48 protein-coding genes and 1 other RNA gene (2 of these 49 cut by a window edge) are annotated in these 57,671 nt (G+C 32.2%); 23 read left to right on the top strand and 26 right to left on the bottom strand.

Annotated elements, in window-relative coordinates:
• Positions 1-182, bottom strand: a transfer-messenger RNA (tmRNA) gene (gene ssrA / locus LCI24_RS04465) (it extends 213 nt beyond the left edge of the window).
• 229 nt (positions 183-411) lie between these two features.
• Here ssrA and LCI24_RS04470 point away from each other — a divergent pair.
• Both LCI24_RS04470 and LCI24_RS04475 read left to right on the top strand, forming a co-directional pair.
• Positions 412-1,620: an NAD(P)-dependent oxidoreductase gene (locus tag LCI24_RS04470; protein ID WP_274639362.1), complete on the top strand. Its 1,209-nt coding sequence runs from the start codon at positions 412-414 to the stop codon at positions 1,618-1,620.
• A 41-nt stretch (positions 1,621-1,661) separates the two neighbouring features.
• Entirely contained in the window at positions 1,662-1,877 is a 216-nt protein-coding gene (locus LCI24_RS04475; protein ID WP_099215263.1) for a DUF3820 family protein, read from the top strand.
• Here the strand turns inward: LCI24_RS04475 and LCI24_RS04480 are convergent.
• From LCI24_RS04480 to LCI24_RS04495, 4 genes are read right to left on the bottom strand one after another with little or no spacing between them, the layout of a single operon-like run.
• Positions 1,857-2,237, bottom strand: a complete 381-nt coding sequence (locus LCI24_RS04480) for a ribosomal maturation YjgA family protein (protein ID WP_274639363.1) — start codon at positions 2,235-2,237, stop codon at positions 1,857-1,859. The two genes, LCI24_RS04475 and LCI24_RS04480, sit on opposite strands and share 21 nt — an antisense overlap.
• Before the next feature lie 52 nt (positions 2,238-2,289).
• On the bottom strand, positions 2,290-3,675 hold the full coding sequence (gene creD / locus LCI24_RS04485) for a cell envelope integrity protein CreD (protein ID WP_274639364.1): 1,386 nt from the start codon (positions 3,673-3,675) through the stop codon (positions 2,290-2,292).
• 57 nt (positions 3,676-3,732) lie between these two features.
• Positions 3,733-4,029, bottom strand: coding sequence for a winged helix-turn-helix domain-containing protein (locus LCI24_RS04490; protein WP_047789877.1), 297 nt, complete (start codon positions 4,027-4,029; stop codon positions 3,733-3,735).
• 32 nt (positions 4,030-4,061) lie between these two features.
• On the bottom strand, positions 4,062-4,670 hold the full coding sequence (locus LCI24_RS04495; protein ID WP_274639365.1) for a hypothetical protein: 609 nt from the start codon (positions 4,668-4,670) through the stop codon (positions 4,062-4,064).
• Positions 4,671-4,748: 78 nt separating this feature from the next.
• Between LCI24_RS04495 and LCI24_RS04500 the strand changes: the two genes are divergently transcribed.
• Positions 4,749-5,117: a DUF1801 domain-containing protein gene (locus LCI24_RS04500; protein WP_274639366.1), complete on the top strand. Its 369-nt coding sequence runs from the start codon at positions 4,749-4,751 to the stop codon at positions 5,115-5,117.
• Positions 5,118-5,309: 192 nt separating this feature from the next.
• On the opposite strand, the gene LCI24_RS04505 is transcribed toward LCI24_RS04500, so the two are convergent.
• Positions 5,310-6,068 (bottom strand): transglutaminase domain-containing protein, encoded by a 759-nt coding sequence (locus LCI24_RS04505; protein ID WP_274639367.1) that lies wholly within the window; start codon positions 6,066-6,068, stop codon positions 5,310-5,312.
• A 40-nt stretch (positions 6,069-6,108) separates the two neighbouring features.
• A complete protein-coding gene (gene kdsA / locus LCI24_RS04510; protein ID WP_274639368.1) occupies positions 6,109-6,927 on the bottom strand; it encodes a 3-deoxy-8-phosphooctulonate synthase in 819 nt (272 codons plus the stop codon).
• A gap of 67 nt (positions 6,928-6,994) precedes the next feature.
• Between kdsA and LCI24_RS04515 the strand changes: the two genes are divergently transcribed.
• The 3 genes from LCI24_RS04515 (at position 6,995) to LCI24_RS04525 (ending at position 10,280) form a co-directional block, all read left to right on the top strand.
• Positions 6,995-7,993: a M28 family peptidase gene (locus LCI24_RS04515; protein ID WP_274639369.1), complete on the top strand. Its 999-nt coding sequence runs from the start codon at positions 6,995-6,997 to the stop codon at positions 7,991-7,993.
• A 180-nt stretch (positions 7,994-8,173) separates the two neighbouring features.
• Positions 8,174-9,658 (top strand): S8 family peptidase, encoded by a 1,485-nt coding sequence (locus tag LCI24_RS04520; RefSeq protein WP_274639370.1) that lies wholly within the window; start codon positions 8,174-8,176, stop codon positions 9,656-9,658.
• Between the two features lie 106 nt (positions 9,659-9,764).
• The gene (locus LCI24_RS04525) at positions 9,765-10,280 is read left to right on the top strand and encodes a DUF4136 domain-containing protein (RefSeq protein WP_274639371.1); all 516 of its coding nucleotides are present in this window, start codon (positions 9,765-9,767) and stop codon (positions 10,278-10,280) included.
• A gap of 69 nt (positions 10,281-10,349) precedes the next feature.
• Here LCI24_RS04525 and LCI24_RS04530 read toward each other — a convergent pair whose 3' ends face one another.
• The 4 genes from LCI24_RS04530 to LCI24_RS04545 all read right to left on the bottom strand — a co-directional run bounded on the left by LCI24_RS04530 (position 10,350) and on the right by LCI24_RS04545 (position 21,057).
• Entirely contained in the window at positions 10,350-11,414 is a 1,065-nt protein-coding gene (locus LCI24_RS04530) for a phytase (RefSeq protein WP_274639372.1), read from the bottom strand.
• Between the two features lie 2 nt (positions 11,415-11,416).
• Positions 11,417-14,164, bottom strand: coding sequence for a TonB-dependent receptor (locus LCI24_RS04535; protein WP_274639373.1), 2,748 nt, complete (start codon positions 14,162-14,164; stop codon positions 11,417-11,419).
• A gap of 265 nt (positions 14,165-14,429) precedes the next feature.
• Positions 14,430-14,903, bottom strand: a complete 474-nt coding sequence (locus tag LCI24_RS04540; protein ID WP_121145882.1) for a hypothetical protein — start codon at positions 14,901-14,903, stop codon at positions 14,430-14,432.
• A 40-nt stretch (positions 14,904-14,943) separates the two neighbouring features.
• Positions 14,944-21,057, bottom strand: a complete 6,114-nt coding sequence (locus LCI24_RS04545) for an alpha-2-macroglobulin family protein (protein ID WP_274639374.1) — start codon at positions 21,055-21,057, stop codon at positions 14,944-14,946.
• A 234-nt stretch (positions 21,058-21,291) separates the two neighbouring features.
• On the opposite strand from LCI24_RS04545, the gene LCI24_RS04550 reads away from it, so the two are divergent.
• Positions 21,292-22,647, top strand: coding sequence for a UDP-N-acetylmuramate--L-alanine ligase (locus LCI24_RS04550; protein ID WP_274639375.1), 1,356 nt, complete (start codon positions 21,292-21,294; stop codon positions 22,645-22,647).
• On the opposite strand, the gene LCI24_RS04555 is transcribed toward LCI24_RS04550, so the two are convergent.
• The 7 genes from LCI24_RS04555 to trkA form a co-directional block, all read right to left on the bottom strand.
• Positions 22,628-23,695 (bottom strand): nucleotidyltransferase domain-containing protein, encoded by a 1,068-nt coding sequence (locus tag LCI24_RS04555; protein WP_274639376.1) that lies wholly within the window; start codon positions 23,693-23,695, stop codon positions 22,628-22,630. The genes LCI24_RS04550 and LCI24_RS04555 overlap by 20 nt on opposite strands.
• On the bottom strand, positions 23,685-24,791 hold the full coding sequence (locus tag LCI24_RS04560) for a phosphoenolpyruvate carboxykinase (ATP) (RefSeq protein ID WP_274639377.1): 1,107 nt from the start codon (positions 24,789-24,791) through the stop codon (positions 23,685-23,687). The genes LCI24_RS04555 and LCI24_RS04560 overlap by 11 nt, the downstream gene beginning before the upstream one ends.
• 66 nt (positions 24,792-24,857) lie before the next feature.
• Positions 24,858-25,037: a hypothetical protein gene (locus LCI24_RS04565; RefSeq protein WP_124591181.1), complete on the bottom strand. Its 180-nt coding sequence runs from the start codon at positions 25,035-25,037 to the stop codon at positions 24,858-24,860.
• Between the two features lie 24 nt (positions 25,038-25,061).
• Positions 25,062-28,190, bottom strand: a complete 3,129-nt coding sequence (locus tag LCI24_RS04570; RefSeq protein WP_274639378.1) for a T9SS type A sorting domain-containing protein — start codon at positions 28,188-28,190, stop codon at positions 25,062-25,064.
• A 106-nt stretch (positions 28,191-28,296) separates the two neighbouring features.
• A complete protein-coding gene (locus LCI24_RS04575) occupies positions 28,297-28,887 on the bottom strand; it encodes a phage tail protein (RefSeq protein ID WP_274639379.1) in 591 nt (196 codons plus the stop codon).
• 278 nt (positions 28,888-29,165) lie between these two features.
• Entirely contained in the window at positions 29,166-30,665 is a 1,500-nt protein-coding gene (locus LCI24_RS04580; protein ID WP_274639380.1) for a TrkH family potassium uptake protein, read from the bottom strand.
• On the bottom strand, positions 30,665-32,011 hold the full coding sequence (gene trkA, locus LCI24_RS04585; protein WP_274639381.1) for a Trk system potassium transporter TrkA: 1,347 nt from the start codon (positions 32,009-32,011) through the stop codon (positions 30,665-30,667). Before trkA ends, LCI24_RS04580 begins: the two co-directional genes overlap by 1 nt.
• Before the next feature lie 166 nt (positions 32,012-32,177).
• Here trkA and radC point away from each other — a divergent pair, with 166 nt between their 5' ends.
• The 4 genes from radC to LCI24_RS04605 are packed head-to-tail and all read left to right on the top strand — an operon-like array spanning position 32,178 to position 35,661.
• On the top strand, positions 32,178-32,864 hold the full coding sequence (gene radC / locus LCI24_RS04590) for a RadC family protein (protein ID WP_274639382.1): 687 nt from the start codon (positions 32,178-32,180) through the stop codon (positions 32,862-32,864).
• Positions 32,865-32,891: 27 nt separating this feature from the next.
• Positions 32,892-34,199, top strand: coding sequence for a polysaccharide deacetylase family protein (locus LCI24_RS04595; RefSeq protein ID WP_274639383.1), 1,308 nt, complete (start codon positions 32,892-32,894; stop codon positions 34,197-34,199).
• Positions 34,192-34,881 carry a YjjG family noncanonical pyrimidine nucleotidase gene (locus LCI24_RS04600; RefSeq protein ID WP_274639384.1) on the top strand — a complete coding sequence of 230 codons (690 nt, stop codon included), beginning with the start codon at positions 34,192-34,194 and terminating at the stop codon, positions 34,879-34,881. Before LCI24_RS04595 ends, LCI24_RS04600 begins: the two co-directional genes overlap by 8 nt.
• 33 nt (positions 34,882-34,914) lie before the next feature.
• Positions 34,915-35,661 (top strand): hypothetical protein, encoded by a 747-nt coding sequence (locus LCI24_RS04605; protein WP_274639385.1) that lies wholly within the window; start codon positions 34,915-34,917, stop codon positions 35,659-35,661.
• A 35-nt stretch (positions 35,662-35,696) separates the two neighbouring features.
• Here the strand turns inward: LCI24_RS04605 and LCI24_RS04610 are convergent, their stop codons facing one another.
• Entirely contained in the window at positions 35,697-36,968 is a 1,272-nt protein-coding gene (locus LCI24_RS04610; RefSeq protein WP_274639386.1) for a replication-associated recombination protein A, read from the bottom strand.
• 22 nt (positions 36,969-36,990) lie between these two features.
• On the opposite strand from LCI24_RS04610, the gene LCI24_RS04615 reads away from it, so the two are divergent.
• Positions 36,991-37,749: a rhomboid family intramembrane serine protease gene (locus LCI24_RS04615; protein WP_313812959.1), complete on the top strand. Its 759-nt coding sequence runs from the start codon at positions 36,991-36,993 to the stop codon at positions 37,747-37,749.
• 36 nt (positions 37,750-37,785) lie between these two features.
• On the opposite strand, the gene rlmB is transcribed toward LCI24_RS04615, so the two are convergent.
• The 7 genes from rlmB to LCI24_RS04650 form a co-directional block, all read right to left on the bottom strand.
• Positions 37,786-38,523: a 23S rRNA (guanosine(2251)-2'-O)-methyltransferase RlmB gene (gene rlmB, locus LCI24_RS04620; protein ID WP_274639387.1), complete on the bottom strand. Its 738-nt coding sequence runs from the start codon at positions 38,521-38,523 to the stop codon at positions 37,786-37,788.
• Between the two features lie 77 nt (positions 38,524-38,600).
• A complete protein-coding gene (locus LCI24_RS04625; protein WP_099215295.1) occupies positions 38,601-39,335 on the bottom strand; it encodes a hypothetical protein in 735 nt (244 codons plus the stop codon).
• A 68-nt stretch (positions 39,336-39,403) separates the two neighbouring features.
• Positions 39,404-40,873, bottom strand: coding sequence for a RagB/SusD family nutrient uptake outer membrane protein (locus tag LCI24_RS04630; protein ID WP_274639388.1), 1,470 nt, complete (start codon positions 40,871-40,873; stop codon positions 39,404-39,406).
• Between the two features lie 16 nt (positions 40,874-40,889).
• The gene (locus tag LCI24_RS04635; RefSeq protein WP_274639389.1) at positions 40,890-44,096 is read right to left on the bottom strand and encodes a SusC/RagA family TonB-linked outer membrane protein; all 3,207 of its coding nucleotides are present in this window, start codon (positions 44,094-44,096) and stop codon (positions 40,890-40,892) included.
• A 356-nt stretch (positions 44,097-44,452) separates the two neighbouring features.
• Positions 44,453-45,133, bottom strand: a complete 681-nt coding sequence (locus LCI24_RS04640; protein WP_274639390.1) for a hypothetical protein — start codon at positions 45,131-45,133, stop codon at positions 44,453-44,455.
• A gap of 97 nt (positions 45,134-45,230) precedes the next feature.
• A complete protein-coding gene (locus LCI24_RS04645) occupies positions 45,231-46,820 on the bottom strand; it encodes a SusD/RagB family nutrient-binding outer membrane lipoprotein (RefSeq protein ID WP_274639391.1) in 1,590 nt (529 codons plus the stop codon).
• Between the two features lie 6 nt (positions 46,821-46,826).
• Positions 46,827-50,075, bottom strand: a complete 3,249-nt coding sequence (locus LCI24_RS04650; protein ID WP_274639392.1) for a SusC/RagA family TonB-linked outer membrane protein — start codon at positions 50,073-50,075, stop codon at positions 46,827-46,829.
• A gap of 414 nt (positions 50,076-50,489) precedes the next feature.
• Between LCI24_RS04650 and rpsL the strand changes: the two genes are divergently transcribed.
• The 11 genes from rpsL to rpsC all read left to right on the top strand — a co-directional run.
• Entirely contained in the window at positions 50,490-50,870 is a 381-nt protein-coding gene (gene rpsL, locus LCI24_RS04655) for a 30S ribosomal protein S12 (protein WP_028890722.1), read from the top strand.
• A 32-nt stretch (positions 50,871-50,902) separates the two neighbouring features.
• Positions 50,903-51,379 carry a 30S ribosomal protein S7 gene (gene rpsG / locus LCI24_RS04660; protein WP_028890723.1) on the top strand — a complete coding sequence of 159 codons (477 nt, stop codon included), beginning with the start codon at positions 50,903-50,905 and terminating at the stop codon, positions 51,377-51,379.
• A 6-nt stretch (positions 51,380-51,385) separates the two neighbouring features.
• Positions 51,386-53,503 carry an elongation factor G gene (fusA, locus tag LCI24_RS04665; RefSeq protein ID WP_274639393.1) on the top strand — a complete coding sequence of 706 codons (2,118 nt, stop codon included), beginning with the start codon at positions 51,386-51,388 and terminating at the stop codon, positions 53,501-53,503.
• 5 nt (positions 53,504-53,508) lie between these two features.
• On the top strand, positions 53,509-53,814 hold the full coding sequence (rpsJ, locus tag LCI24_RS04670; protein WP_024740605.1) for a 30S ribosomal protein S10: 306 nt from the start codon (positions 53,509-53,511) through the stop codon (positions 53,812-53,814).
• 289 nt (positions 53,815-54,103) lie between these two features.
• Entirely contained in the window at positions 54,104-54,721 is a 618-nt protein-coding gene (gene rplC / locus LCI24_RS04675) for a 50S ribosomal protein L3 (RefSeq protein ID WP_274639394.1), read from the top strand.
• The gene (rplD, locus tag LCI24_RS04680) at positions 54,721-55,350 is read left to right on the top strand and encodes a 50S ribosomal protein L4 (RefSeq protein ID WP_099215301.1); all 630 of its coding nucleotides are present in this window, start codon (positions 54,721-54,723) and stop codon (positions 55,348-55,350) included. Before rplC ends, rplD begins: the two co-directional genes overlap by 1 nt.
• 8 nt (positions 55,351-55,358) lie before the next feature.
• A complete protein-coding gene (rplW, locus tag LCI24_RS04685) occupies positions 55,359-55,649 on the top strand; it encodes a 50S ribosomal protein L23 (protein WP_047789833.1) in 291 nt (96 codons plus the stop codon).
• A gap of 11 nt (positions 55,650-55,660) precedes the next feature.
• Entirely contained in the window at positions 55,661-56,485 is an 825-nt protein-coding gene (gene rplB / locus LCI24_RS04690; RefSeq protein ID WP_274639395.1) for a 50S ribosomal protein L2, read from the top strand.
• 6 nt (positions 56,486-56,491) lie between these two features.
• Positions 56,492-56,770 (top strand): 30S ribosomal protein S19, encoded by a 279-nt coding sequence (rpsS, locus tag LCI24_RS04695; protein ID WP_028890729.1) that lies wholly within the window; start codon positions 56,492-56,494, stop codon positions 56,768-56,770.
• Between the two features lie 9 nt (positions 56,771-56,779).
• Positions 56,780-57,184, top strand: a complete 405-nt coding sequence (rplV, locus tag LCI24_RS04700) for a 50S ribosomal protein L22 (protein ID WP_028890730.1) — start codon at positions 56,780-56,782, stop codon at positions 57,182-57,184.
• An 11-nt stretch (positions 57,185-57,195) separates the two neighbouring features.
• A protein-coding gene (gene rpsC, locus LCI24_RS04705; RefSeq protein WP_125068412.1) for a 30S ribosomal protein S3 crosses the window boundary here: on the top strand, positions 57,196-57,671 show its 5' portion. 241 nt of this gene lie beyond the right edge of the window; the window shows 476 of its 717 coding nt (coding positions 1-476); it begins with the start codon at positions 57,196-57,198; its stop codon lies off the right edge, out of view.

The raw sequence follows: 57,671 nt of genomic DNA on the forward strand, positions 1-57,671 counted from the left end.
CGTGGACATTTAGCTTGCGCACCTTGTGCGCCGAGGCAAATCTTACTGTTAATTCAGATTATGCAGCTAAAGCGTAGTTATCTTCGCCGTTTAAATGTTTGAAATAAGTTTAACGAGTTATCATTTCACTCCTCGGTATGCTTACATTTTCACTAATCTCGCTGTCAAAACCAGTCGTCCCCAATATGTCAAAGATGCTATAAATATCTCTGCAAAAAATATACCAGATAATCTTTGTAATTCTATGCAATTTAGTTTGGCAGTACTATAAAGATATACTGCTTAAACAAGAGAATGCAAATATAAAAAAATACTACTTGTACAATCATTTTAAAACGAGTATTTTCGCTGCAATTGTTATAAACTATAACATTATATGTAAAATTGTTTAATTTTAATACAAAATCAATTATGAAATTCGGAATTATAAAAGAGCGTAAAAACCCACCTGATAGAAGAGTCGTATTTTCTCCAGAAAAATTGCAAGAGTTTAAACAACAGTTTCCTCAAGCAGAGATAGTGGTAGAAAGTTCAGATATCCGAGTTTTTTCTGATGAGGCTTACACAAAAGCAGGTTTTGAAGTAACAAATGATGTTTCTGATTGTGATGTGTTATTAGGAGTAAAAGAAGTTCCTATAGACAATTTAATACCAAATAAAAAATACTTTTTCTTTAGTCATACTATAAAAAAGCAACCATACAATCGTAAGTTGTTAAAAGCTATGTTAGAAAAAAATATTGAAATGTTCGACCATGAAACCATTATACAAGAAAACGGAGCTCGTTTAATTGGTTTTGGTCGTTATGCAGGTTTAGTGGGTGCATATAATGGTTTTAGGGCTTTGGGCTTACGTGAAGGGTTATTCAATTTACCTAAAGTAGAAACTCTAGCAGATTTAGACGCGGTAAAAGCTGAATTAGATAAAATAAGTTTACCAAACATTAAAATATTACTAACAGGAACAGGAAAAGTAGCTAAGGGGGCTCAAGAAATATTAGACCATCTAAAAATTAAACAAGTAAGTGATGCTTTGTATTTAACAAGTGAGTTTACTGAGCCAGTATATTGTATAGCTGATGTAATGGAATATGCAAAACGTAAAGATGGTAAAGTAGGAGATAAGTTTGAGTTTTATAAAGACCCTACTGGTTACGAAAGTAATTTTATGGCGTATGCTAAACAAACTGATTTCTTTATAGCGGGACATTTTTATGGAGATGGAGCACCGTATTTATTTACACGTGAAGATGCTAAACATCCAGAGTTTAGAATAAAGTATGTAGCTGATATTTCATGTGATATTGATGGGCCTGTAGCATCAACATTAAGAGCTTCTACAATAGCTGATCCTATTTATGGCTACAATCCAGAAACAGAATCAGAAATTGATTATAAAGATGAAAAAGCCATCACGGTAATGGCTGTAGATAATTTACCTTGTGAATTACCAAAAGATGCTAGTGAAGGTTTTGGAGAAATGTTTTTAGAACATGTAATTCCTGCATTTTATAACAATGATAAAGATGGAATTTTAGCTCGATCAAAAATGACAACTAATACTGGTAAATTAACCGAACGTTATGCATATTTGCAAGATTACGTAGACGGAAAAGAATAATATAAATTAACTCCCGCTTCGGCGGGATTTTTTATTTAAATATGATACCAGACAAACAATTTTTAATTGATACAGCAAACATGAGAATGCCTTTTGGTAAATATAAAGGAACGTATTTAATTGAAATTCCTGAATATTATATTGTTTGGTATAAAAATAAAGGTTTTCCTAAAGGTAAGTTAGGTACGATGCTAGAGTTGGTTTATGAATTAAAGTTAAACGGACTAGAAGACATCTTACGAAAGATTAGAAGATAATTTATGAGTTAAAATTTTTTCTAAAAGTAGAATAGTACCAACCCCCAATGTATAAGCTATTAAATCAACAACACTAAAAGTAGCACCAAATATAATTATAGCCAATCGGTTATTTTCTAAATCGAGAAATTCTAAAAGGGGAGTTAATTGTAAAAATTCTACGATATAAGCAAAAATTAGGACTGAAACTGCTACGGTTTTATTAGAGAGGTTAAAGAAAATTTTTACTAAATAAAAGAGTAAAATAACTGCTAAAAAGTCACCAAAAGTATGTCTTATAAAACCTGAAGTTTGAGCTATTGCAATTTCCATTAGTAAAAAAAATGCAAAAGCAAGAAAGTTTTTCAAATTAAATTTCATAGTTGTTTATGTAAAAGCAAACTACCATACAATACGATAGTTTGCTTATTAATTAATCGTTTTGCCAATCTATTTTTCTTGAGGCATACATTACTGAGGCTAGAATTATAAATAACCCTACACTACCTACTAATAAAGCATAATTTTCTAGCTGAATAATTACAAAAATAAAGGCGTATAATGTGGTAAGAGAAGCTCCAACAAATAATGGGAATCTAATACTTTTTAAAATGGATTTAGAATACAACGTAATCAATAGCACTACTGCTATAGAAGCAATTAAATATGCCTTTAAGAAGCTACTATGTTCAGAAATTGATATCAGTAATGTATAGAACATAGTTAAGGCAACACCAATCATTAAATATTGAAATGGATGAATGGATATTTTACTCATTGTTTGAATTAAAAAGAAGATTAAAAACGTAAGTCCAATAACCAAGAACCCATATTTAGCCGATCGTTCACTTTTTTGATATTCGTCTACAGGAATCATAAAGTTTACACCAAAAGCATAGTCTTTTAAGTTTGGAATTCCATTAAAAGATTGTTGAGAAAAAGGTCTGTTAATATCTAATATTTTCCATTTAGCATCAAAACCATTATCAGAGATTTTGTCAGAGTTAAAGGGAAGATATTCACCAATAAAATTAGCAGTTTTCCAGTCAGAGTTTATATGAACAGATGTTTCTTTTCCAATAGGAATAAAACGAATTTGTTTACTTCCATTAATGCTTAGAGATAAACTAAAGTTTGTATCTGATTTTTTAGGAAGGTCTTCTTCATTTAAAAATTTACTCTCTAATTTATGAAGGTTTAAATAGTTGTAGTATGCTTTTTCATTACTGGCATCACCTTCATATTTAGAAGTAAAAGCATAGGTGTTTTTATGCAATTTTATTTCAACTAAGTTGTTAACTCCTTTTAAATTAGAAGTTTTTATAATTAATCGAGCTTTGTTCCAAAGTATATCTTTTTCATTAATATCTTTTTCACTAAAATCAGGCTTCGTAAAACTTCCATCGATATCTATCTTACTATTATACACTGCTGTTTTATAAATACCACGTTTTTTCTCTTCAGGATTTATAGAAGATTTGATATTTAATTTCTTCGGAAAAAAGTAAGCATATTTAATTTTTTCTTCAATCTCGGTTTGAGTTTCTTTTGTTTTTTGATTTCTAACAAATTTCTCTTTATATGTTTTGTACGGAACTTTTAAAATAGGACCGTATAACAATACCTCTTTACCCCATTTCTGATTGATTTCTTGTACAACTTCTTGCTGTCGATTCATTCGCTCAACAATTAAGCTTTTTATGAAGGATAAAGGAATTAAAAGGATGAGAATTAAAAATCCAATCATTAACATTCTAGCTGTGATAGATGTTTTTACCCACTTTCCGAACCTTCCGTTTTGTTTGTTTGATGTTTCCATAGTTTATTATTTTAAAAGAACTTTGAATTCCAAAGTTTAATAGTAAAAAAATTAGTGTTATTTATTTTTAATCAGTTTTTCTAAAGCGTCAATATGTTTTTTAAATTCTTGTTTACCAAGCTCTGTAGCGTAGTATCTAGTATTGGGTTTTCTACCAATAAATTGTTTTTCTATCCTAATAAATTCAACTTTTTCTAATGCTTTAGTATGACTTGCCAAATTACCATCCGTAGCACCTAATAATTCTTTTAGGGTAGTAAATTCAGCATATTCATTTACCATAAGAACAGACATAATTCCCAGTCTAATTCTATGATCAAAAGCTTTATTTATATTTAGAATAATGTTTTTCAAAAAAGATAAATTTTAAAGTACGAAAATAGTTCTTATTTTCTATCGTGTTTAAAATACATAAGTGTACCGTAAACAATATGCATGATTCCAAACCCTATAACCCAAAACCAAAAGCCATAACCGGGTAACATTGCAGCAATAAGTCCTAAAACAACTTCAGTGTAGCCTAAATACTTAATATCTCCAACAGTATATTTTGAAGCATTAATCAATGCTAAACCATAAAAAAGTAACATTAAAGCACCCGTTTGTCCATATTTTTGATGTCCTAGTATGATAATGATATAGATTGCTCCAGAAACTAGAGGAATAAGGAAATTTAATAGTAACCTTCTTGTGGTGGCATCCCAAATTTTTTCTCCATTCTTTTTAGCTTTTCTTGTGGTTAAAAAGATAGCTGTAGCAATACTTAAAAAGCCAACTAACAATAAATCAAAGATGACTATTTGGAAAATTTTTCCATCTAGCATCAAATAACCATTAGAATTGTTGCTAACCAACCAGTATGCATAAGCTGCACCAATTAGTGCATATATACCTGCTAAAACACCCGATAAACCACTTAATGATATAAATCTAGATGATTTATTCATTAGGTTTTTAATTTCTGATATGTCTTTTAAATAATCTTCTGAACTCATTTTTAAAGAACTTTGAAAAACAAAGTAAAAGTAATTTTATGAAACAGACAAATAAAATTTTAATGTATTTTTGAAAGAATGAAACCAGCTGAAGAATATATACTCAAACAACCAGAACCATTCAAGTCTATTTTACTGCATTTACAGGTATTGATAGAAAGTAATTTTCAGGGCTTAGAACTAAAATACAAATGGAAAATACCAGTATATTATATTAACGGGAAACAACTGTGCTATATGAATGCATCCCATAAAAAAGGTTTTGTTGACGTTGGATTTTGGGCAAAAGGTATTCTACAAGATTATGATGCTTTTTTAGTTTCGGAAGGAAGAGCAGTGGTAAAATCACTCCGTTATACTTCGGTAGAAGAAATTAATGAAGAAATACTACTACAAGTTATAGGCGAAGTAGCAAAACACAATCATAAAGGTTTTTGGAGGAAATAATTACTGAATCAAAAACTCAAGCATAACTTCTTTATCGATGATTAAAAATAGCCGTTTGCTATTTTCAGGAGGAGAGGTTGTAATTGTAGCAATATTATTTTTGATAGATATGCTGTGTGGTTTTACTGCATATCGGTATCCACTATATCCAAAGGAAACTGATTGATTAGGACGTAGATTTTTTATTTTTAATTAAATAATAGAATCTTTTTTTAACAACCCTTTAGAAGGTGTTATTAATTCTAAATCTGATTTTAAAAAGGCAGCATCATAAATTGGTTGATTATAAAAATCTTTTTTATCCATTCTACCAACTCTTAATTGCCAAAGTTTCTTTTCAGGAAAATGTGTTTTAAAGTATTTTTCTTCTGGAAAATTGAAGTAGTAAGCATTAAATGAAGGTTGCCATCTGTTATTATTCACAACACCAGCTGCCCATGTAGCATCAATATAAATCCATATATCATTCAGCTTAACAGCGTTCCAAGCATGATTTGAGTTGGTTTTAGGATTAGCTATATCGTTTGAGGAATTTCTGATATATCCTTTTATAACTTCGTTTTCAATGTTTAAGAGTGTGCAGATTTTGGCAAATGTTTGGGCATAGCCTTCACAAAGAGCTTTCCTAGTTAATAGGGTTTCATTTACAATGTTATCTTTTATAGCCTGTAATTTTTCTAGTCTTTCTTGCTCATTCCTGTACCTAAAAGAAATTCTTTTTTGCTTTGGATTGTAATACCCGTCTAAATCATATCTAATATTATGAGCTAGCCAATAAAAAGCAGCTTGTACTAGCTGTTCTTCAGTTTTAAAGTCGCTTGCTATCTGTTGAGCTAAATTTTCTACTTTATTAAATTTAGGGTAACCATTAACTTTTTTTTCAACTAAAGAAAAGTTTTGCGCGCTAACAAGGTTAGTTATTAGAAAGAATAAAAAAAGAAGTTGTTTCATATATGAGTTTAAAAACAACTTTATAAAACAAAAATTGTGCCTATAAATTATTAATGGTTTTTCTAATTGTTACTAAGTTGGTAAGTAAACCTTCTAAATAATCAAGGTGTAACATGTTGGCTCCATCACTCTTTGCATTGGCAGGATCAAAATGAGTTTCAATAAATAACCCGTCAACATTGTTAACCACACCTGCACGAGCAATTGTTTCAATCATATCAGGTCGTCCACCAGTAACACCACTTGATTGATTAGGCTGTTGTAATGAATGTGTAACATCTAACACAGTAGGAGCATATTGACGCATGGTTGGAATTCCGCGGAAATCAACAATCATATCTTGATATCCAAACATGGTTCCTCTATCAGTTATCCATGCTTTTTGGTTACCAGCATCATGTACTTTTTTTACGGCATGTTGCATAGCTTCAGGACTCATAAATTGTCCTTTTTTTAAATTCACAACTTTACCAGTTTTCGCCGCAGCTACAACTAAATCGGTTTGACGAACTAAGAAAGCAGGTATCTGTAATACATCTACATATTGAGCTGCTTTTTCTGCATCAGAAACTTCATGAATGTCGGTTACGGTAGGAATATTAAAGGTTTCAGAAACTTTACGTAAAATTTTTAATGCTTTTTCGTCACCAATTCCTGTAAAACTATCAATTCTACTACGATTAGCTTTTTTAAAACTTCCTTTAAATACGTAAGGGATTTCTAACTTGTCGGTAATAGAAATTGCTCTTTCAGCGATTCGCATAGCCATATCTTCTCCTTCAATGGCACAAGGACCAGCAAGTAAGAAAAAATTGTTTGAATCAGTATGTTTTATGTTTGGAATATCAGTTAAAGCCATCCTTAAAAATTTTCAACAAAATTAAGAAATTAAATTGGCTATATTTAGGCTTTTAAATAAATAAAGAATGAAAAAAGTTTTATACCCATTAGCACTTGTAAGTGTATCAGTTTTATTATCGTGTAAGCAGACTAAAAAGACTAGTAACGAAGTTGCTATGAATACTGTAGAGGTAACTCAGGAAAAAGAAAGTAAAGAAGAGTTAATCGATTCTGTTTTAGTAAGAAAACACTTATATACACTTGCTTCAGATGAAATGGAAGGAAGAAAACCTGGAACTGAGGGCATGGAGAAAGCAACTAAGTATATAGAAAATGAGTATAAAAGAATAGGCTTAAAAACTTTTGATACACTAACTACGTATCGTCAAAATTTTGAATATAAGGGTATTAAAATGAGCAATATTATAGGCTTGTTAGAAGGAAAGTCTAAAAAAGATGAGTTTGTTATTGTATCTGCACATCACGATCACTTAGGAGTAAAGAAAGATGGAGAAGGAGATAGAGTTTTTAATGGAGCAAACGATGATGCTTCTGGAGTTACAGGTGTATTATCATTAGCTGAATATTATGCAAAAAAAGGAAATAATGAACGTAGTATTTTGTTTGTATGTTTTACAGCGGAAGAAATGGGATTGGTAGGTTCTGAGTACTTTGGAAAAGGAATTGATGCTAGTAAGTTTGTAGCAGGAATTAATTTAGAGTTAATTGGTAAACAACCGAAAACAGGACCAAAAACTGCATGGTTAACTGGCTTTGATAAATCAGATTTTGGAAAAATAATTCAAAAGAATTTAGAAGGATCAGGATACAAGTTATTTCCAGATCCATATCCGAAATTTCAATTGTTCTTACGATCAGATAATGCTTCTTTAGCACGTTTAGGTGTGCCGTCTCATACATTTTCAACCACTCCAATTGATATTGATGCTGATTATCATAAAGTAACGGATGAGGCTGAAACCTTAAATATGACTGTATTAACAGAAACTGTTAAAGCAGTTGCTAGAGGTACTCAAAGTATTATTGAAGGAAAAGATACCCCCACTAGAGTAAATATGGAGTAAACATATTGAAAACTTAAAGTAAAGAAGGAGCTATAGGCTCCTTTTTTTATTGGCTTTCTATACGTGGGTTTTAAGATAATGTTAATTATCATAAACCTTAATTGCGTTAAGTGTTAAAAATATATTAAAATTTTAGTATATTCGAAAAAAAATAATTTTAATCTTTAACCCCTTCAAAAAATGAAAAAAACACTTTTAAGCCTAACGGTTGTTTTAACTATGATCTCATGTTCTAACAATGATGAAACATTAGATATAAAACAAGATCAAGATTTACTTACCAAAAAAGAAATCAATTCAAAAATTAAGACATCTTTAGAAGAAACTGGAGATTTTAAATGGATGTCACAAGATGCTCATACAATATGGAGTGCAGTGAATCATGGAGAAAATATCTTGACTATAGGCTACGGTACTTCAAAAAATAACTATGCGAAGAGTGAAGAAAGTACGAATATTAAAAATGAGTTACTAGCCTTAGTAAGAAGTTTTGAACCTACTTCAGCAAAGGGAGAAACGGAACTATATGTAAACGAAAATATTAATGTATTAGATATTAAAGTTACCAACAAGGAAACAATAAATGTCTTATTAAAAGACAACAGAGTTCGTTATATAGAACCAGGAGGATATAGTTTTTTAGAGTCAAATGCTCAAGCTAAATCAGATTCATCAGGTTCTTCAGGATGTGGGTATGGTACAGCAACTTTAAACACGAGTGATTACCGTACAGTATCACCAGGTGCTAGATTACCATGGTCTTTCGATGCACATAACATTTCACAAGCTTGGAATTACAGTACAGGATCAGGTGTAACTGTAGCGGTGGTTGATTCTGGTTTATCACCAGAGCAAAAATGGATGAACCAGTATTTTAACGATGGATATTCATCAGGAAGAACAGTTCAGAAATATGGAACCTTTGTAGATTCTTGGTGGGCGTGGTCTAATAATTATGACGGAGTAAATGACAAGTGTGGTCATGGAACAAAAATGGCAGCAGTAGCTACAGCTCCAAGAAATAATGATAATTTACCTGTAGGTGTTGCTTATAATGCAAACTTAGTAACGTATAGAGCAGTTGAAAATGTAGTAATTGACGATTACCATGAAAAAAGAGGTGTTGTTGAAGCATTAACAGCATTGGCAAACAGAAGTGATGTAAAAGTTATTTCTATGTCATTAGGTTCTCCGTTTAGTATTGGTAATGTATCGGATGCAGTTAAGTATGCACATAGTAAAGGAAAGATGATTTTAGCAGCAGGAGGAACTTCTACTTCATTTACTACTTGGTATGGAGTAATTTTTCCAGCAAGTATGTCTGAAACTGTTGCGGTAACAGGTGTTAAAGAAGGACAATACAGCAAGTGTGATGTATGTCATACAGGATCACAAATTGATTTTACTGTACAAATGCAACGTACTAACGGAACAGATAATAAAATACCTGTATTAAGTTATTATGACGGGCAGGAAAATTATATTGGAGGTTCATCTGTAGCAACAGCTACTACAGCAGGTATTGCTGCATTGGTATGGGCAAAAAATCCTTCTTGGTCAAGAGAACAAGTTTTACAAAAAATGAAAGAGTCTGCTGATTTTTATCCAAACAAACATTCAGAGTTTGGATATGGAAATATTGATGCTTTAAAAGCGGTTCAATAAAAATCAACTAACTAACTAACCTTAGAAAAAAGTCTCGTTTACGCGAGGCTTTTTGTATTTTTATAAGGTATAGTTTTTGATTAAATACACCGTAAAGAATTTATATATGAAGTATTACAAATATTTTTTTCTGCTAGTTATTATTGGATGCTCCTCTTCTAAAGTAGTATATGACTACGATAGTCAAACAGATTTTAGTCAGTATAAAACCTTTAATTTTTTTGAAGATGCTGGTAAAGGTTTAAATGAGTTGGACATAAAAAGGGTTACTTACGAAGTAACAGTGGCTTTGGAAGCTAAAGGAATGCAATTGACAGAAAACCCAGATATGTATATCAATATTTTAGCTGAGGAACGAGAATCTCTTAATAGAAATACGATAGGTGTCGGACTAGGAAGTGGGGGAAGAAATGTTGGGTTTGGAATTTCAGGCGGAATACCTATTGAGAGTAGAAAAATAAACCAGCAATTAACCATTGATTTTGTTGAAAGTAAAGACAATCAGTTAATATGGCAAGGAATTGCTACTAGTGAAATAAGAGAAAAAGCAACACCAGAACAAAAGAAATTACATTTTCAAAAAGTAATTGGTAAAGTGCTTAATAATTATCCGCCAAAATAAGATAGTAAAAAAAGCCTCTTGGTTTTACCAAAAGGCTTTTTAAATTACACAAGAAACACACTAATTTGACTAATCTAAATGTAGATTTCTAGATATCTTCTGCCAATCAACCAGTTTAAAATTTTGATGTAAACTGTCTTTACCTTGGGTATTAGCACCATCTTGCGCAATAAAGAATCCTTTAGGATATTTTGCGCCAAAATTAACAGAGGTTACATCAATTCCGTCCGTATCGTATGTACCGTCAATCAAACCATCTTTTAATGAAAAGCTTCCTAGGTATTGATTGCTAACTCTGTCAAAAACAGCATAACTGTTATTTCCTTGTGACGATAAAATAATATACCCTTTTCCGTTTCCAGCATCGTATAAGGTAACCCCTTCAAAATCATCTTTCATATTCAAATCTTTGGTGCTGATAACCTTTACGCGCTTATTTTCAGCATTAGGTTCTGCATCGTACTTCCAAAGCGCTTTGTTCTCTTCTCCAATATATACTTTGGCGTGTACATCATCGGCAACAATACCTTCTCCTTGACTTCCTAATGAAAATTCACGAACTAACTTGGCATCAATTTTAGTATTGTTTTCAAACAGTTCCCATTGCTCAACACCGCCTTTTTTACCAACCATAAAAACATAAAATTTGTTAGTTTTAGGGCTTTTATACATTCCTAAACCGTATACTTCTTTTAAGTTAGAAGTTATTTTTCTTGCAGCAGCATCTTCTAATTCACCAGTAGGCTTTACAATCAATACAGAAATAGTATTATAGGTTCTATTACTAGCGGTAACAACCGAAACTTCTTTTCCGTTTAATAAGAATCCATCACGAATATCAACATTGTTTACACGTCCTATTTTATAAGAATACAAGCGTTTTCCTTCTAAATTATAAACTTCTAAACCTTCTTTTTTGTTTGTACCAATTATGGTTGATTTTGTTACATCAACAGGATTTATCCACACACACGGATCATCAGCGGCGTCGTCAAAAGAAGTGACAGGTTCTGTTTCAGCGTCAGCAACTAAAGCTACCACTGGTTTAACTTGTGGGTTTTGATGGACTATTTTTTCAACTTTACAAGCGCTTAAAATAAGGCAAGTAAGTGTTATTTTATATAAATTATTCATTTCTAAAAATTGTATTTTAAACCAGCATTCCAGTTGTAGTTATAAAACTCGGCTTGCATTGTTTGGTGTTTTGTACCTTGGTAAAAACGTAATTCTTGATTAGTTAAGTTTTTTGCTTCAGCAAAGATTTGTAAGTTTTTGGTAATACGGTAAGAAACATTTAGGTCTACAAACAATTGTTCGTCATAAAATACATCAGTAAAGGTATCGTCTCCGTATTCAAAAATATAATCATCAGCAAAGTTTAGTGAGGCTCTAATAGATAGTTTAGAACTTTCATAGGCTAACGATCCGTTAAACATGTTTTTAACAGCACCAGCTAAAGGTAATCCATCTTCTCTATCAGCAATACCATCTGTTTTAGAATCTGTATAGGTATAGTTACCATACACTGTTAAGTTTCTTAAGAAACCTGGTAAGAAGTTTAATTTACGTTGTAAAGCAACTTCAAAACCATAAATTTCTGCAGTACCTCCGTTGAAAGGCCTTGTTACATCATAAGTTTCTGTAACACCTCCAATGGTAATTGGTTCTTCAGTAACTGAATTATAAATAAATTTATCTAAATCTTTGTAAAAAACTCCTGCTGATATAATACCTACATTACTAAAGTAGTGTTCAAACATTAAATCAAAGTTCATCGCTTCAGTAGGATCTAAATTAGGGTTTCCATACTCAGCTTCAATATCATCACTATTAATGTTTCTGTAAGGTACTAAATCGTAATAGTTAGGTCTCGCAATTGTGTTTGTCCAAGCAGCTCTAACAATGGTATTTTTATCAATATTGTATTTTGCTTGTAAGTTTGGTAACCAGTTTGTGTAGTTTCGAGTTCCAGATGTTTTAGTTACGTCGCTTAAATCTTGAGCAGTTTCAACATCAATAGCAAAACCATTGTAGTCAGTTGTTGTTTTTTCAACTCTTATACCTGCAATAAAAGAAAAGTTATTATTAATGTTTTGTTGCAACATTCCATAAAAAGCATAAATATTTTCGTTTGCATTGTAGTTTTCAGGAACAAATTCATCTAGTACAAGTTCACCTCCTGTTAAGTTTAAACTTCCTAAAAATTCTTTTGAAACAAAAAGCCCCGATTTATAATCATCACCTGCTAAATAACCATTAATAGTATAGTCTTTAGTAGTAGTGGTATTCATGGTTGGAAATTGATCTTCTAAATCATATTCATAAAAATTATTGTCTCTTACTTTTTCTTTGTATTTGTGCTTAAATCCAAATTTTAAAGAGTTTTTAAAAGTTCCTGTAGCATTGATTGGAACTAAAACATCAAAATTAGAACTGATTTTACGTTCTTGTGTAAATCCTTGTTGTTGGGTTACTTCTTTGTATTCAAAAGTTGAAGGATCGTTAAAATCATTGTTTGTTGGTCGTAATACAGGGAAGTTTGTTCGCGAGAAGTCTTGCATAACTTCAATATCATCATTCTCAAAACTTATGTAACGTTCATCTGGACGTTCTTCTTTTGCCTTGGCAGTTCCTGTTTTCCAGTTTAGTTTAATATTCCCAAAAATAATATGTTCTCCACCTACAGATATATTGTAAGTACTTTGACGCTCTAAACGCGTGTTGTCATTCGTATCGTTGTTGATGCCTCCTTTAGTTTGACGACGTACTTCAGCTTTTGATAATCCAGTAGCATCAGGTTCATCTATTTTTCTAAAACGTACTCTGTAACGATTTTCATAATCGTTTCGTTGGTTGTACATAGACTTGAAGAAAATTGTATTGTTGTTGTCAGGTGTCCAGTCTAAGTTGGCGGAAACACTCATTCTGTTTCTTTTTACGTCGTAGCGTCTAATATCGTGTTCACCAATGTAGGTTTTACTATTTTCTTTTTCCCATTCAAACTCAACATTATCTGAACCATAATCGTTAGAGTTATATGAAGCATTGATTACATAGCCTAGTTTGTCTTTAAAAGTTCTGTTGGCGACTAATGCAGAAACATTATAGTTAGGTGTGTTTCTTACAGGGTTTTGTCCGTAAGAACCAGCAACAAAAGCTCTAAAAGTAGTAGGAGCAGAGCGTGTAACTAAATTAACAGAGCCACCAATAGCGTCTCCTTCCATATCAGGTGTAACAGCTTTGTTAACTTCAATGGTTTGAATCATGTCAGAAGGAATTAAGTCCATTTGAACTCTACGGTTGTCACCTTCAGCAGACGGAATTCTGTCACCATTTAAAGTTACCGAGTTTAATTGGGGTGCTAATCCACGAATAACAATATCTCTAGCTTCTCCTTGATCATTTTGCATAGAAATACCAGGAACACGCTTTAAGGCATCACCAATATTAGCATCAGGAAACTTTCCTACTTGATCGGCAGAAATAATATTGGTTATATTCTCTTTGTTTTTTTGCTGATTTAAGGCTTTAGCTTGTCCTTTACCAATACTTCCTTTAATAACAACTTCATCCAACCTGTCTATTTTAGGTGTTAGAGAAAAGTTCTTAGATTGAATACTGTTTGTAAGTGTAATAGTTTCTGTTAGGGTTTGATAACCTAAGAAAGATATTTGAACTTTGTAATTCCCTATTGGTAAATTTAAAAGTTCGTAGTTTCCATTAAAGTCGGTAGAAAATCCAACTTGTAAAGAAGGAATGCTAATCGTAGCTCCAGGTAAAGGTTGATTTGTTTCGTCTAAAACTCTTCCTTTTAATCCAGATTTACTTTGTGAGTATCCTAAAATACTAACAAAGCATAGAGTAATTAAAATTAATTTTTTCATTTTGAAATCTTTAGTGAATTATCCACGGCGAAATTATTTATGATAACTAGCAACCAGATTTCAAATTTGTTAGTAAAAAATTATTAAAATGTATTTATAAAGTTGATTATATGTTAATTGGTTAAGGTTTTAATGATGTTTTAGTGTTTTTGAATTAAAGTAAAAATTACTTTATAAAAATATTTAACGTTTAAATTATAAGGGCATAAAAAGAAAAACCTCCAAGTTAACTTGGAGGTTTTTTATAAATTTTATTACTGTCTTTTTAGAATTGGTAACGGATACCTAAACCGAAGTCAGAGTTAAAGTCTTTATAATAATCACCGAATCCTATGTCAGGTCTATAATCTAAAGAAATCATTAAAGGGATATCAAAACTATATTCGATTCCAATTACACCAGAAACAAAAACGTATGTTTCTGACACATCTACATTCTTTGCATTCCAGTGACCTAAACCACCACCAGCACCAGCGAACCAGTTAAAGCGGTTTTCTAATTGCCATACCCATTGGTATAAAGCGGTAGCTTTAAATCCATCATATCCACTACCATTTCTTAAACCTAAATCAAGTTCTAAACGATTGTTATCGCTTAATCTACGTTGGTAAGAAATTTCAGCTCCAAAACCATCATTATCTCCTAAACGAAGACCAATAGCATTGTCAGAAATTTCTTGGGCATTAGCTGTAAAAAACGAAAGGGTTAAAAATCCGATAAATAAAAAGATTTTTTTCATAATTTTTAATTTAGTGTTATGTGTTGCTAAGATAGTTATTTTATTTAATTAGTAATCTCTCTCCTTTTGAATGACTACTAAATTCAGGTGCATACATGCCTTGAATTGTTGTAATACCATTGCTAAAGTTTCCTGCATTATTTATACGAACATCATATTCAAATACATATATTCCTTTAGGTAAACGCTCAAAAAAGAAATTTGTTGCAGCATCTTTTGTGCTTTCGTAGTATCCTAAACCATCTTGCCACTTGTATTGAGATAATACGTTAATCGGTTCAACTCCGCTTGCTCTCATATCTTTCATATGAACAAACTCCATATTTCTATCCGAACGAAGTTCAATTCTAACAGTAATTAAATCTCCAACATTTAACTGTGTGTTTTCTGTAACTTCTTGGAGTTGCTTACCAGTATTAGTATTAACTTTTTTAAATAGTTTTTTATTTAATTGTAAAGGAGTTTTAGCAGAAGTAATTTTATCTAAATTTTCAAAATACTGCCAATACAATCCACCCCAAGCAATACCTTTTCCTTTTTTAGAAATACTAACAGTACTCATATTAGGAGTGATTTCAGAACCATTCCATGAAGTTTTAAAATAACCAGTACCTGCTTCAATTTTTGTATCTTCTAATTTAGAAGGATTGATAGTTTGCTTTCCGATTTTCACATCCACCATATCAGTTACCGAGATCCAATCATTACCTTGTAATAATAAAGCATATACAGCCTCAGTAGTTGCTTTGGTGGTTTTCCAACGATTGGTTTGTTTGTTTTTTAGTAACCATATTTTTAAGTTATCAATCGTTTCTGTGTTATTTTCAATTTCTGAAAAAGCTTCAATTAATAACGATTGGGTTTCAATAGGTGCTTGGTGCCAGTACCAACTTGGTTGATTTTCTTTCCAGTACATTCCTAATTCATCAGAAGTAATACTGTTCTCTCTTAAAGATTTTAAAATTTTAGAAGAGATCTGTGTATTACCATTTCTAAACTGTAGCAGGGAAATTTGTCCTTTTCCGTATAAACTAAACTCTTTCCAGTAAGTTGCTGTTTGACTTTTATAGTATTCAAAAGCGGTTTTAGTTGTATCGTTAATTTCAATATTAGTATAAAAAGAACGCATGTATAAATACTGAATAATGAAATAGTTTAGATGGTTTTTCTTTAAGTACTCAGTATATTTTTTTTGATCTTTTTCAGCTTTAATACGTTCAGCACTTTCTAATAATTTCTTGTAGGTATGTTCAATTTCAGTATCTAAAAAGTGAATAGCATCTACAAGCATTTTCTGTAAAGAATCATCTTTATTGTCAATACCTAATTTTTGTAAATGTCCAAAACCAGTAACAATATGATTCGTGATATAAACATTAGGATTATCATTCTCTTTAAACCAAGGGAATCCTCCATTGTTTAATTGCATTTGCAATAGTTTATTAATGGCGTTTTGTTGCTCGTATTTCATTTTGTTTAAATCAAATAACAAAGCAATACGCTTCTTTTGTTCGGTTTCAGATTGAGCATCACGTAACCAAGGAGTCTCTTGGATAATCAATGATTTTAATTCTTGATTCTTTTCTAAGTTACTCAACAAAGTATCTGAAGATTTCCAAGTATTGAACACCTCTTGTATTCTTGGATTTGAATTTGCGATATGACTAGCGAGTGTGTTTGCATAATAACGTGCAAAGGTTTGTTCACTACATTCGTATGGATATTCCATTAAATACGGTAAAGCTTGCACAGCATACCATGCAGGGTTTGAGGTAACTTCTAACGTTAATTTATGGTGACTGAGCGTAGTCGAAGTTTGATTTTTAAGCTTATCTAATGTAAATGTTTTGGTTTCATTTGAACGAACCCACATAGGTAAGGTTTCAGTAACTAACATTCTATTAGATAAAACAGGCAATACATTTTGTTCTCCATCAGAAAAATCTCCAGCCTTTGCAACTACTTTATATTGAATTGCTTGATAGGTGTCAGGAATTGATAAGTTCCAAGATACATTGGTGTTTCCATTGGCATTAACATTAAAAGATTGATTTTTCGTAGAATTATCTAACAAGTTGATTTCTTTTCCTGTAATAGCATCGGTTAATATAAGTAACGCTGTCCCTTGTAAGTTTTTATCAGAGATGTTAGCTATTTTGGTATTTAATGTAATTTGATCTCCTTCTCTTAAAAACCTTGGAGCATTAGGAATTACCATCAACTCTTTTTGAGTTACAGTAGTTAATGTCTTGGTAGCTGACTGTAATTCTTTTGTATGTGCTAGTAACTGCAATTTCCAGCGTGTTAAAGCTTCTGGAGTGGTAAAACTAAACGTAATATTACCTTCTTTATCAGTTTGTAAATGCGGGTAGAAAAAGGCAGTTTCTTGTAGATTTTTACGAATTTGTACTCCATCTAAAGAGACTTTATTTCCTTTTTCCTCTTTTACACCTAGAGCGGTCACAACCATTTCATCTAGTAAGTTTTCTTGAGTATCTAAAAGAGCTTTTTCTTCAACAATCTCTCTTTCAGGTGAAGGTTGCATTTTAGAACTCATAGCTAAGCCTCTTAAACGAATATTTCTATTCATTCCGAAGTAAAAACCAAACCAATTTAATTGGTCGTATCGTTGAGTTTTAAAAGATGAAGGGTAGTTATTATTAAAAACTCTGAAACGTTCATTACCAAAACTTTGATAAGCATTAGCGTTACCACTATAAGAGTAATATGTAGAAGTTGAGATAGGAGAAAACTCCCAATTATGAGGTTTAAACTCATCTAAAGAAGCATCATACATACTCGCTAACACCTCTGCAGCTACTTTGTTGTTTTTATCGTTTTTAATGGTAAAACTCCAGGTTTCTTGGGTTCCAGGTTGTAATTTATCTCTAAACGTATTGGTTTCTATAGTAATGCTATTTTGTTCATTTGGAACAGAAATAGGAATTATTCCACTAACGAAACTGTTGTAATTCACAAAGTAATATTTGATAACAAACCCACCAACATCTTGTTTAGTAACAGGAACTTCAATTGTTTTAAGTTTGTTGTTTAAATGAATAAGTTTGGTTTCTACAATAGCGTGGTTTTTTTCTGTTTGAACTATAACCGTTGCATCTTTTGAGGCAGAACCAATTTGTAATGCTACTATATCATTTGGTTTGTATGTTGTTTTGTTTGTGTTGTACGTGAATAATTGGTTATCAGTTACACTTTTTTCTTTTTGATCGATTATAGTAAAATGAGCTTTGTCGGTAACTTTTTGTCCAAACTCATCTTTGGTGTCTAGAATAAGAATATACTTTCCCGAAATCCATTTTTTATAGTTGGTAAGCGTAACTTCTTTCGAGTTTTGTGTATTGAAAGCTTGCTCAAATACTAGTTTCCCTTTTTTCCAATTTAGAGGACTTTGTTCTTCCGAAGTATAAGCATCATGAGGAAATAAGGTTCTAAACTCACTTTCTGAAATATCTTGATAATCTGGAGTATCCCATGGTCTTTTACGTAACGGGTTTTTAGGTGCCTGAAGTTTATAAACTTTTATACCTCCTTCCGCAGGAATAAACTCTCCATTTAAGTTTTTACTTGAAATTTCAATGGTTGCTTTCTTGTTTGATTTATGTATTGTAGAAGGAACTTGTATTGTAGCAAGTAATGCATGATATCCTACTTTTACAATAGAGGTTGCTGAGCGAGTTTCTCCATTAACATCGGTTACATCAGCAGTGATTTCATATTCAAAAACAGGTAAATTTTCTTTGTTTACACTTTCATCAGGTAAGGCTTTAAATGTAATTGAAAAGTTACCTTGTGCATCGGTTATTAATTCACCGTGTGTAATTTCTTGTGCTTCTGAAGTAAACTGAGGTTTACGCCAGTACCACCAAATAGGATATTGTACTTTACGATGCACGCGATATACTACTTTAGCATCTGTAATAGTTGATCCAGCAAAAGCTTTTGCAAATCCGTTTACTGTAATGCTATCATGTAACTTATAGGTTTTTGTTACAGGTTTAAATTCTGTTTCAAACTTAGGGCGCTTATATTCTTCAACTGAAATACGAGTAATATAGTCTTCATTTTCAAAATCAAAATCTATAGTATCATAAAAGGTACTTTTTTGCTTTTCACTCTTATCAATAGAAAACCAATATTCGCCTGTTAACCCTGTACTAGGTAATATAATTTCTCCTGAAGTTGATCCGTATTTGTTTAGCTTTAGATCTAGTGTTTTTAATGCTTCACCGTTAACATTATTTAATGTTACTTGTACAAATTCATCGGTAAAAGGTGTTGAGTTGTCTTCCGTTTCTTTAATAAAGATAGTTTTAAAGTATACAGTTTGTCCTGGTCGATAAATGCTCCTATCTGTAAAAATAAAAGGCTTTATAGAGGTATAACTATCATTTGCAGTTGGAGAGACTTGTTTTTGATATTTATTCAGGTAGTAGTTACCAAAAATAGCAGTATCGTTTTTGTATGTAACTGTAACATACACATTACCATAACTATCATCACTTTTAAAAGAAGCAAAACCGTTTTTATCAGTTGTTAGTTTTTTGTGAATTGATTTTCCATACCTACGCTGTTTGTTTTGTAACAATAACTCAGCATTTTTAATTGGTTTTCCATTGTTTCTATCAACAATTTGGTAAGTTTTTATACCATTATTGCTATTTTCAACTAAAACTAAATTGGTTGCTTGTAAATGAGCAGTAGCATATAAATCTTTAGAGTTTAAAGTAGTATTTTGATGTGTTACAATTAAATAATTTCCTTGAGTTAATTTAGGAAGAACTACTTCAGTTGTGTGTAATAAGTAATCTTTTTCATTTCGTAAATTACTGTTCCATGAAGTAGCTTTTGTAAGTTTTTTTATAAAGTTAAAGCGTTCTTCTTCCTTGTAAATCTTTTGAAACTCTTCTAATTGTTTATGCCCAACTTTATAAGCAGAGAAGTATAGTTTATCAATATTCTTATAAGTAATTAGTAATCTAGAGTGAGATTGAATAGGAACAAACTTTTCAGAAAGAATACTTAGCGATGTAGTTTTGATTTGTTGTTGTAGATGCTCAGATTTTTCAGCAGCTAAGCTTTTAGGAAATTGTTCAATAAGCTTTTTACAAATAGCAAGTGCCTCTCTGTTTTTAAAACGAAACTCTTCATTTTTTATAGCTTTATAAGATCCAGCTTGTTGATTATAAATCCTGGCTATTTCATAACTGTATAATCCAGAAACTTCATTGTTTTTATAATTACTAACTGATGTTTTAAGTGTTTGTAACAATAACTCTTGTTTGTTATTTAAAGTTATATGTTGCTTAACAAACTGTAATCGTTGAATATCTACATTAGCACAGGCATCGAAGTTATTGTTTTTTAAATGAAAGTTTATTAATTTTTGATAAATTTTCAAGGCATTAAATTGTAATGATAAATCATCTTTCGAGGTAAGGTTTAATCCAGAAAACTTGTTAGCTTCACTTAAGTATAAAGCGTCATCAATTTTAAATTGATAAGTAGGTTTTGTAATGTTGGTTTCTGTGGTTTTATAAAACTCTAAGGCATTATGCGCTAAAAAATCAAATAGGGTAGGGCGGTATTTTTTTGAACCCTTTTCTATTTGAATAATATCTTTAAAAGTATGAATAGCTGTTTTTTGTAGTTCAGATTCATTTTCTAAAGAGTTTTGATAGTGGCAATGAATTTCTGCAAATAGCGTATTCAAATCCCATGTTCTAAAATCATTTTCATCAACTTTTTGTTGAGTTTGAGTACGATTGTAAAACTTCCATCTGTTCTGATTAAAATATTGCCAGTATAAGTTTGCTAATACATTTTCTAGCACATTTTTTGTTGGAAAATTACTTTTATTAATTTGTTGTTTGAATTCATCAATAATCTTTAATTGTGCGTTTTCTTCTAAAGTTAGAGCGTATTTACTTTTATAAAACAATGATTTTATAATTTGAGGAGCATTGTTGCTTTTTTCAGCTTTATCGTAAATAGTGTTTACTATTTTTAAAGCAGATTTAGGCAGGTTTTCTGACTCAAACTTGTGAACTTTTTCCCACAGGTTGTTATAGTTTTCTTGGGCGTGTACTAATGTTGAAAATAAAATCATCAGTAAAACGGGGGTTATTCTTTTCATCTATCTAAATTTTATATTTTTTGAATAGTTCAATAATCTTATTTTTTTGATACTAGTCGTGAGTATACATATATGAACAAAGCACTAAAAAATAGTGGTTTTTTACAAGTTGAAGTTTGTAAAGGTACTATTTGAGTGAGTGAACATAGCTATTTAAAGAGTTTCGATTTAAAGATACTTAAAATTCTCGCTTGGTTTTGTATTTTTGGGGCTTATATCACAGATAACAGTACTATGAAAATTCACTTTATAGCTATCGGCGGTAGCGCAATGCATAACTTAGCAATCGCATTACAACAAAAAGGATACCAAATTACGGGTAGTGACGATACTATTCATGATCCGTCAAAAACTCGTTTGGCAAATAAAGGTTTGTTGCCAGATGTGTTTGGATGGTTTCCAGAAAAAATAACTACCGATTTAGATGCTGTAATTTTAGGAATGCATGCAAAAAAAGATAATCCTGAGCTGTTAAAGGCGCAAGAACTTGGAGTGAAAATTTATTCGTATCCAGAGTTTTTGTATGAACAATCTAAAGATAAAACACGAGTGGTTATAGGTGGTTCTCATGGGAAAACAACTATAACTTCTATGATTCTACATGTGTTAAATTATCATGATAGAGAAGTGGATTATATGGTAGGTGCACAGTTAGAAGGTTTTGATACTATGGTTCATTTAACAGAAGAAAATGAGTTTATTGTTTTGGAGGGAGACGAATATTTGAGTTCTCCTATAGATATGCGTCCGAAGTTTCACCTGTACAAACCGAATATAGCGTTGTTAAGTGGAATTGCCTGGGATCATATCAATGTGTTTCCAACGTTTGAAAATTATGTAGAACAATTTTCAATTTTTACTGATTCTTTGACGAATGGTGGAATTATGGTGTATAATGAGGAAGATGAGGTGTTAAAAGAGGTTGTTGAAAGTTCAAATCATCCAATAAAAAAATACCCTTATAAAACTCCTGAATGTTTTATTGATAATGGAATTACTTACTTGGAAACTGAAGAAGGAGATTTACCATTAGAAATTTTTGGAGAACATAACTTACAAAATTTGGCAGGGGCAAAGTGGATTTGCCAGCATATGGGGGTTGATGAAGATGAATTTTATGAGGCAATAGCTAGTTTTAAAGGAGCTAGTAAGCGTTTAGAAAAGATTGCTGAAAACTCTTCAACAGTTGTGTTTAAAGACTTTGCACATTCACCATCTAAAGTTGAAGCAACTACTGCTGCGGTTAAAGATCAATATTCAAATAGAACTTTGTTAGCATGTTTAGAGCTACATACTTATTCGAGCTTAAATGCTGAGTTTTTATCAGAATACAAAGGTGCTTTAGATAAGGCAGATAAAGCAGTGGTTTTTTATTCTCCACACGCTGTAAAAATTAAACAGTTAGAAGAAGTTTCAGCAGCACAAATAGCTAAAGCGTTTGAACGTGACGATTTGATTATTTATACAAAACCAGAAAAGTTTAAAGAGTTTTTATTCAATGAGAACCTTGAAAATACAGCTTTGTTATTAATGAGTTCTGGTAACTACGGAGGGTTAGATTTTGATGAGGTTAAGGCTTTGGTTGATTAAAAAATCTATCAAATAAATATTTTCTATACTTTTTTAAATAAAAAGATTTTAAAATAAAAAAAAAGCGGTGTTTATATAAAAAATATAGGTCCCATTTTTTTTTGTTATCAGCACTTTCTTTTGGGTTGTTAATGAAAAAAAGTACTTTTTTGATGTAGCTCTCAGTCTTATGTGTTTTTATATATTCGAGTGATTTAGGAGAACCAAAAATGTAATTAGTAATAGCAAGAAAGTTTTTTAAATAGTCAGATTCAGAATGATAAAACTTGTTTAAAACTGTCTTAATCGAAGCTCTTTTAGATAACATATAAAGATCATAAGAGTTTCTTAGAGAGATTGTTTTAGTCCATTGAGCTTTCTCGTTAATTTGCTTGTTAAAACAAGTTAAAAGAACTTGATTTTCATACGAAAGGATATTTATGCTATTCGTCAGTTTTTTTAGGCTATTTTCAACAAAATTATAGTCGAATCCTTTTTCATTTGTAATCATTTTATAATGTACTTCAACGGCAGCAATTTTTTCTTTTTTGGTTATTTTTGGGTAATGCCTATTTAAAACTGTATTATCTAAATAATCAGAAGTCTTCTCTTTATACCCATTTTCTTTGAGAATATTAATAGTAAGCTTAAACTTTTCTGGATTGACTAAAAAATCAATATCACCCACCATACGTTCAGCAATGTCTTCATATAGGCCTTCTAATAAATTGCCTGTTCCTTTTAAAAAAATAGGAGTAATATTGTTTGAAAGTAAAAGTTCATTAATTTCTTTTGCTTCTGCAATAATTTGTTGATTACGTTCTCTGTTTAAGTCAGTAATATGTTTCATATACTCGACTAAATCTACAGGTAAATAGTGTAATAAATCAGCACGTTTTAAATTGCAATATAATGCGGGAAAAACATAGTGAGTTGTACTTAATTTTACAACAGCATCCCAATCGACTAAACCGGATTTTATTTTTTGTTCAACTAAATTTCGATTCTTTTCTTCATGGGTTATAGTTAAACACTTACTAATAAATAATAATGTTTCTTTATAATTCATTCGCAAATATTTTTTTTACTGTTTCAATCATTTTTTCATTATTAGAATAGGTTAGTTGGTAGCAAGGTAATTTTTCAAACCAATCTAAAAAGAGTTCAGCATTTTGAGGTAATGGAGATAACCAAGAATCAGGAACCAATTGCTCGAATGCTGTAATGTTTGAAATTTTATTAATGATTAAGTCACTATCTTTTTGATATTTAATAAAAATTAGAGCTTTGCAAGGAGTTTTTAGCGAGTAATCATGGTTATTTGTAGGTAAGTAGCGAACAATTTTATTTAGCTTTTTAAAATGATATTCAGCAGATGTTTTTAATTCAGGATAAATTGGAAGTAGTGTTTCTAAACTATTCTTTTTAATAGATATGGCAGAAGGAAAGCTGTGTACATTTAAAGAGTTATCAATAGGTACAAAATCATCGGCTAAACAAGTAAAACCATTGGCTTGTAATAATGCTAATGAAGTACTCTTTCCATTTCCAGAATCACCTAAAAATAAAATAGAATTATTGTCCTTACTAACTGCGGAAGCATGAAAAACTCCTATCCATTCATTTTCATTTTTTTGATGTATTTTTTGCACTAGTTCCATTGAGAATTTTCCTTGGAAGTAATGTACTTCTTTTAAACTCCATGTACCAATAAGGCTATCGTCAACAGAAAAAGAAATAGATTTAGAATCATTATACACTTCAAAATGATGGTGTGTTTTGACTGTTTCCTGAATTTCTAAATGAGCAAATTTTGGGTGTATTAAAAAGGCTTCAGTATTAGATGCATAGCTTACTTTAAAATATAAACTATTTATGCTATAGTATTTTACAACTTCAAAAGTCTTAGGCTTAGTTACAGGTATTAGCTTTTTATCGTTTTTATTTTCTGAAGAAATAAGTAAAGATTCAATATCAGTAACAAGTTCTACTGCTTGTTGGTAAGGTATGTTAACTTGCTTTATTACTTGATTAATAATTTCTTGTTTGTCAATTTTTTTATTTAAAAGAGATAGTGTTTCTGCTATCAAGGGGGCTACAACAAGATATTCATTATTGTCTTGAAACCAAATAACTTGCTTATTCTCTATTTGTTTATTAGTCATGTACTTATAAAAGTAATAAAACCTCGAGATATTCTCGAGGTTTTAGAGTGAAATAATTTTTTGATATTAAAAATCTAGTCCTGGATCTTCAGGGCTCTGTGCCTGTGCTTTTTGCGGATTTAAGATCATATAAGTTCCTAATGCTGTTAAAGCTGCATATTTACCATAACTCCCTATTTTTTTTATAGCCTCTTTACGAGTAATGTCTTTAGAACTTTTATCAGTGTTTTTTATGTCTTTTTTCATGATTGCTCGATTTTGATAGCTTACTTATTTTAAAATTACTTTTTTAGAAACCTCTCCTAAATTAGAATTTAGTTTTACAATGTATACTCCGGTAGCTACGCTAGGGATACTTACTTTACTAACTCCGTTAGAAATTATGTTTCGATTTATAATTTCTTTACCTAAGATTGAATATACAGCTATATTCGCTTCTGTTTGTAAACCAGTAATGGTTATTTCATTATTAGAAGAGCTGTAAATGCTAATATTATCTAAAGAAGGTTCAATAATTGATGTTGGCTTTTCTGAACTTGTATGTAAATAGAACTGTCCAATACTATTTGAATCTTTGTTAAGAGTAGTAGTATAATTTTCCTCAGATAAATCAGTAAAAACGTTATTTATTCTATCTTCTAAATATACTTTAAGATTTGCTGGTATATTTTTAGTATTGATAGAAAAAGTTACCTTTTCACCGCTTAAAGCTCTTAAACCAACAGGAATTACCATGTTCTCATAATCATTATTTGGTAAGGTTTGAATAGCTAATTGTTTTCCTTGGTTATTAGTTAGTAACTCAGTAAAAACAGCTAAGTCAGAAGTATCTTCTCCAAACATTTTTGAATCATAACTTCTATCATATCCCTTAGTTTTTCCTGAAGCATAAAAAACTTTTGTAGATCTTTTGATATCGTTATTATTAACAGATAATTCAATTGAAGGAATAGGTTCTTGCCTCATGAATGTATCTGAATTTTGATGACTTTGATTAGAGAAAGCAAAGATAAGATTGTTACTTGCTGCAGCTTCCACAAAGAATCCTTGACCTGGAGCAATTTCTATGTCATCAATCGCATTCTTAGTTATATATTGTGAGCCATTCCATAGCCAAATAGTTTCCTCGGTAAGTATAGCTGTATTCGCAGCTGCAAAATTAGCAGAGTTAATGTAAGATGTATACGGATTCCCTACAAGGTTGTAATTAGTTCTACTACCTGTAGAAATAGCTTTAGCAATATTAGAAGTATTTGCTGTTCCACTGATTGAAACATCGCCAGGAGTAGCTAACTTAATAGAAACACCTGTTCCATTAGTTATTGTTCCTGTATTACCACTTTGTACATAAAACCAAGCGTCTCCAGTAATATTACTATAAGGAGCTAATCCTAAGTTACCACCAGTTCCGGAAGCTAAGGTATGGTTAGCAATAATATCTTCTAAAGTTTCACCAGCAACAGGAGGTGATACTAAGTACCAGTTTGTAGTTGGTAAACTTCTTTTATAAGTTACAGTACCAGTAACAGTACTTTGTGGTATAAATGAAGCTCCGTTATTAATTGTTAATGAATTAAAAGTAACAGCTGATGAAGCCGTTGGATAGTTTGTTAAACTAGAAGGTACAATAACATTAGCATTGGTTGGGGGAACTACACTAGGACTCCAGTTTGATGCTGTATTCCAATCGTTATCAGTAGATCCTGACCAAGTTACGGTTTCTATACCCACTAAAACATTGGTGGTACTACCTACACTGTTTAATGTCAAAACAGCATCGTTAGAAGCATCGTCTTTTAACGTCCCTCCATTTGCAGCTAATGTACCAACAGCTATACCATCAGTATCTGAATCACCTGATTGTATTGTGTATCTAAAAATTAAGGCACTAGTTCCGCTTCCGCTTTGGTAGACTGCTTGACGTGTAGTTGCTCCAATAGTGATAGCTATTTGAGGAGTTCCCCCAGTAGTATTTACAATTATATTCTCATCAAAATTTACAGTAAAGTCCAAGTTTTGACCTGTAAGATAATTACCGTTTGCAGGAACACTAACACTTGTTACAGTTGGAGCAGCAGCATCTACTAAAACAGCGGCTGTAGAACCTACACTATTTAAAGTCAGGTTTGCATCTTTTCCTCCAGCATCTTTTAAAGTGCTTCCATTTGCAGCTAACGAACCAACAGCAATACCGTCAGTATCAAGATCTCCTGTAAGAATTGTGTGTCTAAAAACTAAAGAACTTGTTCCGCTGCCACTAATATAAGTTGCTTGGCGTGTGGTAGCTCCGATAGTAATAGCTATTTGCGGTATTCCTCCTGTAGTATTTACAGTTACATTTTCATCAAAGTTTACGGTAAAATCTAAATTTTCCCCTGTTACATAAGTAGCATTGGCAGGTACACTCACACTAGAAACAGTAGGTGCAACTGCATTTGAAATTACAGTTGTAGTGTTGTCCGTATCATCAGTGGTACCATCATTAATAACTACTGTAAAAGTGGTTGTTTCTGAAGTAGCTGTTCTGTTGTCAGTTGGGTTGAAAGATAAAGCTCTTAGTTTTGACTGTAAATCAGTAGGTGTAGTAGTAGCTATAGTATAAGGACCACTACCAGAAAGTCCCGTACCTGTTAATAATCCTTTTGCATTATTATCTAAAGTAATAGTTGCTGATAAGTTATCTCCATCAGTATCTGTGGTTGTAATACTAGAAAAAGGAGAAATTGTACTATTATCATTCACACTTTGACCAGCAGTTGTTCCTCCAATTACTGGAGCTGTATTTGAAACAGCAGACGTAACTATCATTTCATCTATAGAGAATCCTCCAAAAATTTCAGTATCAGGTGTGATAATTAATTCGTCAATATCAGAAAATGAACCAGTTGTAGGGGATGTAAAGTCTATACTTATAGCAGAATTATGAGTAGGTGATACTAAACTAAGCGTACCAACTACAACACCATTTTTTTTACCAGTGAATGTAAAATCAATAATAGTACCGCCTACAGCTTGCTCGTAAGCAAATTGAATTGATGTTATACCTACTTCACCACCACTATCTGTTGATAATGTAGCTGAAGACACTGCTGAACTACCATTACCGGCCCAAGCTAATACAGCATCAGTAGCTCCACCAATTGCATTAGTACCGACTCCATTTCCACTTGTAGCTAAGGCAAGAGTAATATTTCCATTTGATGTACTAGATATATCAAAGTTGTTTAATAGAGAACTAGCAGATTGATCTGCACTAGGATCTGTACCAGTAGCTAAAATTGCTGTTGATGAACCAAATTCCATAGTACTAGGAGTTTGAGCTCTTAATTGGTTGTTTGCGAACAATAGCACAGAATAAACAATTGCATTCAAAAAGAGTTTGAAGTAATAATGTCTCATTTTATTTAGTATATGATTGGTTAATAAATATTAAAGCTATTTTATAGATAAAACTCTAATGATTTCCACTAGAGTTTTATTTTATAAGTGAACTGTAGTAAATAAGTTAATTTCTAGAAGGAAAAATACCTACCAAAGCAATAATATAATTAATAGCTAAATAAGGCTGTACATTAGTATGTGGTAGGTTTCCACCTGTGTTAAGTATATTTAAACCAGCGTTAGCACTAATAGTTTGCCCATTAACAGTATTGTTAGCTGGCCCATAAGCATTTACAGGTGTTGCACCAATACCAGATCCAAAACTTGCGCCAGCAGGGACATCTCCTGCTTGAGGAGTACTACGAATACCAGCATCAGCACTTAATTGAATATGTTGGTCAGCTGCTGTGTTATTTTGAGTTGCATGATTATGACTTGGCATTTGAGTAATGTTTAAGGTAACCGTTTCTACACCTCCTCTTTGCCCTAATCTATAATCACTTAAGCCAGGACCATTTCTAGGTCCTATTGGGGCTCTACCTCTTAAATCAGGTAAAGCAAAAGTTGTTCTTCCGTCACCTCCGTAAGTGGTGCCTAAAATTGAAAATAAAGCTGTGTTTTGAGATATTGCTAATAATTGACCATCACAAAACGCCCAACCTCTTGGAGCGAAATTTCCTCCGAACATAACAATTTCTCCGATAAATGGATCCATAAATAATAAAGTTTAGTAGTTAATGTTTAGAACAACAATTTAGTAAAAAAAACAATATGCTTCGTATAACTGTTTAATTATTTGTTGATTACAGTGTTGGTACAAGCTCGTGAAATTACTAAATGTTGAATATTTGTTTTCTAAAATCAAATTTAAAGACAAACAGAACTAAACTTTAATTCTATTGTTTAAGCGTGTTTGATTGATATGCGAACGTATATTTTTAAGGTATATACGTTTAAGGAGAAATGTTATTTATTTGTAGTGTGTTAGCTAAGTTAGTTTTTTCTCCAAAAAAATGGAGTCAATAAAATTAATACGGTAAATAGTTCTAAACGACCAATTAACATTAAAAAAGAACAAAACCATTTTGCGCCTGCTGATAAATGGTTAAAGTTATCTACAGGACTAACACTACCTATTGCAGGTCCAATGTTTCCTAATGAAGAAGCACATGCACCTAAAGCAGACTTTATATCTAAACCTAAAAGGGCTAGAACAACAGTACCAATTATGAAAATGAGCATGTAGAGTACAAAAAACGAAAGTATGTTAAATATAATGGTCTGGTTTACAGCTTTACCATCATAACGAACAGGTATTATTGCATTGGGGTGTAACGATTTTTTAAACTCTAAAAAACTATTTTTCAACATAATAATGTGACGAACAATTTTTACTCCTCCAGATGTAGATCCTGCAGATCCTCCTAAGAAAAATAAAGAGAAAAATATAGCTGTAACAAAAAAGCTCCACATAGTAAAGTCTGCTGTAACAAAACCAGTTGTGGTTACTACAGAAATAACAGAGAATAAAGAATGTCTTATAGCACTTTCTACTTCACCCCATACTTTAGGATGCTCTATACTGGTTTGTAGGTTTGAATCCTGAAAGAAGATAATCATTAAAGCTACTATGGTAGATATTCCAATAATTCCGAAGAAATAGTATTTAAATTCTTCACTTTGGATAACTTTTCTAACTTTTCCTTTTAAAGCAAAGTATGTAAGTACAAAGTTAGTTCCTGCGATGAACATGAAAAATATAATGATATATTGAATAAGTGGAGTTCCATTCCAATGAGCTACACTAGCATTTTTGGTAGAAAACCCACCTGTACTAACGGTTGCCATAGCGTGGTTTATAGCATCAAACCAAGTCATTCCAGCTACTTTTAGTAATAAAAACTCAATAGCAGTTAATAATACATAAATTAACCATAAACGTTTAGCTGTATCAGTAATTCTTGGATGTAGTTTATCAGCAGAAGGTCCTGGGGCTTCTGCCATAAAAAGTTGCATACCTCCAATACCTAATAAAGGTAAAATAGCTATGGTAAGTACAATAATTCCCATACCACCAATCCAGTGTGTACAGCTACGCCAAAATAAAATACCTTTTGGAATAGATTCAATATCTGTTAAAATAGATGACCCTGTTGTTGAGTACCCTGAAATTGTTTCAAAAAAAGCATTGGTAACACTTGGAATACTTTCTGTAAGTAAATATGGAAGCATTCCTGTAAATGATAGAGTAAGCCATCCTAAAGTAACAATAAGGTATCCTTCTTTTTTATGGATGTTTTTATTATCAGGTTTATTAAAAAAAAATAGCAAAGATCCAATTGCAATGGTAATAATACCAGCATTTAATATTCCTAACTTTGCTGACTCATCATAATAAAAACTTAAGGGTAGAGCAAGCCACATAAATAATCCGTTCAGGATGGCAGTAACTCCTAAAAAACGATAAACTAATTTAAGGTTAAGGCTTTCCATTACTTGAATAGGTCTTCTACAATATTTATGGCTTCAGGTAAACAAAAAACAATGGCTTTATCACCACTTTGCATTTGAAAATCACCAAAAGACATTAAGGCTTCTCCGTTTCTAATTACACCACCAATAATAGCTTCTCTAGGAAAACGTAATTCTCTAATTATTTTTTGAGTTACTTTAGCTCCAGGATGTACTTCAAATTCAAAAACTTCAGCATCAACATTATGTAGGTTGGCTAAAGCTACTATTTCACCTTTTCTAATATGACGGAAAATATTACTTGCAGCAATTAACTTTTTATTAATTAAAGTGTCAATACCAATAGTCTGAGAAATATTAATATAATCCATATTCTCCACTAAAGCTACTGTTTTTTTTACACCTTTAGATTTTGCTACTAAACAAGACATGATATTAGTTTCAGAGTCTCCAGTAACTGCCACAAAAGCATCCATTTCTCTAATACTTTCTTCCTCTAATAATTCTAAATCTCTACCATCACCATAAATGACTAATGTATTACGTAGGTCTTCAGCAAGTTGTAAAGCTTTATCTTTATCTTTTTCTATTAGCTTTACTTTAAAATTATCTTTACAAAGTTTTCTCGCTGTTTTTCTTCCAACACGGCTTCCTCCTAAAATCATCACATTTGTAATGTCGATATATTCTTTTCCGATAATAGGATATAGTTTATCAATACTATATTTAGGAACAGAGAAATATACTTGATCATTTATTTTATACTCAGTATCTCCACGAGGAATAATTGTTTGAGAAGTTCCTTCACGTTTTATAGCAATGGTTATAAAGTCTACTAAACAAAATTTTTCTTTAGTTTCCTTAACTGTTAGATCAAGAATAGGAGATTTATACCCAAGAGTTGTTCCCATTATGTTAAAAACTCCATTTTCAAAGGCAACTGTATCGTTAAAAGAAGATTGGTTAAGTAGTGATTTAATTTCTTCAGCAGCTAACTCTTCTGGAGAAATCATAAAATCTACACCATAATCTTTAAAATTAATACAAGGATTGTTTAAAAATTCAGGGTTACTAATTCTAGCAATTGTTTTTTTTACACCTAATGCTTTACCTATTACAGAAATAGTAAAGTTTGTATTAGGACTTTCAGTTACTGCTAATAATAAATCGGCAGAGCTTACACCTATTTCTTTCAATAGTTTTATAGAGGTAGCGTCTCCTTTTTTGGTGATAACATCTAAATGATTGTTTAGATATTCTAATTTTTCACCATCAAAATCGACTACATATGTGTCTTGTGCTTCGTAAGAAAGGAGTTTAGCCAAATGAAAACCAACGTCTCCAGCCCCGGCTATAATAATCTTCATATTAAAAATTAAAAAAGATAGAGTGCAAAGATACTGTGCTTCTTTTGGTTGTGCAAAAAATGAATTATATTTATAAATCTATAAGAAAAAGTAATTAAAGACTCATAGTTAAAAGACTAAATTTATATATGAATAGTTTTATAAGACTGTGAAAAAGAAAATAAATATGAATAAGATTTCTATTAAATCGTGGGCATTAGATGATAGGCCAAGAGAAAAACTAATGTCTAAAGGAAAAACAGTATTATCAGACGCTGAGCTAGTCGCTATTTTAATAGGTTCAGGTAACAGGGATGAAAGTGCAGTTGCTTTAGCTAAAAGGATATTACTATCAGTAAATAATGATCTAAATGTATTAGCAAAGTTATCGGTAGAGGAATTGATGAAGTTTAAGGGAATAGGGGAGGCGAAAGCAATATCGGTAGTAACAGCCTTAGAATTTGGGAAAAGAAGGCAATTTGAAGAAAGAGCTACCGTGCCAAAAATCAAGAGTTCTAAAGATGTAGCAAAGATTATGCAACCCCTTATAGGAGATTTGCAGTATGAAGAATTTTGGGTATTGTACCTCAATAATTCAAATAAAGTATTAGCAAAACATCAGTTAAGTAAAGGTGGTTTTACAGCTACATTGGTAGATGTTAGGTTGCTTTATAAAAGAGCTTTAGAGCTTTCTGCAATTGGAATAATTGTTTGTCACAATCATCCTTCAGAAAAATTATCACCAAGTAAATCAGATGTTGATATAACAGAGAAGATAAAACAAGCAGGTGTTACTTTAGATATTAAATTATTAGATCACTTAATAGTTACTGAAAAAGCTTATTTTAGCTTTGCAGATGAAGGAATTTTATAATCGTTTTACGATTACTAGTTAATGTTTATGATACTTATTTACACTCACAAAGTTACTCCAAGAGTACGTTATATTTTTAAACATATTTTTACTCGTATTTTACAAGTTAAAATTGATTTTACAGGTAAGGTAGAAGAGTTTGTAGCTTATAATGGACCTAAGTTTTCATATACAAATGTTCCTTTAGGAAAGGAGTTTTTTGTTCAGAGTAATGAGTTGCTGTTCCAGCAAGGAATTAAAGATGTAGAGATAGTAATTCAAAATTGGGATGAAGTTCCTTGTTTCTTTCCAGCTGTTGAAGCTTCTGAAATTCCGTTTGATATTTTTGCTGCTAGCTTCTTCTTAGTTTCAAGGTATGAAGAATATTTACCACATATAAAAGATAAACATGGACGTTTTACGGCAAGTGAAAGTATAGCTTATCAAAATGGGTTTTTAGAGAAACCCTTAGTTGATATTTGGGGCTATAAATTTTTGGAGACTTTGAAACAAAAATTCCCTGATTTTGAACATACAACAAGGAAATTTGAATATATATCTACAATTGATGTTGATAATGCTTATGCATATAAGCATAAAAGTTTTATAAGAACCATTGGAGGTTTCCTAAAGGATGCTTCTCAGTTCAAGGTTTTTACTATTTGGGATCGATTTGCTGTACTTTTTAATATTAAAAAAGATCCTTTTGATACATTTGAAAAAGCTATTGAATTAAAGAAAACCTATAATGTAAGAACCATATTTTTCTTTTTAATAGGTGATTATACTACATTTGATACCAATGTGTCAGCTTCAAAAAGAAAATTCAAATTATTAATAAAGGATATGGTTGATTATGCTCGTGTTGGGTTACACCCGTCATATTACACGATGAATGATGCTATAATGTTAAAAAAAGAAAAAGAGCGTTTAGAGGCAATAACGAATATGCCAATTAAACGATCAAGACAACATTATTTACGAGTGTCTTTACCTGAAACCTATCAACAGTTAATAGATTTAGAAATAGAGGAGGATTACTCTATGGGGTATGCAACGCATGTGGGATTCCGTGCAAGTACTTGTACACCTTTTTACTTTTACGATTTAGACTTTGAAATTCAAACACCCTTAAAAATATTCCCGTTTGCTTTGATGGATACAACGTTAAACGATTATATGAAGTTGACGCCAAAGCAATCTTTAGGGAAAATTAGAGATTTAAAAAATGAAGTAAAGGCAGTAAATGGTACTTTAATAACGGTGTTTCATAATGAAAGTTTGAGTAACTATTTAAGATGGAGAGGATGGAATAGACTATATAATTCAATGCTTAAAATAGTAGGAAATGTTTAGGGAAGAAATGGAAATAAAGCATTTGTTTTTTGATTTAGATCACACGTTATGGGATTTTGATAGAAATTCTAAACTAACTTTTCAACAGATTTTTGAAGAACAAAAAATTAATATTTCAATACATGATTTTTTGAAAGTGTATATTCCTGTGAATCTAAAATACTGGAAACTGTATAGGGAAGATAGAGTAGAAAAATCAGCACTAAGATATCATAGGTTAAAAGAAACATTTGATAGCTTAGAGTATACAGTTTCTGATAAATTAATTAATCTAATATCAGAAGACTACATTCGTTATTTACCTAACTTCAACTATCTGTTTGATGATGCTATAGAGGTTTTACAATATTTAGAGAAAAAGTATCATTTGCATATAATTACAAACGGTTTTAAAGAAGTACAAAATTTGAAATTAGAAAAATCAGGAATTCATACATTTTTTAGAGAAATAATAACTTCAGAATGTGTTGGAGTTAAAAAACCAAACCCAAAAGTTTTTGAATTTGCATTAGGTAAAGCAGGAGCAAAGGCACATCAATCGGTTATGATTGGAGATAGTTATGAGGCAGATATAATAGGGGCGATAAACTCAGGTATGAGAGCTATTCATTTTTCACAAGAAAATAAAGGTACCGAAGGACAACGAGTAAGTACCTTGGTAGAGTTAAAAAAATATTTATAGGTTTAAAGCTAAACTTATATAAAAACAATAAAAATGAAAAAAATACTTTTAATAGCGTTATTTATAACAACAGCAAGCTTTGCACAAAAGTCAATCAATAATTATAAATACGTAATAGTACCTAGCAAGTTTGATTTTGTAAAAGGAAAAGATAAATATCAAACAAGTTCATTGACTAAATTCTTATTTAACAAGTACGGATTTACCGCTTTTTTAGAGGATGAAAAATTACCAGAAGAGACTGTAAACAATAGATGTTTAGTTTTGACAGGGTTAGTTACAGATGATTCGAGTATGTTTACAACAAAAAGTATTGTAGAATTAAGAGATTGTTATAACAAAGTGGTGTTTACTTCAAAAGAAGGAAGAAGTAAAGAAAAAGATTATAAAAAGGCTTATCATGAAGCTATTCGCAATGCTTTTAAATCAATACAAGTATTAAAGTATAAATATGTTCCGTTACAAGAAGATGTTGTAACTAAAGGTAAAGAAGTACCAGCGGTAACTGTCGTGCCAACTGTAGTTGAAAGCAAAGTACCTGAGGTTGTTGAGAAATCAGGAAATACTAAAGAACGATTATTTGCACAGCCTGTAGCTAATGGATTTCAATTAGTAAACATGAAACCAGAGGTTGTTTTTCAAGTATTAAAAACGAATGTAAAGGATGTTTTTGTAATTAAAGAAAAAAACGGAATTTTATACAAAAACGGAAATTCTTGGTTTGCTGAATATTATAATAAAGGTGATAAAATTGAAAAACAATATCAGATAAAATTTTAAAAGTATAAAAAGAGAGTTTGTAAAACTCTCTTTTTTTAATAATTATACTTGTCTTTCCAACGTTGTTTTAACAATTCTCTAAATTGATTTTCCCGAGCGTTATTTCCTGGTTCGTACAATTTAGTGTTTTTTATTTCATCAGGTAAAAATTCTTGATTTACAAAATTTCCCGCATAGTTGTGCGAGTACTGATATTCCTTTCCGTAGTCTAAATCTTTCATTAGTTTAGTAGGAGCATTTCTTAAGTGAAGAGGAACAGATAAATCTCCAGTTGTTTTAACTAGATTTTGCGCTTCACCAATTGCCATGTATGAAGCATTACTTTTAGCTGAATTAGCTAAATACACAGCACATTGACTTAAAATAATCCTTGATTCGGGATAACCAATAACTGAAACAGCTTGAAACGTATTATTGGCTAGAATCAAAGCCGTAGGGTTTGCATTACCAATATCTTCAGAAGCAGCAATTAACATTCTTCTAGCAATAAATTTCACATCTTCACCTCCTTCAATCATTCGTGCTAACCAGTATACAGCAGCGTTAGGATCACTACCTCTTATAGATTTTATAAAGGCAGAAATAATGTCGTAATGTTGCTCGCCAGTCTTATCATAACGAACAGTGTTTTTTTGAATTTTAGATAACACTAATTCATTAGTAACCTCAATTTCATCATCAGCAGCGACCAATAACTCAAAAATATTCAGAAGTTTTCTGGCATCACCACCAGAAACTTGAAGTAGTGCATCGGTTTCTTTTAAATTGATTTTCTTTTGAGAAATAATTTCATCTTTTTCCATCGCTCTATGTAAAAGAGCAATTAAGTCATTTTTATCAAAAGAATTTAAAATATACACTTGGCATCGAGAGAGTAGGGCAGGTATAACTTCAAAACTTGGATTTTCTGTTGTTGCACCAACTAAAGTTACCCAACCTTTCTCAACAGCACCTAATAAAGAATCTTGTTGTGATTTACTAAATCGGTGAATTTCATCAATAAATAAAATTGGATTTTTCTGAGTGAATAGTCCTCCACTTTTTTTAGCTTTCTCAATAACTTCACGAACATCTTTTACCCCTGAACTAATAGCGCTTAGAGTATAAAAAGGACGTCCAGATTCATTTGCAATAATATTTGCTAAAGTAGTTTTACCAATTCCTGGAGGTCCCCATAAAATTAAAGAGGGTATAATTCCTTGTTTAATATGATTAGTTAAAATACCATTTTCACCCACCAAATGTTGTTGACTAATATAGTCACCTAAACTTTGTGGACGAATTCTTTCTGCCAAAGGTTGATTCATAATGTAAAAATAGCAAAGATTTATGACAGAAGTTCATAAATACTACTTTGGATTTATTTTTGTTATTTTCAGCATTATGAAAACTGAACAACAACTAAAATTTTCTCCGACAATCTTTACAATTCCACTTCTATTTGTATTTACCATATGGTTTGTATACTGGTTAGAAATAAAATTTGGATGGAATTTTAACAAGTTTGGAGTGTTTCCAAGAAATTTTGGTGGCTTAAAAGGCGTTTTCTGCTCTCCTTTTATTCATAGTGATACTAATCATCTTTTTAATAACTCTGTTCCGTTATTTGTGCTTTCAGCATGTCTTTTTTATTTTTATAGAAAAGTAGCAGTAAAAGTTTTGGTGTATGGAGGAGTTATAACTGGATTATTAACATGGATAATTGCAAGAGAGTCGTACCATATTGGAGCTAGCGGAATTGTGTATTTACTTTTTAGTTTTGTGCTTTTTAGTGGGATAATAAAAAAGAATTATAGATTAGTAGCTGTCTCATTTATTACTATTTTTTTATATGGAAGCATGGTTTGGTATGTGTTACCTATTAAAGAAGGTATGTCTTGGGAGGGTCATTTATCAGGATTAATCACAGGAGTAGTATTAGCTTTGTTATATAGAAATAAAGGAATAGTTAAGGAAAGATTTGAATTCACCAAAACAGAATTTGATGATATGTTTGATGATGATGGTAACTATGTCCCGCCAATTATTGAAGAAGAAGTAGAATTGAAGGAAATAAATTACCGTTACATCTATAAAGAAGAGGAATAAAAAAATCCTGCACTAAGCAGGATAGGATTTAAAATATTATAAACGTTGTCTTACGGATTCGTATAAAAATGCGCCACATGCAACCGATACATTAAGAGATTCTATTTCTCCTAGTAATGGCAATTTAGCTTTATAGTCAACCATTTTTAAAACAGAGTTACTTACTCCTTTGTGTTCTGACCCCATAACAATTGCAATAGGTTGATTAAAATCAACATCAAAAACTGAATCTTCAGTTTTTTCAGTAGCAGCAGCTAATTTAATGTCAGCAGCTTTTAGTTGAAAAATAGCATCTTTTATATGATCTACTTTACAAATAGGTACTTTAAAAGCAGCCCCAGCTGAAGTTTTGATAGTTTCAGCATTTACAGGAGCACTACCACTCTTTTGAATAATAATCCCATTAACACCAGTACATTCTGCAGTTCTAATAATAGCTCCAAAGTTTCTTACATCTGAAACTTGATCTAATAATAAGAATAGGGGAGTCTTGTCTGATTCTAATGTCTCTTCTATTAAGTTTTCTAAATCGTAAAAGTCAATAGGAGAAATCTTAGCAGCAGCACCTTGATGGTTGTTGTGTTTAGATAAACGATCTAATTTCTCTGTAGGAACTACACTGGTTGAAATTTTATTTTTTTTCAAGAGCTTATCTAATTGAAAAAATAAGTCTCCTCTCAAGCCTTTCTGAAGGTATACTTTATTAATAGAAGCTCCACTTTCTATAGCTTCAATAATGGCTCTAATACCAAATATGTTTGTGTTTTGTTCCATGCTGCAAATGTAGTTGATTTTATGGTATAAAAAAACCACCTCATTTCGAGGTGGTTTTTAAGTTGAGGAAAATAATTTTAGTTAGGAACAGTAAACGCTGTAGATTCACCTTCTCCATAATCGCCATCACTTTCTTTTATAGTATTTCCATTATAAGTTAATGAATAAGCACCTGCACCATCACCATAACCATCAAGCATAGAGAAAGTATAATCACCATCTTGTAAACAAAGTGATTGGGTATAATTACCTTCCATACCATCATAAGCTCCAAATGCAGATGGAGTTACGCTTTCGTATAAAATAGTACCATTAGAATCTTTCAAGTTCCAATAAACTTCTTCAGGATAGTCATCAAATTCAATATTTAATATAACTTCATTAAGAGAACATACTTGATATACATTAATCTCCATCGTTTCACCAACATACGTACCTTCAGTAGCATCTAATCTAACAAAGATTTTTTCACCAGTAGGACTAATGTTTAAATCTTTGATTGTAACATTCATACTACCAGATTTTTCTCCAGAAGGAATAGTAATTGAATTTGGAATAGAGTAAGAGTTTGGATCAGCTGTTGACGATTCAAGAACAGTAATATTAAAAGTTCTATCAGAACTAGAACTTTTAGTTGAGTGTATGTTTATAGACTTAGTTGTTTCTGAGTCTATCTCAACTCCAAAACTATACTTGGCATTTATAGCTTCAAAACCAACGTAGTTGATATTAATAGGTTCATTGCTGTCTTCACAATTTGTAAAAGATAATGCAATAAATAAAACGGTTAAATATTTTAAAATTTTTTTCATAATTAGCTGAGTAATTTATAGTAAACTATTCTCTCGATAAGAAGAGAGAATAGTTTAGTTTTATTTTATTAATCAATGAAAGGGTTATTTTGAACTTCAGCACGAGGAATAGGATACGTTAACCTTTCATCAGTATGAGGGATAGATAATCCTGAAAGAAAAACATGATTATTACCTCTAGTCATCATTTGCTTATTTCTTTTCATAGATAAGTAACTCTTACCTTCTCCCCATAATTCAATTCTTGTTTGTAAGATAATTTCGTCTACTAAAGCTTGACCAGAAAGACCATCTACATAAGCGTAGTCAGCAGGGTTAGAAAATCTTCTTGAAAGAACTTCTTTTAAAGATGTTCTAGCATCCGCTACCATACCTTCTTTTGCAGCCATTTCAGCTGATAATAAATACATTTCAGCAACTCTCATGAATACGTAATCGTCTTCAATGTTTCTTTGACCTCCAATTACTCTGTTTGCGTTATAAAACTTATTTCTTGGTTGCCAATTATTAGCTGGATCAAATTGTGTTTTTCTAATATCATTATCGTCTATTTCTGCATATAAAAGATCATCAATACCTTTATTATCACCAGCCCACTGGTAGCTGTATGTAAACACATCCATTTGCCCCCACCATGAAACTAAGTCTAAACCGTTGGCTAAAGTAATATCAAATCCCCAAATCCAACCAGGTGTATTTATATTATTGAAACCACCAGTAACTTCACTCGCACTCATTAATGGATAACCAGCTGCAATTACTTGATCTGCTAATTTTTTTGCTTCTAAATTTGAAGCACTATCGCCTTTAGCAGCATATGCATAGGCAAGTAACCCTCTAGCAACATCTTGATTTATAATAGCTTTACCTTTTCTTGAAAAGCCATCTAAAAGAGTAATAGCTTGTGTAAGATCATCAATGATTAAATCAAAAACCTCACTCATAGGAGCTTGAGGTTGCACAGCAGCTACTTCTTTATATAAAGGAAGTACAGCCTCTGCTCCATCGTACTCTCGTTGATATAATTGAGATAAATAAAAATACGCGTAAGCCCTTAAAGCCTTTGCTTGCCCTAAAGAATACTTTGCGCTCTCAGACTCAGGCGTAACATCATTACCTCCAAGAGACTGAATAATTAAGTTACTTGATTTTATAACTCTATAGTAATATCTCCAAGGTATGTAATTATCTAAGTTAGAAGGATCTAAAGTTGATTGTAAATTTGCAAAATCACCATATCTATTATAGTTATTAGCTGTTAATGCTAAGTCACCTGATAAGAAATCGGTGTAAATATCATAACCTTTTTGACCAAAGTCACTGTGGTCTTCGGTTCCTCCTGTAAAGGCATTTATCATCATAGAGTAAACTCCGTTAAGAGTTGACTCTAAAATAACAGGATTAAGCGCTCCAGATTTACCTGTATCATCAACATTAATAAATTCCGTAGGAGTTTTATCTAGTAGCTCATCACTACAACTAAACAATGTTGTAATTACAGTAAGAGCAAATACTGTTTTTATTAAATTATGTTTCATTTTATAATTTTTTAAATTAAATTTTAACACGTATACCTAATGTAAATGTAGACAATGGGGTATATCTGTATCTAGCAGAAGAACCTATTAAAGAAGCAGATGGATTAAATCCTTTTCTAGCACTTAATAAGAAAAGGTTGTCACCAGCAAACCATATATTAACAGCAGATAATCCTGTGTTTTCTAAATATGTAGTAGGTAAATTATAACCAATCCTTACATTATTTAATGCTAAATAATCAGATTTTGTTAAAAAACGAGTTGATCGACTAACAACTCTAATGTTTTGATTACTATATAATCTAGGGACATTTGTTATGTCACCTGGCTTTTGCCATCTATTTCTTACATCTATATGATAGTTGTTTCCACCAGCTTGGTCGTTACCCATCACACTAGCATAGTTACCATCATAACCATAACCCCCTAAGCTATATGCAAATTGAGAACTAATATCAAAATCATGTATTTTTGCAGATAGTCTAAATGCTCCTCTAACTGTAGGAATAGCTGATTTACCAACAAACTTATTAGATGCTTCAGTATAATCACTAGTAACAGCTTGTTTTATATCAGCTTCTGGGTTTCTTACTTTATATTCATAAAGTTCTAAAATTTCTTCACCAGAATCAAAAAGACCGTTGTTGTTTGTGTCTACATAATTAGTTTCCCATAAAGGATTACCATTAGCAGGATCTACACCAGCCCAAACAGGCATGTAATAATCAAATCTACTTCTGCCTTCAGCTCTACCAAAACCACCATCAATATCAATTATTTTGTTTCTTCCTTCAGGTTCATCATAAGGCATTTCAGTTATTTCGTTTTGTAACATTTCACCGTTAACAGATAAATCTAACTTGAAGTTTTCCTTATTAATAATATGTCCAGTTAAATCAAATTCAAAACCTCTATTCACGATTGAACCATCATTTGTAGTTAGTATGGCATCACCAGATGAAATAGGAATACGTACATCAAAAAGTAAATCATCAGTATTTTTTATATAGTAGTCAAATGAACCATCAATAACATTGTTGAATAATCTAAATTCTGTACCTGCTTGGAACATTTCACTTGATTCCCAAGTTAATTCCGAGTTCTCTATAGCTCTTAGAATTAAAGAAATATCACCATCTAAATTATCAATATCATAACCATTTTGACCTGAATAGAATCCAGCACCAGCTTGATCTCCCATTATACCGTAACTAGCTTTAAGTTTTAAATAATTAATAAAGCTTGCGTTACTCATGAAATTTTCTTTACTCATGATCCAAGAACCTCCCGCAGACCAGAAAGTAGCCCATTTATTTTTAGCAAAACGAGAAGACCCATCTCTTCTTATTGTTCCTGAAAGGAAGTATTTATCATCGTAGCTATAATTAGCTTGAGCAAAGTAGCTTTCTAAACCTGTTTCTTCTTTATAACCTTCAGGGTTTGAACCTACATTTACATAGTTAGTTGGATTGTCTAACCCATTAAATAAGTTTACAACTGTGTTTTTACTTATATATGTACGATCTCTTTCCCATTCATTACTCTCATGTGCTAGCAAAGCGGTTATATTGTGTCTACCAAAGCTTTTATTGAAGTTAAACATCTTCAAAAAGTTTTGAGATAAAGCTTGTCTTTGTTCCTTAAATAAGCTACCAGCTTGTCCTGCAGCAGATCCATAGAAAGGATTGTTGATGCTATTATCAACTAAGCTATAATAATTTGCTCCATACTTTGCTGTGAAAGATAAATAGTCTGTAAAGTTTACTTTAAATGAGAAATTACCGTTTATTGAATGACGCTTATTTTGGTTTAAATCTAAATTTGCATCAGCAATAGCGTTTGTTAATCCTCCAAAACCTCTATTTGTACCATAATCATATTGATTTCCTCCAAAGACTGGATCTTCAACTATATTACCATTGCCATCACGTAAGAATAAAGGGTAAATAGAAGGGATATTATCTGTAAACCAGAAAATAGACCCAGAATCTTCAGATTGCCCATTGGCAGTTTGTATACCATAAGAATAATCGATATTTGCATTAGCTTCTAACCAATCAGTTGGGTTATGTGTTAAATTTAACCTTGTTGAATAACGCTTGAAGTCTGAGTTTACTAAATATCCTTTATCGTTTAAGTAACCAAAAGATGAAAAGTATGTAGTCTTATCATTACCTCCACTCATACTTAAATTAGCTTCAGTTCTTATAGAAGATTGAAATCCATAATCAGACCAGTCTTCAGGAGTGTATTTTCTAGTTACGCCAGGTCTAACTTTACCAGTAGTAGGGTCTATAAGTTCACTAACATTTGCAATATTCCACATATTGTAATCAGGGCTAATTCCTGCACCTGAAAATAAACTAGCATTAGCATATGCTACTGGGTCAGCATTACCTAAAAATTCACCTGTGTTTTTTAATGACTCCCAAGAAAGCTCTATGTACTCATCTTGAGATTTTACTACTTCATAAGCAGGTAGAAGTCTCATGTTAACTCCTGTTTTAACATCTACAGAAATATTTGAAACCCCATTTCTACCTTTTTTAGTTGTTATTACAATAACACCATTAGCACCTCTTGACCCATATATAGAAGTTGCTGTTGCATCTTTTAAAATAGTTGTAGATTCAATATCTGCAGGGTTTATATTACTAATGCTATTTGTATAAGGCACACCATCTACTACATATAAAGGGTCACTATTACCGTTAATAGTACCAAAACCTCTAATTCTTATTGTAGCAGTAGAACCAGGTTGACCTGAACCATTAACAACGGTTACACCTGCAACCTCACCAGCTAAAGCTTGTGATACATTTGATACAGACTTTGCCTCTAGGTTTTCACTCTTAATTACTGTCGCTGTACCTGTATAGGCCTGTTTAGTTGAGGTACCATACCCTGTAACAACAACTTCTTCTAATAAATTATCAGTCTCCATAATTAAGCTGATAGTATTACTAGCTCCAACAGTTCTCTCAGCTGTTTTCATACCTACAAAACTAAAAATTAAAACATCCCCAGTTTTAACTTCGATAGAATAGTTTCCGTCAAAGTCAGTTTCTGTACCTTGAGTGGTCCCCTTTTTTAAAATAGTAACTCCCGGTAGTGGACCAGTTTGATCTGAAACAGTACCTGAAATTGTTTTTTCCTGCGCAAAGGATATTTGCACAATTAACGCTAGAAACAGCGTTAAAATTCCATTAAACTTTGTTCTCATTATGTAATTATTTGAATTAATTAAGCGCTAAAATCATAAATATATCTTAAATAAACAATTTTTTAACATAAAAAAACTAAAGGTGTTTTATCATTCAAGATAAAAGTTTAAAGAAATAAATTTTGTTTACTTTTTTTTTATGAAAATTTACAATCTAGTAGGTAGATAAAAAAAAATGATCATGTTTGGTAGTGATATGGTAAGAAAATAAGATTTATTTAAGGTATCTTATATAGGGGGCGCTGTAAAAAACATAAAGTATTTGCTCCTTGATTTTAAAAGAGTAATCTAGTTTATTTAAAAAGGACTTCTAATAAATTATAGTATTGCACAATGACTGCTCTTATGAAAAAAAATTATAGGTTTTCAATTAACTTTTTCATGTGTTTAGTATTTTTTGTGTTAAGTTTTTTATGTTCTTCTTTTTTGTACTCAATATTTAAAATTGATAGAACTTTTCTTTTCGATTTAGATATTTTTATAAATCTTTTGTCTTTGATAAGGTAGTTAGAATTTCTATTAACTATTTTGTTTTCAATTATACCTAATGATTCTGTTGAGTTTGTGATTTTTTTTTCTAGTCTATAAAGTTTTGCTAGAATTATGTTTTTATTTTGAGTGATTTCTTGATAATAATTATTTTGTGAGTCAGTATAAAGGGATACATCTATTGGTTTAAAAATTTTATTATCAAAAGTAATTTGATTTATAGTTTGTTTCTTTAGATAAATATAATCTTTTTCATCAAATTTAATTTCAAATCTTTTATCGAATAAATTGTAGTTACAGCTTTGAAAAGTATAAGTTTTATTTTTCTTAGTAGTTATTTTGCATTTTTTCCATGTTTTACTTAAATAATATGTTCCGTGTACATTTTTTCCAAATTCATTGTTAAATTTCATGTCGATTTTAGCCATAGCAAAATGATCCATATTGTTGTTGAATATGTTATTTGCATTTTTAGGAATTTTTGAGCCTCCTGAAAATTGAGAAAAAATAGTATTAGTAGAAAAAGTTATAAGTAGTAATAATTTCATTTTCATTTTCATTTTCATTGTTTTTTTAATGTGTTGGTTATAAGTTTTAATGTAGAAAAAAGCTGCCAGCTAAAAACTGACAGCTTTAGATTAAATTTTAGTTTATATCCCAAAAAATCTTTGTAGTCTTTTCGTCCCCTCCAATATTAGAAGAAGCGCTTTCGTAATTTGTTCCATTAAGAGTAGACTCAGAAGTAGGGTATAAAAAACGAGTTGGTATTTGTTCCGGGTTAGCAACAGGTAGGTTATTTAGGGTTGGTTTGTCAAGCAACCTCCAAGTTGTCCATCCTTCAAAACCATTGTTGTATAGTGCTAACCACTTTTGAGTTGCAATCTTCTCTTTCCAGTCACCAGTTGCAGTAGTGTAGTCAACATGGCTCATGGTTAAATAAGAGTCAACACCATCTATTTCCCATTCGTCAAAAGAAGCTCTAATACCTTCGTTGTAGTGAGTTTCTGTATCTCCACCTACGCTGTACCCATCTCTAGCAGATGCTTCAGCTAATAGAAATCTAATTTCAGCAGCTGAAATAATTGTACCCTTTAAATCTGGAACTCTTAATATATCTCCTAATTGAGTATGTCCACTGTGACTGTTAGCTGTTCCATAAGTACCTCCTTCAAACAATTGATTTTGGTTGTTGTATGCGTCAGAGTAAGAAAAAGTAGCAACTATATTGTCATCTGAATCAGTTATTTCTAATTCTTCTGGAACTACTTTATTTGTCCTGAAATATACAAACATTCTAGGGTCTGTATTTGTAAAAGAATCTGGGTCTATGTATTCTACTTCGTCATCTTCATCAATATCACCATCACCATCTAAATCAGAAGAATTGTAGATTAAGTATTCTCTAGGTTGCATTTTGTTTACTAAAGTGTTAGCGGCAACAAAATCATTACGTCCACTCTGTACTAAGCTAACGTATAGAGGGTTGGTGTTAGGTGACGCTCCTAAATAGTTGATGGAGAAGTTGTCGTTATTGTCAAGAATTAAATCAGTTGAGGCTAAATTGGCATATTGTACAGACTCAGTAGGGTTAGAGTCTGCTACTCTCATTGCCATTCTTAACATCAATGAATTAGCTGCTTTTTTCCACTTAGAAATATCTCCGTTATAAATAAAATCATCAAAACCAAAGTTTCCATTCGTATCAATAGTTTGAATGGCTTTTGATAGTCTATCTAACAAATCTAAATAAATTGTTTCAGCATCATCGTATTTTGGGGTTGGGTTGTCTGGGTCAAGTGCTTCTGTATATGGTACATCTCCAAAGGTGTCTACTAAGATACTATATGCGTAAACTGTAGTAAACTCTATGATTGCTAATTGATTTTCTTTGTTAGGGTTGTCAACTGAATTTTCCACAGAAGTTTTAGCTCCATCTAGATCTTTTAAAACATCTCTGTAAAGAGTATTCCATATTGATCCTCCAATATTTCTTCCTGTTTGATTAAATTGACTTTCATCTGGGTAAGTTGTTTGTGCCCAGTATTGAGCATATAGCCTGAAGACATTGTCATTAACACTACATGAGTTCATTAAATCGAACATGTTCCTAGTACCATTGGCGAAAAGAGTTGCTCCAGATACTTGACTAGGGTTTTTTTTATCAACATTTAGATCTTCGTCAACACACGAAATCATTAAAAATGTTGATATTAATAATAAAAATATTTTTTTCATAATCTTTTAAAATTCTAAATTAACATTAAGCCCAACTGTTCTTACGGTAGGGTATGATCCAGATAAGTATCCTTGCGCATTACCTGCTCCTAATCCTGATTCAGGATCAGCAAAAGGTACATTTTTGTCTATTATCCATAAATTTCTACCTACTAAAGATATTGTTACATCTGATACTGCAGAATTTTGAAGCCAAGTTTTAGGGAAGTTGTACTTAAGACTTAATTCTCTTAGTTTAATGTATGAAGCATCGTATACGGTAAGTGCGGCTGGGTTTCTGCTTGAGTTACCCCAGTAGAAAGCTCCTGCGTATGTGTCGGCTGGAGCACGAGTTGTATTTGGTTGTCCATCTTCTGTAACACCAGGGTTAAGTATACCTCCACTATCTGGTCCAGATGTAACAGGGTCTCTTACAGGGTTTCCTAAATCGTTAAGGGCTGCAGTGTATGTAGGTAAACCAGTACCTTGACCGTAATGAAGGTCTAAAGAGTATACATCACCTCCTTCTTGAATATCAATCAAAAAGCTCAAAGATAAATTTTTGTAAGAAAGAGTGTTTGTGATACCTGCATTCCAATCAGGGTTAGCGTCTCCTATAATTTGGTTAGCTTGAGCTTTGTAGTACCCATTACTATCAACTACTTTATTACCGTTATCGTCGTATACAAATCCAGTTCCTCTAATTGTTCCATAAGGCTGACCTTTAGTAGCATTAATAGTAACACCACCTTGGAATGATGCAAGTTGGATGTTTTCTACATCTGCATATAATTCTTTAACTAAGTTATCATTCTTAGACCAATTAATTGTAGTGTTCCATTTGAAGTCGTCGGTTTTAATTATTTTTCCGTCAAGACTAACTTCAAAACCTTTGTTTTGAATGGTACCAGCATTAACCCATCTACTAGTAAAGCCTGTAGCAGCTGTAGTAGTAACTGGCATTAATTGGTTTTCAGTGTCTTTTTTGTACCAAGAAAGGTTTAAGCCTAATCGGTTACTTAAAAACCTTGTTTCGATACCAAGTTCTATTTCTTTAGTTCTTTCAGGTACTAGGTTTTCATTCTTCTTTGTGCTATCAAAAGAACTTAATGCTACACTACCAAAATGATCGATTACAGAGTATGTGTCATAAACATTATTAGCAGGTAAGTCGTTACCTACTTCTGCGTAACCAGCTCTAAACTTACCATAGTTAAGCCAGTCTGCATTTATTAGTTCAGAGAAAATAAAACTACCACTAACAGCATAGTAATTATAGCTATTGTTGTCACTAGGTAGGGAAGATGATACGTCATATCTGTCTGTAAGTTCAATAAAAAGCTTGTTGTCGTAACCTAAAGTAGCTTGAGCGTAATATCCATTAACTTGTTTTTCAGCTAGACGTTCAACAGGTAAGTTAACAGGGAGAACAGAGTTTCTTAAAGAGTATACTCCAGGGTTGGCTAGACCACCATTAGTTGAGGCTCTCCAATATTGATTTTTCTCTTTTCTAATGTTCATACCTAAGACACCATTTAAACTTAGTTTGTCAGATATGTCTTTGTTAAAGTTTAACATTAAGTCATAATTAAACTCAGTAAAGTTAATTTGAGTTCTTTGGTAACCAGATCCTTGGTCTCCAACAGTCAATCCAAATTCAGTAGGAACAGATCCAACAGCTCTTCTGTCTTCACGAACTTCAGAATATGTGTCAACTGCAGCTTTAGCTGTTAAGTCTAGCCAGTCGTTTATCTTGTAAGTTGCAAATGCATTTCCAAAAAATCTATTTCTATTATCAGATTGGTAATTTTGATATCTAGTCCAATATGGGTTGTCCCAGTATTGAGGTTTAAGAGGAGATCCTCCAACCGATCCTACGTGGTTCCAACTGTAATTTTTACCAGTTAGGTCGTAAATGTATTTTTGATCTTTAATGTCAACGTTTACTTGCCACCATTGTCTAAATTGAGCCATTAAGTTGTCTCCGTAACCTGTAGAGTTTCTACCTGTAACATCTTGATTAATAAAGTTGGCATTAGCACCAGTAGATAGTCTATCTGAAACTTTTAAAGTTCCATTAAAGTTAAAAGTGTTTTTGTCTAACTTAGAATTAGGTAGGATACCTTTGTTTTGAAAGTTTGTGTACCCTAGTCTGTAGCTCACTTTACCTTCGCTTCCAGAAATAGAAACAGAGTTGTTAATCTGATGTGAGGTTTCGAAGAAGTCAGCAGGTGTATTTTTACCAGCAACATATGGAGTAGCTGTTTGGAAATTTGGATGTTCAGGTACAAAGGCATCCCATTGGTATACAAGAGATCCATCTAGAGGAGCTCCAAATGAACCATCGTCGTAAGTAGGGACAGCTAAATCGTTTGTTCCATCTCCGTTAACATCAATATCTTCAAAATATCCTGTACTCCCATAATAAGGGCCATATCCAGCACCGTACTTGTCTTGGTATTTTAAAAAAGTAGATCTGTCTATTTTACCTAAAGTAATACCAGAAGAAACATTAACTTTCATGTTTCCTTCTTTTCCTTTTTTTGTTGTAATAATTACAACACCATTGGCACCTCTAGATCCATAAATAGCAGAGGCAGCAGCTCCTTTTAAAATATTGATAGATTCTACATCATCAGGATTGATGTCAGAAGCAGCATTACCATAATCAAAACCTCTTCTACCGTTTTTTTGATTAGTGCTATTCTCTATTTGGTTAGAGATAGGTATACCGTCAACAATAAATAAAGGTTGGTTGTTACCTGTTAGAGAGCTTACACCTCTAATTAAGAAATTAGAAGATCCTCCGAAGTTGTTGTTGGCTTTAATTTGAACACCGCTAATCTTACCAGATAGTGAGTTAACGACGTTGTTGAGTTTAACAGTAGCTACCTTGTCTCCTTTTATTTCTTGAGAGGCATAACCTAAACTCTTTTTAGCTCTTTTAATACCCAGTGACGTTACAACGACTTCGTCGAGTACATTGTCATTAGTCATAGAAATGTTAAAAGTGCTTGAAGCGCTTACTTTTTTTTCAATAGTTTTCATGCCTACAAAACTAAAAACAAGAATGTCTCCTGTTTTTGCTTTGATGGAGAATTTCCCATCGAAGTCGGTTTCTACTCCGGTTGTGGTGCCTTTTATTAATACATTAACCCCAGGTAGCGGCCCTGTTTCATCGGAAACTGTACCTGAAATTGTTTTTTCTTGTGCAAAGGATATCTGCACAATCAACGCTAGAAATAGCGTTAAAATTCCATTGAACTTTGTTTTCATTATGTAATTATTTGAATTAATTGAGTCAAAAGTCATAAATAAAACTTAAAAAAACAAGGTATTTGTTAAAATGTTCTAAAAATATTGAGGTATTTTTAGTTTATGTTTTTTATTTTGGGTTTAAATCAATTGTTTTGTTTCTTATTTTGATAAATGCTTATTTTTTTAACATTTGTATAGGGTTTTTGTGTTTTGTTAATTCTTGATCTGTTTGGTTTTGAGCAGTTGGTTAAGGTTGTGAAGAGGTGGTGTTTTGATGTTTTTTTTTTTTTTTTTTTTTTTTTTTTTTTTTTTTTGGTAGAGGTTTTAAAAATAACTCCTTGATATTTGAATAAATAGAAAATTGTCGTACATTTGCACACTCTTAAAATTAGAGTAATTTAAGTACAAATTAAAAACAAGTAATAATTTAGTATGCCAACTATTCAACAATTAGTTCGTAAAGGAAGAGCCAAAATAACTAAGAAGAGTAAATCGGCTGCTTTACAAGCATGTCCACAAAGACGTGGAGTTTGTACGCGTGTGTATACCACTACACCTAAGAAACCTAACTCAGCAATGCGTAAGGTAGCAAGGGTTCGTTTAACAAATGGTAACGAAATCAACGCGTATATTCCAGGTGAGGGGCACAACTTGCAAGAGCACTCGATAGTATTAGTTAGAGGTGGAAGGGTAAAAGATTTACCAGGTGTTAAATATCACGTGGTACGTGGAGCATTAGATACTGCAGGAGTTGAGGGTAGAACCCAACGTAGGTCTAAGTATGGTGCAAAACGCCCAAAAGACAAAAAGTAAAAATTAATTAGTAACTTTTTTAATGTAAAGACATGAGGAAAAGAAGAGCTAAAAAAAGAGTTTTGTTACCGGATCCAAGATTCAATGATCAATTAGTTACACGTTTTGTGAATAACTTAATGTGGGACGGTAAGAAATCTGTAGCGTTCAAAGTGTTTTACGATGCAATGGATATCGTAAATGAAAAGAAAACTGACGAAGAAAAGTCGGCTTTAGAAGTGTGGAAAGATGGTTTATCTAACGTGATGCCTCACGTAGAAGTTCGTTCTCGCCGTGTTGGTGGAGCAACTTTCCAAATTCCAATGCAAATTCGTCCAGACCGTAAGGTGTCTATGGCGATTAAATGGATGATCTCTTATGCGCGCAAGCGTAATGAAAAAACAATGGCACAACGTTTAGCTGCTGAGATTTTAGCTGCTGCTAAAGAAGAAGGTGCTGCTGTTAAGAAAAGAGTTGATACTCATAAGATGGCTGAAGCAAACAAAGCATTCTCACACTTTAGATTTTAATAAGAAATGGCAAGAGATTTAAAATATACAAGAAATATAGGTATTGCTGCTCATATTGATGCTGGTAAAACAACAACAACTGAGCGTATCCTTTTCTATACAGGAGTGTCTCATAAAATTGGAGAAGTACACGATGGAGCTTCTACAATGGACTGGATGGAGCAAGAGGCTGAGAGAGGTATTACAATTACTTCTGCTGCAACTACTTGTACTTGGCAGTTTCCTTTAGAAAATGCAAAGCCATTACCTGAAACAAAAGGATACCATTTTAATATTATTGATACTCCAGGTCACGTTGACTTTACTGTAGAGGTAAACCGTTCATTACGTGTATTAGATGGATTAGTGTTCTTATTCTCTGCAGTTGATGGAGTAGAACCACAGTCTGAAACTAACTGGCGTTTAGCTGATAACTATAAAGTACCTCGTATCGGTTTCGTTAACAAAATGGACCGTCAAGGAGCAAACTTCTTAGCAGTTTGTCAGCAAGTAAAAGATATGTTAAAGTCTAACGCAGTGCCAATCGTATTAAATATTGGTGATGAAGCAGACTTTAAAGGTATTGTTGATTTAGTTAAAAACCGTGCTATTGTATGGCATGATGATAACTATGGGTCAACTTTCGATGTTGTAGATATTCCAGAAGATTTAAAAGAAGAGGCTCGTGAGTTACGTGGTAAGTTAATCGAAGAGGTTGCGGCTTATGACGAAAACTTATTAGAGAAGTACATGGAAGATGAAGATTCAATTACAGAAGAAGAAGTGCACGCTGCATTAAGAGCTGCTGTAATGGATATGTCTATTATTCCAATGGTATGTGGGTCATCATTTAAAAATAAAGGTGTACAATTCTTATTAGATGCTGTATGTCGTTACTTACCTTCTCCTGTAGATAGAGATAATATCATTGGTACTAACCCAGATTCAGGTGAAGAAGAAACACGTAAACCAGATGCAAAAGCACCATTCTCAGCTTTAGCATTTAAAATTGCTACTGATCCTTTTGTAGGTCGTTTAGCATTTTTCCGTGCGTATTCTGGTCACTTAGATGCAGGTTCTTATGTGTTAAATAACCGTTCAGGTAAAAAAGAACGTATTTCACGTATTTACCAAATGCACTCTAATAAACAAAATGCAATCGATTTTATCGAAGCTGGAGATATTGGAGCAGCTGTAGGATTTAAAGATATTAAAACAGGGGATACGTTATCTGACGAAAAACACCCAATCGTTTTAGAATCTATGGATTTCCCAGATCCTGTAATTGGTATCGCTGTTGAGCCTAAAACTAAGGCAGATGTAGATAAGTTAGGTATGGCTTTAGCTAAATTAGCTGAAGAAGATCCAACGTTTACTGTAAAAACAGATGAAGCTTCAGGGCAAACTGTTATTTCAGGAATGGGTGAGTTACACTTAGATATTATTGTAGACCGTTTAAAACGTGAGTTTAAGGTTGAAGTAAATCAAGGACAACCACAAGTAGAGTACAAAGAAGCATTAACAGCTACTGCAGATCACAGAGAGGTTTATAAAAAGCAATCTGGTGGGCGTGGTAAGTTTGCTGATATTGTATTTACTATGGAGCCTGCTGATGAAGGTGTAACAGGATTACAATTTGAGTCTATAATTAAAGGTGGTAACGTTCCTAAGGAATTTGTACCTTCAGTAGAAAAAGGATTCAAAGAAGCAATGAAAAATGGTCCTTTAGCTGGTTACGAAATGGATTCGATGAAGATTACTTTAAAGGATGGATCTTTCCACCCTGTAGATTCTGATCAATTATCATTCGAATTAGCGGCTAAGTTAGGTTACAAAGCTGCTGCAAAAGCTGCAAGAGCTGTAATCATGGAACCAATGATGAAATTAGAAGTGTTAACTCCAGAGGAGAACATGGGAGATATCGTTGGAGACTTAAACAGAAGAAGAGGACAAGTAAACGATATGAGCGATCGTGCAGGGTCTAAAGTAGTTAGAGCAATCGTTCCTTTATCAGAAATGTTTGGATATGTTACTTCTTTAAGAACATTATCTTCAGGTAGAGCAACTTCTACAATGGAATTCTCTCACTATGCAGAAACTCCAAGTAACATTTCAGAAGAAGTAATCGCAAACGCTAAAGGTTAATTAAGATGAGTCAAAAAATTAGAATAAAGTTAAAGTCTTACGATTATAATTTAGTAGACAAGTCTGCTGAGAAAATCGTAAAGACAGTAAAGAGTACTGGAGCTGTAGTAAACGGTCCAATTCCTTTACCTACAAATAAAAAGATTTTTACAGTATTACGTTCACCACACGTAAACAAAAAATCTAGAGAGCAATTTCAATTATCTGCTTACAAGAGATTATTAGACATTTATAGTTCTTCTTCAAAAACTATTGATGCGTTAATGAAACTTGAGTTACCAAGTGGAGTTGAAGTTGAGATCAAAGTATAAGTAAATCAATAACTTTCGGTTTAATTTTGTTAAGCCGAAAGTTTTTTTTACTTTTGCACACCGAAATTTTAGTTTTCGGAGTGTGTAAATTTCTGGAAAGTATTCAGAAATGACATGTCCTGAGGGTTTCGCGAAGGAAAAACGGTAAAACAAATTCAAAGAGTGAAGATGTTTTTCGCTCTTTTTTTTTGAGAAATTTGAAGGAAAACAAGAAACATTTGTTTCAAAAATTTATTTTATTAATAGACGCGCTGGATAAATTAAATCTATCGTCTGAAAATTAACAAATATGTCTGGGTTAATAGGAAGAAAAGTAGGAATGACCAGCTTATTCGATGAAAACGGGAAGAATATTCCTTGTACTGTAATCGAAGCAGGTCCTTGCGTTGTTACCCAAGTCAGAACCGAAGAGGTTGACGGCTATAACGCGTTACAACTTGGTTTCGATGACAAAAAAGCAAAAAGCTCTAATAAAGCTTTAGATGGTCACTTTAAAAAAGCTGGTACATCTGCTAAGAGAAAAGTCGTTGAGTTCCAAGGATTCGAAGATGAGTACAAATTAGGTGACTCAATTACTGTTGAACACTTTGCTGAAGGAGAATTCGTTGATGTATCAGGAGTTTCTAAAGGTAAAGGTTTTCAAGGTGTTGTTAAACGTCATGGTTTTGGCGGAGTTGGACAAGCAACTCACGGTCAACATAACCGTTTAAGAGCTCCAGGTTCAATTGGTGCAGCATCATACCCTGCAAGAGTATTCAAAGGAATGCGTATGGCAGGTCGTATGGGTGGAGACAAAGTAAAAGTTCAAAATTTAAGAGTTTTAAAAGTGGTTGCAGATAAGAATCTTATCGTTGTAAAAGGAGCAATTCCTGGGCACAAAAACTCTTATGTAACTATCGAGAAATAATGAAAGTAGCAGTATTAGATATTACAGGAAAAGATACTGGTAGAAAAGTTGAACTTTCTAGCGAGGTATTCGGAATTGAGCCAAATGATCACGCGATTTATTTAGATGTAAAGCAGTATTTGGCTAATCAAAGACAAGGTACTCATAAATCGAAAGAAAGAGCTGAGATTGCTGGTAGTACAAGAAAGATAAAAAAACAAAAAGGAACTGGTACAGCTCGTGCGGGTAGTATCAAGTCTGGTGTTTTTAGAGGTGGTGGACGTATGTTTGGTCCAAGACCAAGAAACTATTCTTTTAAGTTAAATAAAAACTTAAAGCGTTTAGCACGTAAGTCAGCTTTAAGTATTCAAGCAAAAGAAAACAATTTAGTAGTTGTAGAAGACTTCAACTTTGAAGCTCCAAAAACTAAAGAGTTTATCAATGTATTAAAAGCTTTAGAATTAGACGCTAAAAAGTCTTTATTCGTATTAGGTGAAGAAAGTAAGAACGTTTACTTATCATCTCGTAACTTAAAAGGTTCTAAAGTAGTAGATGCTTCAGGTATTAACACATATAGCGTTTTAAATGCTAATAAAGTTGTTATTTCTGAAAGCTCTCTAGAAGGAATTGAGTCTAATTTAAGTAAATAGGGAACAAGATGAGTATTTTAATTAAACCTATTATTACAGAAAAAGCTACAAATGATAGCGAGTTAAACAACCGTTATACATTTGTTGTAAATAAGAAAGCTAACAAATTAGAAATCAAAGGAGCTGTTGAAGCTGCTTATGGTGTAGCGATTGAATCTGTAAAAACAATGAATTATCCAGCACAAAGAAAAACTAAATACACTAAAAAAGGTTTAGTTACTGGATTAACAGGTGGATACAAGAAAGCAATCGTTCAGTTAGCTGAAGGAGAAACTATTGATTTTTATAACAATCTTTAAGAAAAGACAGAATGTCAGTTAGAAAATTAAAACCAATAACACCAGGTCAGCGTTTTAGAGTTGTAAATGGGTTCGACACCATTACTACTGATAAGCCGGAGAAATCTTTATTAGCTCCGAAAAAACGATCTGGAGGTCGAAACAACCAGGGTAGAATGACTACACGTAATATCGGTGGAGGTCATAAACAAAAATACCGTATTATCGATTTTAAAAGAGATAAACAAGGTGTTCCTGCAACAGTAAAAACTATCGAGTACGATCCAAACCGTACTGCATTTATTGCTTTAGTTAGTTATGCTGATGGTGAAAAGCGTTATGTGATTGCACAAAACGGATTAAAAGTAGGTCAAACAATCATTTCAGGAAAAGGAGCATCTCCAGAAGTTGGAAATGCTATGTACTTAAGTGAAATTCCATTAGGTACTACAATTTCTTGTATTGAATTACACCCAGGTCAAGGAGCTGTTATGGCTCGTTCTGCTGGAGCTTTTGCTCAGTTAGTTGCAAAAGAAGGTAAATATGCAACAGTTAAATTACCTTCTGGAGAAACAAGATTTATCTTATTAACTTGTATGGCTACAATTGGAGTAGTGTCTAACTCAGACCACCAGTTATTAGTTTCAGGTAAAGCAGGTAGAAGTAGATGGTTAGGAAGAAGACCAAGAACAAATGCCGTTAGAATGAACCCAGTTGATCACCCAATGGGAGGTGGTGAAGGACGTTCTTCTGGAGGGCATCCAAGATCTAGAAACGGTATTCCTGCTAAAGGATTTAAGACTAGATCAAAGACCAAAGCTAGTAATAAGTATATCGTAGAACGTAGAAAGAAATAATAAACCATGGCAAGATCATTAAAAAAAGGACCTTACGTTCACTATAAGTTAGAGAAAAAAGTGTTAGCTAACGTAGAAGCAGGTAGTAAGTCAGTTATCAAAACTTGGTCTAGAGCAAGTATGATTACTCCTGATTTCGTAGGGCAAACAATTGCAGTTCACAACGGACGTCAGTTTGTACCAGTTTACGTTACTGAAAACATGGTAGGTCATAAATTAGGCGAATTTTCACCAACACGCTCATTTAGAGGACACGCTGGTGCAAAAAATAAAGGTAAAAAATAGTAGGAAATTATGGGAAGTCGTAAACATAACATGGCAACACAGTTAAAAGAAGCTAGAAAGTCTAGAGCTTTCGCTAAGTTAACTAATTGTCCTACATCACCAAGAAAAATGCGCTTGGTAGCAGATTTAGTAAGAGGAGTTGAAGTAGAAAAAGCTTTACAAATCTTAAAGTTCAGTCCAAAAGAAGCATCACGTAACTTAGAAAAGTTATTATTATCAGCAATTGCTAACTGGCAAGCTAAAAATGAAGATGCAAGTATCGAAGATGCTGGATTATACGTAAAATCAATTTGTGTTGATAGCGCAGGTATGTTAAAAAGGTTAAGACCAGCTCCACAAGGTCGTGCACACAGAATTCGTAAGCGTTCTAATCACGTAACTTTAGAGTTAGGAACTAAAAATAACAGTAATTAATCAAAGTAGAAATGGGACAAAAGACAAATCCAATAGGAAATCGTTTAGGAATTATCAGAGGATGGGAATCTAACTGGTATGGTGGAAATGACTACGGAGATAAGATTGCAGAAGATGACAAGATAAGAAAGTATTTATATGCTAGATTATCTAAAGCAAGTGTATCAAGAGTTATTATTGAGCGTACTTTAAAGCTTGTAACCGTTACTATCACTACAGCACGTCCAGGTATCATTATTGGTAAAGGAGGTCAAGAGGTAGACAAGTTAAAAGAAGAGCTTAAGAAAATTACTGGTAAAGAAGTTCAAATTAATATTTTCGAAATTAAACGTCCAGAATTAGATGCAAAATTAGTTGCAGCTAGTATTGCACGTCAAATTGAAAACAGAATTTCTTACAAGCGAGCTACTAAAATGGCTATCGCTGCTGCAATGAGAATGAATGCGGAAGGAATTAAAGTGCAATTATCAGGTCGTTTAAACGGAGC

The organism is Tenacibaculum larymnensis (genome assembly GCF_028829235.1).
In the GTDB taxonomy this organism is placed as follows: Bacteria; Bacteroidota; Bacteroidia; order Flavobacteriales; family Flavobacteriaceae; genus Polaribacter; species Polaribacter larymnensis.

What these genes read in the sequence shown, in the direction of transcription:
- LCI24_RS04470 (WP_274639362.1), top strand. Translation starts at nt 412, where the DNA reads ATGAAATTCGGAATTATAAAAGAGCGTAAAAACCCACCTGATAGAAGA.
- LCI24_RS04475 (WP_099215263.1), top strand. Translation starts at nt 1,662, where the DNA reads ATGATACCAGACAAACAATTTTTAATTGATACAGCAAACATGAGAATG.
- LCI24_RS04480 (WP_274639363.1), bottom strand. Translation starts at nt 2,237, where the DNA reads ATGAAATTTAATTTGAAAAACTTTCTTGCTTTTGCATTTTTTTTACTA.
- creD (WP_274639364.1), bottom strand. Translation starts at nt 3,675, where the DNA reads ATGGAAACATCAAACAAACAAAACGGAAGGTTCGGAAAGTGGGTAAAA.
- LCI24_RS04495 (WP_274639365.1), bottom strand. Translation starts at nt 4,670, where the DNA reads ATGAGTTCAGAAGATTATTTAAAAGACATATCAGAAATTAAAAACCTA.
- LCI24_RS04500 (WP_274639366.1), top strand. Translation starts at nt 4,749, where the DNA reads ATGAAACCAGCTGAAGAATATATACTCAAACAACCAGAACCATTCAAG.
- LCI24_RS04505 (WP_274639367.1), bottom strand. Translation starts at nt 6,068, where the DNA reads ATGAAACAACTTCTTTTTTTATTCTTTCTAATAACTAACCTTGTTAGC.
- kdsA (WP_274639368.1), bottom strand. Translation starts at nt 6,927, where the DNA reads ATGGCTTTAACTGATATTCCAAACATAAAACATACTGATTCAAACAAT.
- LCI24_RS04515 (WP_274639369.1), top strand. Translation starts at nt 6,995, where the DNA reads ATGAAAAAAGTTTTATACCCATTAGCACTTGTAAGTGTATCAGTTTTA.
- LCI24_RS04520 (WP_274639370.1), top strand. Translation starts at nt 8,174, where the DNA reads ATGAAAAAAACACTTTTAAGCCTAACGGTTGTTTTAACTATGATCTCA.
- LCI24_RS04525 (WP_274639371.1), top strand. Translation starts at nt 9,765, where the DNA reads ATGAAGTATTACAAATATTTTTTTCTGCTAGTTATTATTGGATGCTCC.
- LCI24_RS04530 (WP_274639372.1), bottom strand. Translation starts at nt 11,414, where the DNA reads ATGAATAATTTATATAAAATAACACTTACTTGCCTTATTTTAAGCGCT.
- LCI24_RS04535 (WP_274639373.1), bottom strand. Translation starts at nt 14,164, where the DNA reads ATGAAAAAATTAATTTTAATTACTCTATGCTTTGTTAGTATTTTAGGA.
- LCI24_RS04540 (WP_121145882.1), bottom strand. Translation starts at nt 14,903, where the DNA reads ATGAAAAAAATCTTTTTATTTATCGGATTTTTAACCCTTTCGTTTTTT.
- LCI24_RS04545 (WP_274639374.1), bottom strand. Translation starts at nt 21,057, where the DNA reads ATGAAAAGAATAACCCCCGTTTTACTGATGATTTTATTTTCAACATTA.
- LCI24_RS04550 (WP_274639375.1), top strand. Translation starts at nt 21,292, where the DNA reads ATGAAAATTCACTTTATAGCTATCGGCGGTAGCGCAATGCATAACTTA.
- LCI24_RS04555 (WP_274639376.1), bottom strand. Translation starts at nt 23,695, where the DNA reads ATGAATTATAAAGAAACATTATTATTTATTAGTAAGTGTTTAACTATA.
- LCI24_RS04560 (WP_274639377.1), bottom strand. Translation starts at nt 24,791, where the DNA reads ATGACTAATAAACAAATAGAGAATAAGCAAGTTATTTGGTTTCAAGAC.
- LCI24_RS04565 (WP_124591181.1), bottom strand. Translation starts at nt 25,037, where the DNA reads ATGAAAAAAGACATAAAAAACACTGATAAAAGTTCTAAAGACATTACT.
- LCI24_RS04570 (WP_274639378.1), bottom strand. Translation starts at nt 28,190, where the DNA reads ATGAGACATTATTACTTCAAACTCTTTTTGAATGCAATTGTTTATTCT.
- LCI24_RS04575 (WP_274639379.1), bottom strand. Translation starts at nt 28,887, where the DNA reads ATGGATCCATTTATCGGAGAAATTGTTATGTTCGGAGGAAATTTCGCT.
- LCI24_RS04580 (WP_274639380.1), bottom strand. Translation starts at nt 30,665, where the DNA reads ATGGAAAGCCTTAACCTTAAATTAGTTTATCGTTTTTTAGGAGTTACT.
- trkA (WP_274639381.1), bottom strand. Translation starts at nt 32,011, where the DNA reads ATGAAGATTATTATAGCCGGGGCTGGAGACGTTGGTTTTCATTTGGCT.
- radC (WP_274639382.1), top strand. Translation starts at nt 32,178, where the DNA reads ATGAATAAGATTTCTATTAAATCGTGGGCATTAGATGATAGGCCAAGA.
- LCI24_RS04595 (WP_274639383.1), top strand. Translation starts at nt 32,892, where the DNA reads ATGATACTTATTTACACTCACAAAGTTACTCCAAGAGTACGTTATATT.
- LCI24_RS04600 (WP_274639384.1), top strand. Translation starts at nt 34,192, where the DNA reads ATGTTTAGGGAAGAAATGGAAATAAAGCATTTGTTTTTTGATTTAGAT.
- LCI24_RS04605 (WP_274639385.1), top strand. Translation starts at nt 34,915, where the DNA reads ATGAAAAAAATACTTTTAATAGCGTTATTTATAACAACAGCAAGCTTT.
- LCI24_RS04610 (WP_274639386.1), bottom strand. Translation starts at nt 36,968, where the DNA reads ATGAATCAACCTTTGGCAGAAAGAATTCGTCCACAAAGTTTAGGTGAC.
- LCI24_RS04615 (WP_313812959.1), top strand. Translation starts at nt 36,991, where the DNA reads ATGACAGAAGTTCATAAATACTACTTTGGATTTATTTTTGTTATTTTC.
- rlmB (WP_274639387.1), bottom strand. Translation starts at nt 38,523, where the DNA reads ATGGAACAAAACACAAACATATTTGGTATTAGAGCCATTATTGAAGCT.
- LCI24_RS04625 (WP_099215295.1), bottom strand. Translation starts at nt 39,335, where the DNA reads ATGAAAAAAATTTTAAAATATTTAACCGTTTTATTTATTGCATTATCT.
- LCI24_RS04630 (WP_274639388.1), bottom strand. Translation starts at nt 40,873, where the DNA reads ATGAAACATAATTTAATAAAAACAGTATTTGCTCTTACTGTAATTACA.
- LCI24_RS04635 (WP_274639389.1), bottom strand. Translation starts at nt 44,096, where the DNA reads ATGAGAACAAAGTTTAATGGAATTTTAACGCTGTTTCTAGCGTTAATT.
- LCI24_RS04640 (WP_274639390.1), bottom strand. Translation starts at nt 45,133, where the DNA reads ATGAAATTATTACTACTTATAACTTTTTCTACTAATACTATTTTTTCT.
- LCI24_RS04645 (WP_274639391.1), bottom strand. Translation starts at nt 46,820, where the DNA reads ATGAAAAAAATATTTTTATTATTAATATCAACATTTTTAATGATTTCG.
- LCI24_RS04650 (WP_274639392.1), bottom strand. Translation starts at nt 50,075, where the DNA reads ATGAAAACAAAGTTCAATGGAATTTTAACGCTATTTCTAGCGTTGATT.
- rpsL (WP_028890722.1), top strand. Translation starts at nt 50,490, where the DNA reads ATGCCAACTATTCAACAATTAGTTCGTAAAGGAAGAGCCAAAATAACT.
- rpsG (WP_028890723.1), top strand. Translation starts at nt 50,903, where the DNA reads ATGAGGAAAAGAAGAGCTAAAAAAAGAGTTTTGTTACCGGATCCAAGA.
- fusA (WP_274639393.1), top strand. Translation starts at nt 51,386, where the DNA reads ATGGCAAGAGATTTAAAATATACAAGAAATATAGGTATTGCTGCTCAT.
- rpsJ (WP_024740605.1), top strand. Translation starts at nt 53,509, where the DNA reads ATGAGTCAAAAAATTAGAATAAAGTTAAAGTCTTACGATTATAATTTA.
- rplC (WP_274639394.1), top strand. Translation starts at nt 54,104, where the DNA reads ATGTCTGGGTTAATAGGAAGAAAAGTAGGAATGACCAGCTTATTCGAT.
- rplD (WP_099215301.1), top strand. Translation starts at nt 54,721, where the DNA reads ATGAAAGTAGCAGTATTAGATATTACAGGAAAAGATACTGGTAGAAAA.
- rplW (WP_047789833.1), top strand. Translation starts at nt 55,359, where the DNA reads ATGAGTATTTTAATTAAACCTATTATTACAGAAAAAGCTACAAATGAT.
- rplB (WP_274639395.1), top strand. Translation starts at nt 55,661, where the DNA reads ATGTCAGTTAGAAAATTAAAACCAATAACACCAGGTCAGCGTTTTAGA.
- rpsS (WP_028890729.1), top strand. Translation starts at nt 56,492, where the DNA reads ATGGCAAGATCATTAAAAAAAGGACCTTACGTTCACTATAAGTTAGAG.
- rplV (WP_028890730.1), top strand. Translation starts at nt 56,780, where the DNA reads ATGGGAAGTCGTAAACATAACATGGCAACACAGTTAAAAGAAGCTAGA.